General features: G+C 67.6%; 58 protein-coding genes (2 of these 58 only partly in view). 35 read left to right on the top strand and 23 right to left on the bottom strand.

Going from position 1 to position 56,269, the window contains the following annotated elements:
* Positions 1-366: the 5' portion of an oxygenase MpaB family protein gene (locus NK1_RS15250; RefSeq protein ID WP_063009167.1), read on the bottom strand. It extends 858 nt beyond the left edge of the window; 366 of the gene's 1,224 nt are visible here — the first part of the coding sequence; its start codon is at positions 364-366; the stop codon falls past the left edge of the window.
* Positions 367-515: 149 nt separating this feature from the next.
* Here NK1_RS15250 and NK1_RS15245 point away from each other — a divergent pair, with 149 nt between their 5' ends.
* Positions 516-881, top strand: a complete 366-nt coding sequence (locus tag NK1_RS15245; protein ID WP_063009165.1) for a DoxX family protein — start codon at positions 516-518, stop codon at positions 879-881.
* A gap of 31 nt (positions 882-912) precedes the next feature.
* On the opposite strand, the gene NK1_RS15240 is transcribed toward NK1_RS15245, so the two are convergent.
* Positions 913-2,574: an amidohydrolase gene (locus tag NK1_RS15240; protein WP_063009163.1), complete on the bottom strand. Its 1,662-nt coding sequence runs from the start codon at positions 2,572-2,574 to the stop codon at positions 913-915.
* 176 nt (positions 2,575-2,750) lie between these two features.
* Here NK1_RS15240 and NK1_RS15235 point away from each other — a divergent pair, with 176 nt between their 5' ends.
* The 3 genes from NK1_RS15235 to NK1_RS15225 all read left to right on the top strand — a co-directional run bounded on the left by NK1_RS15235 (position 2,751) and on the right by NK1_RS15225 (position 5,259).
* On the top strand, positions 2,751-3,431 hold the full coding sequence (locus tag NK1_RS15235) for a GAP family protein (RefSeq protein ID WP_063009161.1): 681 nt from the start codon (positions 2,751-2,753) through the stop codon (positions 3,429-3,431).
* Between the two features lie 153 nt (positions 3,432-3,584).
* A complete protein-coding gene (locus NK1_RS15230; RefSeq protein WP_063009159.1) occupies positions 3,585-4,280 on the top strand; it encodes an NAD(P)-dependent oxidoreductase in 696 nt (231 codons plus the stop codon).
* A gap of 139 nt (positions 4,281-4,419) precedes the next feature.
* Positions 4,420-5,259, top strand: coding sequence for a mycofactocin-coupled SDR family oxidoreductase (locus NK1_RS15225; RefSeq protein WP_063009157.1), 840 nt, complete (start codon positions 4,420-4,422; stop codon positions 5,257-5,259).
* 24 nt (positions 5,260-5,283) lie between these two features.
* Here the strand turns inward: NK1_RS15225 and NK1_RS15220 are convergent, their stop codons facing one another.
* A complete protein-coding gene (locus NK1_RS15220; protein WP_218023120.1) occupies positions 5,284-5,559 on the bottom strand; it encodes a YciI family protein in 276 nt (91 codons plus the stop codon).
* 202 nt (positions 5,560-5,761) lie between these two features.
* Between NK1_RS15220 and hpnE the strand changes: the two genes are divergently transcribed.
* On the top strand, positions 5,762-7,141 hold the full coding sequence (gene hpnE / locus NK1_RS15215) for a hydroxysqualene dehydroxylase HpnE (RefSeq protein WP_369689815.1): 1,380 nt from the start codon (positions 5,762-5,764) through the stop codon (positions 7,139-7,141).
* Here the strand turns inward: hpnE and NK1_RS15210 are convergent.
* Positions 7,138-7,692, bottom strand: a complete 555-nt coding sequence (locus NK1_RS15210; protein WP_063009153.1) for an HAD domain-containing protein — start codon at positions 7,690-7,692, stop codon at positions 7,138-7,140. The two genes, hpnE and NK1_RS15210, sit on opposite strands and share 4 nt — an antisense overlap.
* A gap of 340 nt (positions 7,693-8,032) precedes the next feature.
* Here NK1_RS15210 and NK1_RS15205 point away from each other — a divergent pair, with 340 nt between their 5' ends.
* A complete protein-coding gene (locus NK1_RS15205) occupies positions 8,033-8,698 on the top strand; it encodes a GNAT family N-acetyltransferase (protein ID WP_063009151.1) in 666 nt (221 codons plus the stop codon).
* Between the two features lie 193 nt (positions 8,699-8,891).
* Positions 8,892-9,455 carry a hypothetical protein gene (locus tag NK1_RS15200; protein ID WP_063009149.1) on the top strand — a complete coding sequence of 188 codons (564 nt, stop codon included), beginning with the start codon at positions 8,892-8,894 and terminating at the stop codon, positions 9,453-9,455.
* Between the two features lie 2 nt (positions 9,456-9,457).
* On the opposite strand, the gene NK1_RS15195 is transcribed toward NK1_RS15200, so the two are convergent.
* From NK1_RS15195 to NK1_RS15180, 4 genes are read right to left on the bottom strand one after another with little or no spacing between them, the layout of a single operon-like run.
* The gene (locus NK1_RS15195) at positions 9,458-10,450 is read right to left on the bottom strand and encodes a glycine betaine ABC transporter substrate-binding protein (RefSeq protein ID WP_063009147.1); all 993 of its coding nucleotides are present in this window, start codon (positions 10,448-10,450) and stop codon (positions 9,458-9,460) included.
* On the bottom strand, positions 10,447-11,202 hold the full coding sequence (locus NK1_RS15190; RefSeq protein WP_063009145.1) for an ABC transporter permease: 756 nt from the start codon (positions 11,200-11,202) through the stop codon (positions 10,447-10,449). The genes NK1_RS15195 and NK1_RS15190 overlap by 4 nt, the downstream gene beginning before the upstream one ends.
* A complete protein-coding gene (locus NK1_RS15185) occupies positions 11,199-12,437 on the bottom strand; it encodes an ABC transporter ATP-binding protein (RefSeq protein WP_084460968.1) in 1,239 nt (412 codons plus the stop codon). The genes NK1_RS15190 and NK1_RS15185 overlap by 4 nt, the downstream gene beginning before the upstream one ends.
* Positions 12,382-13,032 carry an ABC transporter permease gene (locus NK1_RS15180; protein ID WP_084460986.1) on the bottom strand — a complete coding sequence of 217 codons (651 nt, stop codon included), beginning with the start codon at positions 13,030-13,032 and terminating at the stop codon, positions 12,382-12,384. Before NK1_RS15180 ends, NK1_RS15185 begins: the two co-directional genes overlap by 56 nt.
* Before the next feature lie 166 nt (positions 13,033-13,198).
* Between NK1_RS15180 and NK1_RS15175 the strand changes: the two genes are divergently transcribed.
* From NK1_RS15175 to NK1_RS15165, 3 genes are all read left to right on the top strand, one after another.
* Positions 13,199-13,807, top strand: coding sequence for a CHAP domain-containing protein (locus tag NK1_RS15175; protein WP_063009139.1), 609 nt, complete (start codon positions 13,199-13,201; stop codon positions 13,805-13,807).
* Positions 13,808-13,984: 177 nt separating this feature from the next.
* The gene (locus tag NK1_RS15170; RefSeq protein WP_063009216.1) at positions 13,985-15,115 is read left to right on the top strand and encodes a hypothetical protein; all 1,131 of its coding nucleotides are present in this window, start codon (positions 13,985-13,987) and stop codon (positions 15,113-15,115) included.
* A 215-nt stretch (positions 15,116-15,330) separates the two neighbouring features.
* Positions 15,331-16,062 carry a DUF1906 domain-containing protein gene (locus tag NK1_RS15165; RefSeq protein ID WP_063009137.1) on the top strand — a complete coding sequence of 244 codons (732 nt, stop codon included), beginning with the start codon at positions 15,331-15,333 and terminating at the stop codon, positions 16,060-16,062.
* A gap of 28 nt (positions 16,063-16,090) precedes the next feature.
* Here the strand turns inward: NK1_RS15165 and NK1_RS15160 are convergent, their stop codons facing one another.
* Together NK1_RS15160 and NK1_RS15155 are read right to left on the bottom strand one after the other, a co-directional pair.
* Complete coding sequence (locus tag NK1_RS15160) at positions 16,091-16,405, bottom strand: hypothetical protein (RefSeq protein WP_036504900.1); 315 nt, start codon at positions 16,403-16,405, stop codon at positions 16,091-16,093.
* A 199-nt stretch (positions 16,406-16,604) separates the two neighbouring features.
* Positions 16,605-17,483, bottom strand: a complete 879-nt coding sequence (locus NK1_RS15155; protein WP_245660523.1) for an Rv1157c family protein — start codon at positions 17,481-17,483, stop codon at positions 16,605-16,607.
* 426 nt (positions 17,484-17,909) lie between these two features.
* Between NK1_RS15155 and NK1_RS15150 the strand changes: the two genes are divergently transcribed.
* A complete protein-coding gene (locus NK1_RS15150; protein WP_245660521.1) occupies positions 17,910-19,184 on the top strand; it encodes a mannosyltransferase in 1,275 nt (424 codons plus the stop codon).
* A 5-nt stretch (positions 19,185-19,189) separates the two neighbouring features.
* Here NK1_RS15150 and NK1_RS15145 read toward each other — a convergent pair whose 3' ends face one another.
* A complete protein-coding gene (locus tag NK1_RS15145) occupies positions 19,190-19,483 on the bottom strand; it encodes a 4a-hydroxytetrahydrobiopterin dehydratase (protein ID WP_036504880.1) in 294 nt (97 codons plus the stop codon).
* A 29-nt stretch (positions 19,484-19,512) separates the two neighbouring features.
* Complete coding sequence (locus NK1_RS35010; RefSeq protein WP_086007288.1) at positions 19,513-19,689, bottom strand: hypothetical protein; 177 nt, start codon at positions 19,687-19,689, stop codon at positions 19,513-19,515.
* A gap of 163 nt (positions 19,690-19,852) precedes the next feature.
* Here NK1_RS35010 and typA point away from each other — a divergent pair, with 163 nt between their 5' ends.
* The 8 genes from typA (at position 19,853) to NK1_RS15110 (ending at position 28,822) form a co-directional block, all read left to right on the top strand.
* On the top strand, positions 19,853-21,754 hold the full coding sequence (typA, locus tag NK1_RS15140) for a translational GTPase TypA (RefSeq protein ID WP_063009133.1): 1,902 nt from the start codon (positions 19,853-19,855) through the stop codon (positions 21,752-21,754).
* Positions 21,755-21,990: 236 nt separating this feature from the next.
* Positions 21,991-23,772: an ABC transporter family substrate-binding protein gene (locus tag NK1_RS15135; protein WP_245660519.1), complete on the top strand. Its 1,782-nt coding sequence runs from the start codon at positions 21,991-21,993 to the stop codon at positions 23,770-23,772.
* Entirely contained in the window at positions 23,769-24,668 is a 900-nt protein-coding gene (mshB, locus tag NK1_RS15130) for an N-acetyl-1-D-myo-inositol-2-amino-2-deoxy-alpha-D-glucopyranoside deacetylase (RefSeq protein WP_245660517.1), read from the top strand. Before NK1_RS15135 ends, mshB begins: the two co-directional genes overlap by 4 nt.
* Positions 24,669-24,728: 60 nt before the next feature.
* Positions 24,729-24,887 (top strand): hypothetical protein, encoded by a 159-nt coding sequence (locus tag NK1_RS35005; protein WP_167331885.1) that lies wholly within the window; start codon positions 24,729-24,731, stop codon positions 24,885-24,887.
* On the top strand, positions 24,884-25,318 hold the full coding sequence (locus NK1_RS15125; RefSeq protein ID WP_084460966.1) for a hypothetical protein: 435 nt from the start codon (positions 24,884-24,886) through the stop codon (positions 25,316-25,318). Before NK1_RS35005 ends, NK1_RS15125 begins: the two co-directional genes overlap by 4 nt.
* 254 nt (positions 25,319-25,572) lie before the next feature.
* Complete coding sequence (locus NK1_RS15120) at positions 25,573-28,068, top strand: sensor histidine kinase (protein ID WP_245660515.1); 2,496 nt, start codon at positions 25,573-25,575, stop codon at positions 28,066-28,068.
* Complete coding sequence (locus NK1_RS15115; protein WP_030514865.1) at positions 28,061-28,450, top strand: roadblock/LC7 domain-containing protein; 390 nt, start codon at positions 28,061-28,063, stop codon at positions 28,448-28,450. Before NK1_RS15120 ends, NK1_RS15115 begins: the two co-directional genes overlap by 8 nt.
* A 6-nt stretch (positions 28,451-28,456) precedes the next feature.
* A complete protein-coding gene (locus NK1_RS15110) occupies positions 28,457-28,822 on the top strand; it encodes a DUF742 domain-containing protein (RefSeq protein ID WP_063009129.1) in 366 nt (121 codons plus the stop codon).
* A 6-nt stretch (positions 28,823-28,828) separates the two neighbouring features.
* Here NK1_RS15110 and NK1_RS15105 read toward each other — a convergent pair whose 3' ends face one another.
* The 3 genes from NK1_RS15105 to NK1_RS15095 all read right to left on the bottom strand — a co-directional run bounded on the left by NK1_RS15105 (position 28,829) and on the right by NK1_RS15095 (position 33,291).
* A complete protein-coding gene (locus tag NK1_RS15105; protein ID WP_063009127.1) occupies positions 28,829-30,784 on the bottom strand; it encodes a GMC family oxidoreductase in 1,956 nt (651 codons plus the stop codon).
* Between the two features lie 177 nt (positions 30,785-30,961).
* Entirely contained in the window at positions 30,962-32,779 is a 1,818-nt protein-coding gene (locus NK1_RS15100; RefSeq protein ID WP_063906008.1) for a PH domain-containing protein, read from the bottom strand.
* The gene (locus NK1_RS15095; RefSeq protein WP_063009125.1) at positions 32,776-33,291 is read right to left on the bottom strand and encodes a PH domain-containing protein; all 516 of its coding nucleotides are present in this window, start codon (positions 33,289-33,291) and stop codon (positions 32,776-32,778) included. The genes NK1_RS15100 and NK1_RS15095 overlap by 4 nt, the downstream gene beginning before the upstream one ends.
* A gap of 215 nt (positions 33,292-33,506) precedes the next feature.
* Between NK1_RS15095 and NK1_RS15090 the strand changes: the two genes are divergently transcribed.
* From NK1_RS15090 to dapC, 3 genes are all read left to right on the top strand, one after another.
* Positions 33,507-36,119 carry a bifunctional FO biosynthesis protein CofGH gene (locus NK1_RS15090; protein ID WP_084460964.1) on the top strand — a complete coding sequence of 871 codons (2,613 nt, stop codon included), beginning with the start codon at positions 33,507-33,509 and terminating at the stop codon, positions 36,117-36,119.
* Positions 36,120-36,246: 127 nt separating this feature from the next.
* Positions 36,247-36,570: a ferredoxin gene (gene fdxA / locus NK1_RS35385; protein WP_030514872.1), complete on the top strand. Its 324-nt coding sequence runs from the start codon at positions 36,247-36,249 to the stop codon at positions 36,568-36,570.
* A gap of 14 nt (positions 36,571-36,584) precedes the next feature.
* Positions 36,585-37,691, top strand: a complete 1,107-nt coding sequence (gene dapC, locus NK1_RS15080; protein WP_063009206.1) for a succinyldiaminopimelate transaminase — start codon at positions 36,585-36,587, stop codon at positions 37,689-37,691.
* Between the two features lie 7 nt (positions 37,692-37,698).
* Here the strand turns inward: dapC and NK1_RS15075 are convergent, their stop codons facing one another.
* The gene (locus tag NK1_RS15075; protein WP_063009124.1) at positions 37,699-38,160 is read right to left on the bottom strand and encodes an acetyltransferase; all 462 of its coding nucleotides are present in this window, start codon (positions 38,158-38,160) and stop codon (positions 37,699-37,701) included.
* 127 nt (positions 38,161-38,287) lie between these two features.
* Here NK1_RS15075 and pruA point away from each other — a divergent pair, with 127 nt between their 5' ends.
* A complete protein-coding gene (gene pruA / locus NK1_RS15070) occupies positions 38,288-39,925 on the top strand; it encodes an L-glutamate gamma-semialdehyde dehydrogenase (protein ID WP_063009123.1) in 1,638 nt (545 codons plus the stop codon).
* Between the two features lie 37 nt (positions 39,926-39,962).
* Positions 39,963-40,931: a proline dehydrogenase family protein gene (locus NK1_RS15065; RefSeq protein ID WP_063009122.1), complete on the top strand. Its 969-nt coding sequence runs from the start codon at positions 39,963-39,965 to the stop codon at positions 40,929-40,931.
* A 1-nt stretch (position 40,932) separates the two neighbouring features.
* Here the strand turns inward: NK1_RS15065 and NK1_RS15060 are convergent, their stop codons facing one another.
* Positions 40,933-41,799 carry an oxygenase MpaB family protein gene (locus NK1_RS15060; protein WP_063009121.1) on the bottom strand — a complete coding sequence of 289 codons (867 nt, stop codon included), beginning with the start codon at positions 41,797-41,799 and terminating at the stop codon, positions 40,933-40,935.
* A 166-nt stretch (positions 41,800-41,965) separates the two neighbouring features.
* Between NK1_RS15060 and NK1_RS15055 the strand changes: the two genes are divergently transcribed.
* On the top strand, positions 41,966-42,610 hold the full coding sequence (locus tag NK1_RS15055) for a TetR/AcrR family transcriptional regulator (protein ID WP_063009120.1): 645 nt from the start codon (positions 41,966-41,968) through the stop codon (positions 42,608-42,610).
* A 24-nt stretch (positions 42,611-42,634) separates the two neighbouring features.
* Here NK1_RS15055 and NK1_RS34520 read toward each other — a convergent pair whose 3' ends face one another.
* Entirely contained in the window at positions 42,635-42,976 is a 342-nt protein-coding gene (locus tag NK1_RS34520; protein WP_157104276.1) for a hypothetical protein, read from the bottom strand.
* A gap of 243 nt (positions 42,977-43,219) precedes the next feature.
* Here NK1_RS34520 and NK1_RS15045 point away from each other — a divergent pair, with 243 nt between their 5' ends.
* Both NK1_RS15045 and NK1_RS15040 read left to right on the top strand, forming a co-directional pair.
* Positions 43,220-44,104, top strand: a complete 885-nt coding sequence (locus tag NK1_RS15045) for a helix-turn-helix domain-containing protein (protein ID WP_063009118.1) — start codon at positions 43,220-43,222, stop codon at positions 44,102-44,104.
* Positions 44,101-44,319, top strand: a complete 219-nt coding sequence (locus NK1_RS15040) for a DUF397 domain-containing protein (RefSeq protein WP_063009117.1) — start codon at positions 44,101-44,103, stop codon at positions 44,317-44,319. The genes NK1_RS15045 and NK1_RS15040 overlap by 4 nt, the downstream gene beginning before the upstream one ends.
* 194 nt (positions 44,320-44,513) lie before the next feature.
* Here the strand turns inward: NK1_RS15040 and NK1_RS15035 are convergent, their stop codons facing one another.
* The gene (locus NK1_RS15035) at positions 44,514-45,362 is read right to left on the bottom strand and encodes an oxygenase MpaB family protein (RefSeq protein WP_063009116.1); all 849 of its coding nucleotides are present in this window, start codon (positions 45,360-45,362) and stop codon (positions 44,514-44,516) included.
* 151 nt (positions 45,363-45,513) lie between these two features.
* Between NK1_RS15035 and NK1_RS15030 the strand changes: the two genes are divergently transcribed.
* Entirely contained in the window at positions 45,514-46,938 is a 1,425-nt protein-coding gene (locus NK1_RS15030) for an acyl-CoA synthetase (RefSeq protein ID WP_063009115.1), read from the top strand.
* Between the two features lie 68 nt (positions 46,939-47,006).
* Positions 47,007-47,378 (top strand): PPOX class F420-dependent oxidoreductase, encoded by a 372-nt coding sequence (locus NK1_RS15025; protein WP_063009114.1) that lies wholly within the window; start codon positions 47,007-47,009, stop codon positions 47,376-47,378.
* A gap of 60 nt (positions 47,379-47,438) precedes the next feature.
* Here the strand turns inward: NK1_RS15025 and dapD are convergent, their stop codons facing one another.
* Positions 47,439-48,392 (bottom strand): 2,3,4,5-tetrahydropyridine-2,6-dicarboxylate N-succinyltransferase, encoded by a 954-nt coding sequence (gene dapD, locus NK1_RS15020; RefSeq protein WP_036504809.1) that lies wholly within the window; start codon positions 48,390-48,392, stop codon positions 47,439-47,441.
* A gap of 121 nt (positions 48,393-48,513) precedes the next feature.
* Between dapD and dapE the strand changes: the two genes are divergently transcribed.
* From dapE to NK1_RS14995, 6 genes are read left to right on the top strand one after another with little or no spacing between them, the layout of a single operon-like run.
* Positions 48,514-49,614, top strand: coding sequence for a succinyl-diaminopimelate desuccinylase (gene dapE, locus NK1_RS15015; protein ID WP_063009113.1), 1,101 nt, complete (start codon positions 48,514-48,516; stop codon positions 49,612-49,614).
* Positions 49,615-49,632: 18 nt separating this feature from the next.
* A complete protein-coding gene (locus NK1_RS15010) occupies positions 49,633-50,436 on the top strand; it encodes an LOG family protein (RefSeq protein WP_063009112.1) in 804 nt (267 codons plus the stop codon).
* Positions 50,433-50,996: an LOG family protein gene (locus tag NK1_RS15005; RefSeq protein ID WP_157104275.1), complete on the top strand. Its 564-nt coding sequence runs from the start codon at positions 50,433-50,435 to the stop codon at positions 50,994-50,996. The genes NK1_RS15010 and NK1_RS15005 overlap by 4 nt, the downstream gene beginning before the upstream one ends.
* 41 nt (positions 50,997-51,037) lie before the next feature.
* Complete coding sequence (locus NK1_RS15000) at positions 51,038-52,807, top strand: long-chain-acyl-CoA synthetase (RefSeq protein ID WP_063009204.1); 1,770 nt, start codon at positions 51,038-51,040, stop codon at positions 52,805-52,807.
* A gap of 45 nt (positions 52,808-52,852) precedes the next feature.
* The gene (gene folP / locus NK1_RS35295; RefSeq protein ID WP_084460962.1) at positions 52,853-53,731 is read left to right on the top strand and encodes a dihydropteroate synthase; all 879 of its coding nucleotides are present in this window, start codon (positions 52,853-52,855) and stop codon (positions 53,729-53,731) included.
* Positions 53,728-54,651: a glucosyl-3-phosphoglycerate synthase gene (locus tag NK1_RS14995; RefSeq protein ID WP_083871204.1), complete on the top strand. Its 924-nt coding sequence runs from the start codon at positions 53,728-53,730 to the stop codon at positions 54,649-54,651. The genes folP and NK1_RS14995 overlap by 4 nt, the downstream gene beginning before the upstream one ends.
* 46 nt (positions 54,652-54,697) lie before the next feature.
* Here NK1_RS14995 and NK1_RS14990 read toward each other — a convergent pair whose 3' ends face one another.
* The 3 genes from NK1_RS14990 to NK1_RS14980 form a co-directional block, all read right to left on the bottom strand.
* Entirely contained in the window at positions 54,698-55,534 is an 837-nt protein-coding gene (locus NK1_RS14990) for a hypothetical protein (protein ID WP_063009109.1), read from the bottom strand.
* A gap of 138 nt (positions 55,535-55,672) precedes the next feature.
* Positions 55,673-56,137: a Sec-independent protein translocase protein TatB gene (gene tatB / locus NK1_RS14985; RefSeq protein WP_036504795.1), complete on the bottom strand. Its 465-nt coding sequence runs from the start codon at positions 56,135-56,137 to the stop codon at positions 55,673-55,675.
* Between the two features lie 9 nt (positions 56,138-56,146).
* On the bottom strand, positions 56,147-56,269 hold the end of the coding sequence (locus NK1_RS14980) for a S1C family serine protease (protein ID WP_063009108.1). Its footprint extends 1,452 nt past the window's final position; 123 of the gene's 1,575 nt are visible here — the last part of the coding sequence; the start codon falls outside the window, past its right edge — the gene reads right to left on this strand; its stop codon occupies positions 56,147-56,149.

Here is a 56,269-nt window from a genome sequence, read left to right as displayed (position 1 = left end):
CCCGTCGCGACCACCGAGACAGGAGACGCGCTCGGCATGGCGGATCTTTCGCCGATCGACCCACTCCGGCACCGCTTCGACGTATTCGAAGAATGCGCGCAGCGGCCCGGGGGCTTCCGGTACCGCGGCGATGCCGTCGCGCAGGGCGCGTTCGAACAGCGGCCGGGTGGTGGCCATCCCCTCGCGATACATCCACTCGACGAGTTCGTCCATCGGCCGGTCGCCAACGGTCAGCGCCTCGCCCAGTTCGCGAAATTCCTCCGGACCCGGTGTGCCGAGCCCGAGCATCCGGGCGAGGGTGCCGAGGCCGGGTCCCGGAACCGCGCGCGGTGAGCTGGGGTGCCGGAGCGGAACGGTAGGCGTCACGGGGTCCTCCTCATCGAAGATCTGGCAAGATCCTCTACCAGAAATTCTATTTTGGCAAGGTCCCCTGCCAGAAGTAGGGCTCAGCTGCGCTGCTGCACGATTCCGGCGGATGATGCTGCTGCTTACTGTTCGTAACTTGGGAGGCTGCGGTGGAAATCGCGTACTGGATCGTCGGGGCACTGCTGGCGGTGTTCTACCTCTACTCGGGCGGAATCAAGATTCTGCGGTCGAAGGATCAGCTTCGGCCGATGATGGGGTGGATCGATACCGTGCCACTGGGGCTGGTGCGCGGCATCGGTGTGAGCGAGGTGCTCGGCGCGGCCGGGCTGATCCTGCCGCCGCTGACCGGCATCGCCGTGGTTCTCGCGCTCCTGGCCGCCGTCGGATTGGCGCTCGTGCAGGTCGGTGCGCTCGTGCTGCATCTGCGTCGCCGCGAGGTGAAGCTGATCGGCCTGAATATCGTCCTGCTGGTGTCGGCCGTCGTTGCCGCGTGGTTGTCCACCGTGTGGTTGTGAGCGATGCGCTCGCGAATTCGGGCCGCGCCGATCAGTTTCGGGGCACGCGGTCGCTCACGGACGGCGGCGACTGCGGCGCCGCCACCCCGTGCACGAGTCGTCCCGCGAGATAGGTCGCCCGAACCTCCAAGACTGCGATGTCTTCGGGTGTGACCGCCCAGGGATCGTCGGACAGCACGACCATATCCGCGTACTTCCCGACTTCGAGCGATCCGACGACGTCGTCCGAGAACAGTTGCCACGCAGCGTCTATCGTCTGCGCCCGGATCGCCTGCTCGACGGTCAATCGCTCCTGCGGCGCCAGAACGCGGCCGCTCGGCGCCGTCCGCGTCACCGCGACGCTGATGTTGCGCAACGGTTCTTCCGGAGTGACCGGAGGGTCGTTGTGCAACGAGATCCGCAGTCCGGCCGCCACGGCGCTGCCGGCCGGCATCCAGAGCGAACCGTGTTCGGGTCCGAACAGGCCGTCCACGAGAACATCGCCCCAGTAATGAATTTGATCGACGAAGAAGCTGCACGTCACGCCGAGTTCGGCGGCGCGGCGGAGCTGGTCGGGCCGGATGGCGCTGCAATGTTCCAGGCGCAGCCGGTGATCCGGGCGCGGGTACCGGTTAAGGACGTCGGCGTAGATGTCGAGGATCATGTCGATCGCGACGTCACCCATCGCGTGGCAGGCCATCGGCCAGCCGTGGGGGAAATACGCGTGCACGATCTCGCGCAGCTGGTCGGCGGTGTAGTTGGCGTGCCCGCACGAGCCGGGCGTGACACCGATGGTGCGGGTCGCATCGGTGTCGAGATAAGGAAACGACAGCGCGATATTGCCGACCCACGGTGAGCCGTCGACCCAGATCTTGATGCCGACCTGTCGCAGCATGTCGTCGCCGGTACCGGGCGTCACCGTGGTGGTCATCTCCGGGTTGGAGATCTCGTAGGTCCGGAACCGGACGGTCAGCGCGTCGGCGGCGCGCATCCCCTCGAGCACCGGTCGGAATCGTGGACTGAATGCCATTTCCGAACACGTCGTCAGTCCCGCGCGGTTCAGCCGCGCACATTCGGCGCGCAGCATCGCGGGGTAGGCGGCCGGATTGGCGATGGCCCCGGCCACCAGTGGAAATACCGCACCCGTCTCGTAGGCGCGGCCGTTCAGTGCGCCCTCGGCATCGTGGCCGAAGGCGGCGCCTTTCGGGTCCGGTGTCGTGTGGTCGATGCCGGCCTGTCGCGCCGCAGCGGAATTGAAGTAGGCGAGGTGTCCGGAATTGTGCAGGACGACCAGTGGGTGGGCGGGCGCGATGGCGTCCAGCCAGGCCAGGGTCGGCTCCGGAAGACCGTGCTGCAGCAACGGATCCCATCCCACCAGGTAGGCGCCCTCGGGTCCGCGGTCCGCGACCTCCCGCACGATCGCGTCGACGACGCTGCCGGCATCGGTCATGGTGACCGGCCGGATATCGACCATCCGGTCCGAGAGCACGATCGCTTCCATCAGTGGATGCCCGTGGGCCTCCACGAATCCGGGCAGCAGGCACCCGTCGCCGATGTCCACCACCTCGGTCGCGTCCGCGATCCACGACCGCAATTCCTCCCGGCTGCCGACAGCGGCGATCCGGCCGCCGACGACCGCCACACCCTCCGCGCGCGGTCGGTGCTCGTCGACGGTGACCGTGGTGCCCAGGACTACGAGATCGGCGGCCGACATCGCGCCTCCCTATCCGAAATATCGACTGGGAAATCTCTGGCAATTGGAGCTGAGCGTCTCGATTATGGCTTATAGTCCCAGGTAGATGGCCGGAAACGGTTGGAGTTCCGAACCTGTGACCATGTGGCAGCGAGTTATCGGCAAATATTCGCTCGGGCGGGCGGAAGGAACGGCGGATGGGCACCGTGATCGGCAGGACCCTGCCATTGGCCGCCGCGATCGCGGTGAGTCCGCTGCCGCTGATCGTCGCGGTGCTGATGCTGGTGTCGGGGCAGGCGCGAGCGAAGAGCAGCGGATATCTGCTCGGGCGGATCTGCGGATTCGCGGTGCTCGTCGCCGCGGTGGCGCTGCTGATCGGCGCGTCCGCCGCCGAGCATCTGCACCCCCATCACGCCTCCACCGCGACCTCGATCATCCGGCTCTGCGGCGGGATCGGACTGCTCGGTGTCGCGGTGTGGTTCGGGTACCAGCGCACACGCGGCGAGCAGAAGCCGCGGAAACTGTGGGACCGAGTCGACCGCGTGACTCCGGTGGGCGCCTTCGGACTCGGCGTGGCGTTCGTGATCGTCGATGTCAGCACGCTCGTGCCCGCCGTCATGGGCGGGCTCGATATCGCGGAGGCACGGCTTTCCGCGCCGAGAGCGCTGGGCGCCGGTGCGATCTTCCTCGTGATCGCGCTGGCCTCGTGCATCGCGCCGGTCGCCGCCTACCTGGTCGCGGGCGACCGGCTCGACCAGCCCCTGGCTGCCACCAAGACCTGGTTGGTCGCCAACGATCGAACGGTGATGATGGTGCTGCTGTTCCTCGTGGGAACGATGCTGATCGGCCGCGCCATCGAAGCCCTGACGTCCGGATAACTCGGCCTGACTGCGGCTGGTGATGCAGATCACCGCCGCGGGTGTGTTATGCGACGGGCTCGACGGGCGTCTTGTGTGCGTCCACGCAATGAGGGTTCGGCCACTGCGGCGGCTCGTCTCGCCGCCGGTCCTCCTCTGTCCGAAGGAAAGACCATGCGTATCACCATCTTCGGGGCAAACGGCCCCACGGGTCGCCGGCTCACCGCTCAGGCTCTGGCCGCCGGGCATCAGGTCGCAGCGGTGACGCGGCGGCCGGGCGAATTCCCGCTGCGCCATGATCGGCTCGAGGTGATCGGCGCCGATGTCCTCGATCCGGGGGCGGTCGACACCGCGGTGAAGGGGCGCGACGCGGTGTTGTCCGCGCTCGGTGTGCCGCCGAGCAAGGAACCGATCACCACCTATTCCGACGGTGTGTCGAACATCGTGACGGCGATGCGGCGCCACGGCGTGAGCCGGGTCGTGGTGGTGAGTTCGGCCGGGGTCGATCCGCGCCCCTACAGCGAGGGTGGCTTCTTCTTCAACCGGCTGCTCGTGCCGTATGTGACACGAGTGGCGGGCAAGACGCTGTACGACGATATGCGGCGGATGGAAGCGCTGCTGCGCGACAGTGATCGGGACTGGACCGTGATGCGCCCGAGCGGACTCTACGACCGTCCCGACGTCACCGATTACACGATGGTCGAAGGGCACGCCGACGGGATATTCACCGCCCGTAGCGATCTGGCCGCGAGCATGCTGGCCGTCACCGAGGGGTGCTTCGTCCGCGCCGCGGTCGGGGTGATCACCACCGATTCCGGCAATCCCACCCTGCTGCGGTGGATCCGGCAGCAGGCGAGTGCCGGCCACTGAACCGCCTCGGGTCAGCTATGGAAATTTCATTCTCGATGTTGGAGAATCCCATTAGCAAGTGAGCGATCGCTCGGTGCGGGTGGTCGGCAATCCGACATCGGGCATCGGTGTGCTCGAGTGGCAATGAACGAGGTGCGTTATGGCTGGGCGGGTAGAGGGCAAGGTCGCCTTCATCACTGGTGCGGCACGCGGCCAGGGGCGAAGTCATGCGGTGCGACTCGCGGAGGAGGGCGCCGACATCATCGCCGTCGACGTCTGCAAACCGGTGAGCGGCACCGATCTGATTCCGTCCTCGACCCCGGCCGATCTGGCGGAGACGGTGGAGCTGGTCAAGGGTCTCGGGCGCCGCATCGTGACCGCCGAGGTCGACGTCCGCGATTTCGACGCGTTGAAGGCCGCCGTGGACAACGGGGTCGAGCAGCTGGGCCGGCTCGACATCATCGTGGCGAACGCCGGTATCGGCAACGGGGGTGCCACCCTGGCCGAAACCAGTGAGCAGGACTGGAACACGATGATCGGCATCAACCTGGAAGGGGTCTGGAAGACCGTGAAAGCCGGTGTGCCGCATCTGCTTTCCGGCGGCAACGGTGGCTCGATCATCCTGACCAGCTCGGTCGGCGGACTCAAGGCCTATCCCAACACCGGGCATTACGTCGCCGCCAAGCACGGCGTGGTCGGCCTGATGCGGACCTTCGCGGTAGAACTGGGCGCGAATTCGATCCGGGTCAATTCCGTCCACCCGACCAACGTCAACACCCCGATGTTCATGAACGAGGGCACGATGAAGATGTTCCGCCCGGATCTGGAGAATCCGGGCGTCGAGGATTTCGAGCCGGTGGCCAAGTTCATGCACGTGCTGCCGGTCGGCTGGGTCGAGCCGGTGGATATCAGCAACGCGGTGCTGTTCCTGGCCTCGGACGAATCGCGCTACATCACCGGCCTGCCGGTGACCGTCGACGCGGGCAGCATGCTCAAGTAGCCGTCCGATCCGCCGTGAACTCCGCTAGGCCCCGCCGAAACCGCGGTAGGGGCTCAGCGGGATCACGGTGAATTCGGAGACTCCGGCCGCGGCCATGGGCAGTTGTGCGACGATGGCGTTCGCCTGTTCGGCATCGGCCGCCTCGATGGTGAAGCAGGCGCCGGCGGTATCGCCGCGCAGCCAGATCTGGCGGACGACGCCGTCGAGGTAGAGCTTGCGGACATGGTCGGTTTCGGCCGGAAGTACCTCCTCGAAGTCCGCATCGGCGAACGTCTCGGTGCGGCGACGAGAGAGAACCATGAATTGCATTGCGACTCCGGATCTTGTCGAGTTGAGGCGACCATTCTCCCGCGCCGGTGTTCGGCGGAGCTCCCAGCGGGGGTGAGAGAATGCGACGCCTTTTCGCTCACCGTTGACCGTGGGTGGTGTCCTGCCTACAGTGATCGGAACCGGCTCCGTGCGGCCCGGCCTTCGGTTCGAGGTCGCCGTGGGTCGAAACCCGCTGTCGCGCACGGAGGTTCGGATGGACGACGCTCGTCGGTTCGTGGTGATCGGTGGTGGTCTGGCCGGGCTCGCCTCGGCCGTCTGGCTGGCCGAGGCCGGGAAGCGGGTGACACTGCTGGAACGCCGCGCCCGGCTCGGTGGTCGCACCCAGGCGATGACGGTCGCCGAGGTCGGCGATACGCCCGACAACGGCCAGCATGTGATCGCCAGCGGATACCACCACCTCTTCCGGTACCTCGCGAGCGTCGGCACCGAGAAATATCTGGAATTCCCCACCGGCGGCACGCTGCGCTGGCCGGGCGGACGCGCAACGGCGTTGCACACCAGAGGTATCCGGGCGTTCGGCACACTGCTGGGCGCCCATCCGGATGCCGGGCTGGGGGAGCGACTGGCCGCGGCGCGGGCGACGATGCGGCTGGGTCTGCAGTGTCTGTTCCAGCCCGCGGATCTGGCCGACATCACCACCGAGCAGTGGTTCGAGCGCATCGGTATGCCCGCGAAAGCCCGTGAGGCGCTGTGGGATTGGCTCGCGCTGGGCATCGCCGCCGAGCCGGTCCAGCGCGAATGCGCGAAGGTTTTCGCCGATGTGCTGGCCACCGGCATCCGGCTCGGCGTGCGGGATCGGCGCGCGGTCACCATCGGCTATCCGACCGTCGACCTCGATACGCTCTACATCACCGGTGCCGAGGAGGTGTTCCGCCGCCACGGCGTCGAGGTCCGCTATCGCGCGGTGGCGGACCGGATCCGGATCGAGGACGGGGCGGTGACCGGTGTCGATCTGGTGGACGGCAGCACGGTCCCGGCCGATGCCGTGATCTGCGCCGTACCCAATTCCCGGATCCACGGCCTGCTCGACGATCTGCCCGAACACGCCGAGATCTACGCCGCCGCAGACAAATTGGGCGCCACCCCGATCGTCAGCACCAATCTGTATCTGGACCGACCGCTCGGCACCCGCAGTGCGATGGAGGCGATCATCGGCGGGACCGGGGTGATCGACGAAGTGTTCGACCGGCAGCGCATGCACGGCCGCGAACCGAACGGCACCTGGCTGTACTGCCTGACCACCAGCGGCGCCTACGAGCAGATCCACAAGAGCAGCGACGACATCCTCGACGAGCAGATGGCGCTGCTGCGCCGCTACTACCCCGAGGCGGCCGATGCGCGGGTGGTGCACGGTCATGTGGTCAAGATGCCGAAGGCGACCTTCTCCCAGGCCCTGGGCACCGAAGGGTTGCGGCCGGATCAGCGCACCTCGGTGCCGACCCTGATGCTGGCGGGGGACTGGACCCGCACCGACTGGTCGGCCACGATGGAAAGCGCTGTTCAGAGCGCTTCGAAGGCGGTGGCGGCGCTGCTGCGACTGCCGCCGCTCTAGCGAGTTCGCGGCCCGCGAAGCGGCTCCAGGAACGCCCTGGCGACCTCGAGGTGGTCGGGGGTCAGGCCGGTGTGGCGGTCGACCGGGACGAGCAGGGTGGGTGCGACGGTGTCGGTGCGGCGTTCGGCCCAGCCCTGGTCGGCGGGCTGGAATTCGTCGTCGAACCAGCACAGCGGCCGGCGTCCGGCCCAGCGGTCGATGGTCGGAAGCTTTCCATGGTGGCCCTCGCGATGCCGAATTCCGGTGTCCTCGAAGATGATCACCTCCAGCGGCGGCAGTCCGAGGACGGGACCGAGGACCGTATTCGCCTCGTACTCCCACGCCGTCGCCCACACGAGTTCGGCATCGGTGATCTCGGCCAGTTCCAGCAGTCGCGAGCCGACCGCGGCATCGAGCAGCACCCGCTGATCGATGGGTGGAATCGCGGGAATGATGCTGTGCTGCAACACATAAGGCCGATAGCCGGGCGGGTGCGGGTGCGTGGGCCGGGGGTAGGGATTGAGGGGTCCGTCGACATCGAGCAGGATCGCCGCGCGTGATGTTTCGGTCATGACGCCCCCCGTTCGCTCCTACCAGGCTACGACGCCACATCCGGAGCAGTCCGGCACTCCGGCAACGGTTTCGTGTCGACCCGATAACCGGGGCGAACGCACCGAAACAGACCCGAGAACCGCCCCGGCGGGCCGTCTACGACGCGCCGAGCGACACGCGAGCAATGCCGGTAAATTTACGGCGCACCTGCATTGACGACGGCACACGTTCGGTTATCGTTCATCTCACTGTCCGATGCTGCTGCCGGCGCGCCAGGACTGGTCGTCGATCCGGAGCGTTGTAGGCCGGTGTGACGATCGTCGGGCGTTACCGGAGTCCGTCCCGAAAGATCGAGGGAACGTGCCTGCACCCGTCATCCTGACCGGCCGCCTCGTGCGGCTGGAACCTTTGGCACCGCACCATGTTCCGGGGCTCGCCGAGGCGGGCGCCGCGGATCGCGATGCGTTCGCGTTCACCCCCGTACCGCACGGCCGAGACGAGGCGGCGGACTATGTCGCCCAGGCCGGGGCGGCGCACGCGGTCGGTTCGGCACTGGCCTTCGCGGTCGTCGCCACGGCCGACAACCGGGTTCTGGGCTCGACGCGCTTCTGCCGCTTCGACTACTGGCAGGGCCCGATGGTGTGGCCGGTCGTGCACGGTATGCCGACCGGAGATCCGCTGCTCGCGGTGCCCGACGCCGCCGAGATCGGCAATACCTGGCTCTGCTCACAGGCGCGCGGGGCCGGTATCAATCTGGAGTCGAAATTGTTGCTGCTCGAGCACGCCTTCGACGTGTGGCGGGTGCGCCGGATCGCGCTGCGCGTCGATGTGCGAAATGTGCGCTCGCGCACGGCGATCGAACGCCTGGGCGCGACCAGCGACGGCGTCCGCCGGGCACATTCGCGCGGCTTGGACGGTACCGTGCGCAGCACCGCGTTCTATTCCATCCTGGACGAGGAATGGCCGGCGGTGCGCCGCCGCATCGACACCGAGCTCGGCGGACTCCCGCGGCTGCTGAACGCGTGATGGCACCCCCGAAGCAACCGGATAGCGAATTCCGGATGTCGCGTCGTGTCCCCGGCTCCTATAATTCATGGCACAACGGTCGGACGTCGAGGAGATCGGTCCGAGTCGGGTAACTCGGCGGCCGGCGCAGCTTCGGACCTCGTACCAGCGCGTTCGCGGGAGGGTTGATCGCCCTTCCCCTCCAGGAGACCGCATGTCCGACCCGATCACCACGCCCCAGTCCACGTCCGCCGCGCCGCGTTCGCCCGATCGATCCCATACGCGGATATGCCTGACCGATGCCACCCACACCGGGCCGATGGTGAGTCTGTTCCTGGTGCCCGAGCCGCGGGTCCGAGGTGCGTCCATGCTGCATCTGCTCGAGCAGGTGCCGGTTCGTGACGCGCCGGCACCGGATCCCGAGCTGACGGCCGCGCTGGAAGCGCCGACGCTGCCGGGCGCGGCAATTCGGTTGCTGCCCTGCGTCTCTCGGCATGCCGATGCGTCGCAGCTGCGTCACATCTTTCATGATCACTACATCGCCGACGGGCCGATGGGCCTCGACGTCTGCGATCCGGAGGAGATGACCAGGCTGGCCGCGCTGCCCGAACGTGCGATCGGCCCGCGCCGCATCGACGACTTCGCCGACTACTCGGTGCGGCAGGCGATGCTGGCCGTCTTCCGCTATTTCGGTGTGGACCAACGTATTCCGCTGATGTATCACGGGTATGCCGATCCGGGCGGTCGCTGGCTCGCGGTGCGGACGGCGCTCGCCTGATCTCAGCCGGCGGTCACGAACCCCTGCCGGATCAGCCAATCGCGCGCGACGGTGGCCGGCTCGGCGCCGTCGACGTCGACCTTCCGGTTCAACTCGGTGATCGTCTCGTTGGTGAGCAGTGCGGAAATCGGAGCCATGACCTGCGCCACCTGCGGATGCGCGTCGGCGAAGGACTTTCGCATCACCAGTGCCGCATTGTATTTGGGAAAGAAGTTCAGATCGTCGGTGAGCTGCACCAGATTCAGCGCCTTGGTGCGGCCGTCGGTCGCGGTGACATCGCCGAATTGGCAGGTGCCGTTCGCGGTGGCCGAATACACCAGCGAATCCTGCATGATCTGCTTGTGTACCTTGCCGAGGTCGATACCGTATTTGCGGGCCAGGCCCGGAAATCCGTCCTGGCGGACGCTGAATTCGGTACCGAGACAGGTCGGACCCGTACTCGGGTCGGTATTCACCAGACGGGCATAGTCGGAAATCGTCTTCGCGCCGGTGCGGGCGGCGCTGCTCGCATCGGTGACCATCGTGTAGGTGTTGTTCATCGGGGCCGGATCGGCCCAGACCATGCCGTGTTGTGCGAGATCCGCGTCGCGCACGGCCTCGAATTGCCGCGTGGAGTCGGGAATCGGTGTCTCGTTCCCCAGATAGTTGATCCATCCGGTTCCGGTGTAGTCGTAGGCGATATCGACCTGTCCGTGCAATTGAGCATCGCGCAGGCTGTTCGATCCGGTGATATTGGTGAGATCACGGACCTGAGCTCCGGCGGCGGTGAGCGCGAATTCGATGAGGTAACCGAGGATGTTCTGTTCGGTGAAATCCTTGGAGCCCACGGTGATCTGCACCCCGTCGAGGGCGGGAATCGGCTCGATACTGCCCGGCCCGACCGGTAGTGGAACGGCGCCGCCGGCCTCGAGACCGCAGCCGGCGACCACGGCGACCAGCAGCATCGCCGCCGCGGTGACCGCGCGTCGTGTCGCGCCGCCCGGCCGCCGCGTCATCGCAGCCCCCTCGGTCCGAGAAATTGTTCGGCCAGCGCACCCAGCCAGTCGACGAGCAGCGCGAGCGCCACCGCGAGAATCGCTCCCACCCAGAGGGTGACGTTGTCGCGCAGTTTGTAGCCGGTGTCGATCAGAATCCCCAGACCACCGGCGCTGACCAGAAACGACAGCGTGGCGGTTCCGACCGCCAGCACCAGGGAGGTGCGCAGCCCGGCCAGGATGTAGGGCACCGCGAGCGGGAACTCGATGCGGCGCAGCACCGTCATCGCCGACATGCCCTGCCCTCGGCCGGCATCGACGAGAGCGGGATCGACCTGCTGATATCCCAGAATCGTATTGCGCAGCACGGGGAGTAGCGCATAGAACGCGATCGGCGCGACCCCCACCCAGAAGCCGGTCTTCTCGGTCCACAGATAGGTAAGCACGATCAGGCCGATCGCCGGTGCCGCCGCACCGATATTGGCGACGCCGACGAACAGCGGAGTGAGACGCCGGTAGCGCGGCCGAGTCAGCAAGGTGCCCAACGGAACCGAGACCGCGACGACGATCAGCACCACGGTCGCGGTGATCGCCACGTGCTGGCGGACCACGGTGCCGATGGTGGTGGGATTGATACTGGCCTGCTGCGTCGCGGTGAGGGTGCGGTCGAAGGCCCACACCAGCACTCCGGCCGCCAGGGCCACGGCCAGCACCGGCTGGATGAGCAACCGGATCCGGTCGGCGCGCCGCTCGTGGCGGCCGGCGGGGCTCACTGCCGGTCACCCGAATCGGCTGTGGCCGAACGATGTTCGGCGCGGGTGCGGGACAGGTGTGCGACCAGGGTGTCGATTGCGACCAGCCCGGCGTATTCACCCCGCGGCCCGGTCACCACGGCGTTGGCGGTACTTTCGGCGAGCAGCGTCTCGAGCGCCGCCTGCAGCGTCGAATCCGCCGTCACCGTGCCGGTCACCGGGACGCCGGCGTCGTGTAACGAGTGTGCCTGCGCCAGTTGATGTTCGGATACCCAGCGCAGCGGCCGGCGATCGGAGTCGAGGATCAGACCCCACTTCCACTCCTGCGTGGCCAGCGCCGCACGCAGCGTATCGACGGGATCGTCCTGCGCGGCCGTGGCGCAGCTGCCCAGTTCCACATCGGCGACCCGGACCAGCGTCAGCTGTTTGAGGGCGGCGTCGGCGCCGACGAAACCGGCCACCGTCTCGTCGGCGGGGCCGGCGAGGATCGCGGCCGGGGTGTCGTACTGGAGGACGCGGGAACTGTTGCCGAGCACCGCGATTCGATCCCCGAGCTTGACGGCTTCGTTGAAATCGTGGGTGACGAACACGATCGTCTTGTGCAGTTCGGTCTGCAGCCGCAGCAGTTCGTCCTGCAGCAGCCCGCGGGTGATGGGGTCGACCGCGCCGAACGGCTCGTCCATCAGCAGCACGGGCGGATCGGCCGCCAGCGCGCGGGCGACACCGACTCGCTGCTGCTGGCCGCCGGAGAGCTGGCGCGGATACCGGCCGCGAAAGGTCTCCGGGTCGAGGCCCACGAGATTCAGCATCTCGTCGACGCGGGCGCGCACCCGGGCGCGGTCCCAGCCGAGCAGACCCGGCACCGTGGCGATGTTGCGGGCCACCGTCATATGCGGGAACAGACCCGCCTGCTGAATCGAATAACCGATCTGCCTCCGCAGCCGGTCCGGGTTCACCGCGGTCACGTCCCGTCCGGCGATGGTGATGGTGCCCGAGGTCGGTTCGATCAGGCGGTTGATCATCCGCATCGTGGTCGTCTTACCACAGCCCGAGGGGCCGACGAACACCACGATCTCACCCGCCGGAATCGTCAGCGAAATCCGGTCCACCGCCGGATCACGTTGGCCCGGATAGTGTTTGGTCACCGCGTCGAGCACGATCTCCGCGGGCTCGGGGTCGGTGCGCTCGGCTGTCGCGGTATCAGTCACGGATTCCCCTCGAGGTGGTGAGCCGGCCGACGCCCACGAGGACGGCATCGAGTAGCAACGCCAGCACGATGATCAGTACCGTGCCGGTCAGGGCCTGCGGGACGGCGGTCGGACTGCCCAGCCGGGCCAGGCCGGTGAAGATCAGATTGCCCAGCCCCGGACCCTTCGCATAGGCCGCCATCGCCAGAATGCCCATACTCATCTGGGTACTGATCCGCATTCCGGCCAGAATCGCCGGCCAGGCCAGCGGCATTTCGATCCGGGCCAGGATGCGGACGCGGTTCATACCGACCCCGCGCGCGGCATCGGAGACGGCCGGATCCACCGACGCCAGCCCGATGATGGTGTTGCGCAGAATCGGCAGCAGCGCGTACAGCACCAGCGCGGTGACCGTCGGCCGCACGCCCAGGCCCAGCACGGGGATGAGCAGCCCCAGCAGCGCGAACGACGGCACGGTGAGGATGATGCTCGCCGCCGCGGTGGCCGCCGCCGAACCCCACGGGCTGCGATACACGACGATGCCCAGGCACACCGCCACCGCGGTCGCGATCAGCACGGACTGCACGACGGCCGAGACGTGCAGATAGGAATCGGTGAGCAGTTGTCTGCGATGGTCCACCAGAAAGGTCCACAGAGTATCCAGGGCGATGTCCTCCCAGAGCTCGGCGGCGTCCGTGCAGTCTATCGATCCCGCGGCGCGGGCGCAGGCAACGAGCGGAACCGGCGGGTGCGCATCGGCGGAACCATGGCGGACCCTCGCGCGTCCTACATCTCAGGAGGCCGATTTCCGGTCGGGGACGGAGGAATTCATGAGCACCACGCAGGCCCGGGGATGGGGGCGCACGCGCTGGGCAGTGTTGTCGGCGCTGGTGGTGATCGGCGTGCTGGCAGCGGGTGTCGTGGTGGCTCTGCCCTGGTGGCACGATCGCACGACCGCCATCGCCGGGCAGCGACTGGAGGATTTCCCGGATGTCGATGTGACCGCGCTGGATTCGAATCGGAGTCGCATCGTCACGGTGCTGCGCACGGAATACTCGCATCCCGGGGACGGGCCCAAATACGCACAGGGCGTGGATGAGCCATGGTGTGCCGATTTCGTCAGCTGGACCATGCGTCAGGCCGGGCAGCCGCTGTCCAATCCGAATTCCGGGTCGTGGCGGATTCCCGGTGTGGCGACCCTGCAGGAGTATTTCGAAGCGAACGGCCGATTTTCGGCGGTGGGTTCCGGATATTCGCCGCGCCCGGGCGATGTCGTGATCTATGCCCCCGGCAGTCCATTCGGGCAGCACACGAATATCGTGCTGGCCGCCGGTGAGCACACCCTGACCACGATCGGCGGTAACGAGCGTGGCTCGGTGCGCATTCACCGTTACGACCCGGCGGGGATTGCCGGTATCGTCGGGTTCGGCCATATGTGAAACGTTTTCGTCCAGTGGCGGGCGATCTCGATCGGTGGGGGTGGTGTCGCGACACCGGACCTACGATGTACCAGGTGGCGCCCGGTAGCGCCGCCGTTGCTGTCCCTGTCCTGCCGGCCCCTCATCGGTAGGCCGGGGATATGCGTGTGTAGGTGATCGGTGGAGGAGTGGGAGCAGATGGCAGAGCCGGGCGCGCACGACGAGGCCGAATGGTTGGACTACTCCGAATTCGGCGAACGTTTCGTCGTCCACGCGGTCAACCGGGACAGGATCGAGGCCGCGGTGTCCGGGATGGCCGGACGGGGAATGAGTATCGGGCCGTTCTCGATCGGCCCGGCGGGACTGGCCGGCCTGGTGGCGGAGGGCAAGGTCGGCAAGCCGGTGATCGCCCGCAGCGAACCGCACGTCACCTTCGAGGTCCGGGTGCCGGTGTCGATGCATCTCACGGTCACCCTCGGTGGGCAGCAGTTCCGGATCGAGGCCACCGTCGAGATCGATCTCACCCTGCACGCGCGGACCGCCGCACCGCTGCTGATCGTCATCGACATCCCGCGGGTGCGTGCGCGCGATGTGAGTTTCGCCGTCCGGGCGGAGGCGGTCGGCGCCGCCGTCGACGTCCTGCTCGATCCGATCGCGACCCTGGTCCAGCGTGAGGTCGCGACCCGGCTCAACGCCATGCTCGCCGATCCGGCGGCCCGGCGCGGGCGGGTGTTCGATATCGAGGCGATCATGAACGGCACCCGTTCGGAGCATGTGCTGCGCACGGACTTCGAATGGATCGAGTACGCGGAGTTCGGCCGACGTTTCTTCCCGCTGATCGTCACCCCGGATCGGGTGCGCGACGTGGTGGAAGGTTTGGCCGGCCGCGCGGTCGAGGTGGGTCCGCTGCGCACCGGGCCCGGTGACGCGGCGACGGTCGAGGTGCAGGGGGCCGTGCGGATGCCGCGGCTGACTCGGCGGGAGGGCGACGATCCGGTGTCGTTCGATCTGACCATTCCGGTCGGGCTCGACATCACCGTCGACGTGCTCAAGGCGAATCGCTATCGCGCGGAGGTGGAGGTCGGGTTGCTGCTGGTCGCGCGGGCCGCCGAACCGCTGCTCATCGTGATCGATGTGACGCCGCCGCGCAGCGCCGATGTCGCCGTCGAACTGCAGGCCGAAGGATGGCGGGCGAAGGTGCTGGGCTCGGTCGGCAAGATCCGTCGCCAGATCGCCACGCAGGTCGCGCAGGTCATTCGCGCGGAACTGGCCGACCCCCGGGGCCGCACCATCGACGTCGCCGGCCGCATCGACGCGGCCACCTCCTGACACCTGTTACTCATGGTGTTGATGTGACCGGATTGGCCTAGCGGTTCATATGTGCATGTGGTGAAATGAGTCCACGTTCGAGGCTTCCGGCGCGTGGATGACAGCATTGTTGTCGTCGGGGAAGGCGCGCCGGACACGCTTGCATTTCCACCGGCCCGCGGGGTGGCCGGCATCTGGTGAGATCTCTATATCGCTGCAGCGCGAAGGAGTTTTCGATGCGTTCCGTTCCGATGACCCGCCGCACCCTCTTCGGATATGCCGGTGCCGCCGCGACCGCCGCCGGTCTGGCCGCGCTCACGCCCGCTGTTCTCGCGCCGCCCGCCGCCGCCGACAACGTCCTCGGCACCCTGCTCGACTATGCCGGTGGCGTGCCCGACGCGGCGGCCATCCGCGCCGCCGGGCATACGGGTGCGATTCGCTATGTCTCCGACCGGCGCCCGGGCGCGGAGTGGATGACCGGAAAGCCGTTGCGCGCGAGCGAGGTCGACGCGTTGCACGCGGCCGGGCTCACCGTGGTGTCGTGCTACCAATTCGGCAAGGGCGCCACCGCGGATTGGAAGGGCGGGCTCGAGGCCGGCAAGCGCCACGCCGACCGCGGACTGCAACTGCACCGCGAGGCGGGTGGGCCGGACGGGGTGCCGATCTACGCCTCCATCGACGACAATCCGACGCCGGTCGATTTCGCGACCCTCATCGCGCCCTACCTCGCGGGCTGGCAATCGGTGCTCGGCAACGAGAATGTCGGCGTCTACGCCAACGCGCCGACCATCGAACTGGCCAAGGTCGCCGGCCTCGGTTCCTGGTACTGGCAACACAATTGGGGCACGCCGAAGGGTTTCGTGCATCCGGCGGCGAACCTGCACCAGATCGAAATCGACGATCGCACGGTCGACGGCGTGGGGGTGGATGTGAACAACATCCTCACCGCACAGTACGGGCAGTGGTGAAGCTGTGCAGTGGTGAATCCGCAGTTACCTACGTCTGGCAGTGGCAGGTGGGGTCGGCGACGAGATCGGGTTCGTCCGCGACGACCGTCAGCGTCGGCCGCGCCTCGGGTGCGTCGCGCACGCCCATCCACGACAGCAGCGACCATCGCGACAGGCCCGAGAACGCCGAGCCGAGGCTGAAGAACGAGCCGACGGAACCGACCGACAGCACCGATCCGACGCTGCCGATCGAGAGGACGGAGTAGGCCGAGCCGATCGAGAGGATCGACCGTTCGGACCGGAACGACAGGATCGAGCGATGCGATCGGGTGGACAACACCGATCGGTAGGACCGTCGCGACATCACCGAATGCCCAGCTTTACCGCGCCGGACGCGGCGCGCCGCGCCGGTGTCCGAGGTGGTGGGTGCAGACCGTTCGAGCTGAGCGACAGTCGACATACCTAGCGGTCTACCACAGTCCGCGGCATCCCATGGCGCATTGACGGCAAACGGCCCGGAGTGTCGTCTCAGCGACATCTCCGGGCCGTCGGGCGCCTGAAATTCAGTGCTGTGGGCGTACCGCGGCGGGCTGCTGCACCACGTGCGCGGCGGGCACCGTGCCGGCCGGGTTCACCGGAGCCGCGGCCTGGGCGGGACCCGAGGCGACCGTGAACAGACCCAGCGTGGGCAGGAACGAGCAGGTGATCGGCGCCTGGTCGGCAGCCGGCTGGGTGGTCAGCGAACCCGCGACCACGGAGATCACCCGGCCCGGGCCGGTGTCCACGATGGCCGACAGGGTGGCCGGACCGTCCGGGTTGATATGCGCCTCGTCGGTCAGCGCCACGGTGCCACCGCGGTGGTTGTCCAGGTTGTACCACTGGACGGTCATCGGCGGATTCTGCTGCGGCGTCAGGCCTTTGGTGCCCAGCGCGGTGAAGACGAAGCCGGCCTGACCGGCAGCCGGCCCGGGCGGGGGCAGTTCGGCCGGGCCCGGAACCGCGAGCGCGGTGCCGACCGAGTCGGAACCGGGGCCGATGCAGTCCTTACCGATGGTCGGGTACAGGAACTGCGCGATGGCCGGACCGTTCTTCGGGATGTCCGGGCCGCCGCCACCGCTGCCGTCGAGGAAGGCGACGATGGCCTCCAGCGTCTGCTTGACCTGCGGCGGCAGACCGGCCCGATCGAGCAGCTGGATCGCCTGATCGAGGATGGTCTGAGCGCCCGGCGAGGCGATGTTGCCCGCCTGGGCGGCGGCGCCGACGATGGCCGGAGCCAGCGACGCGATCGCATCGACCGGAACGCCCTCCGGGACCAGCGGAACATCGGCGGCCTGGGGCTTGGGTGCCGGTTCGGCAACCGCGATCGTCGACGCGGCGAGTGTCGCGCCGGCTGTCAGGGCCAGCACGGACAATGCGAACCGCGTTCCTCTGGTGCGAAGCACTGGTGTTGCCGTCCTTAACCTCGGGGTTACCTCGTCATGCGATGCGAGAACATCGCGCGATGGGGGCATCGCTTCGCGACACTTTAAAGACAGTGCCGCCGTGTTGTACAGCCGTGGGTGTGATCTTGCCTGCACCGCTCGGCAATTCCGATCACCCCGCCCGGCGCGTTGTCCGAACATAACCCCAAAGCAGTGTTACGCAAGTGAACAGTGATGCCTTTGTTACACGGGTCATTCGAGCCGGCACGGAACGTCAGTTCACGGCACAGGTATACATCTGCAACCCGTACACCTCGGAGGGTTTCGGCCCGCCTCGATTTTGGAGCGACGGAGCGAGGGAGCGCAGCGACTGAGCGGAGGAGTGAAAAATCGGGGCCTAGGGGGCCGAAACCCCGCCGTAGCGAAGCGGAGGCAGAATTGCAGCCCGTGACCCGACACCTCCGTTTGGCCGACATCCGCGTGGCCGGGGCTGTTCTGGCCGTTTCGGTCGTGGCCCGTCTGGTGCTGATGTTCGTGCTTCCGCACGGTCTCGACGTGGTCGACCTGCGCGTATACGTCGAGGGCGCGGCCAATTTGGGCAGTGGGCATCTCTACGACTTCGTCTATGCCGACAAGACTCCCGATTTCCCACTGCCGTTCACCTATCCGCCGTTCGCCGCGGTGGTGTTCTATCCGCTGCATTTCCTGCCGTTCGGGTTGGTGACGCTGCTGTGGTTCGGGTTGATCGTGGTCGCGCTCTACGCCTCGGTACGGATCGCCTTCGCGCTGTTGCCGGGGGCTGCGGTGGCGGAACCGAATCGGCGGGCGGTGGCGATGCTGTGGACCGCGCTGGGCCTGTGGTTGGAGCCGACGCGGACGACGCTCGACTACGGGCAGGTGAATGTGTTCCTGCTGCTGGCGGGGCTGGCGGCGGCGTATTCCACGCGCTGGTGGCTGTCGGGGCTGCTGGTGGGTGTGGCGGCGGGGGTCAAACTGACGCCGGGGGTCACCGGCCTGTATTTCCTGGCGCAGCGGCGGTGGGCGGCCGCGGTATGGTCGGCGGCGGTGTTCGCGGCGACGATCGGACTGAGTTTCCTCATTTCGTCGTCGGAGACTCGCACCTATTTCGGGCCGCTGATCGGTGACGCGAATCGCATCGGCCCCGTGGGTTCGGTGGTCAACCAGTCGCTGCGCGGGGCGTTGAGCCGCATTCTCGGTCACGACGCGGGGGCGCCCTGGTATCTGGCGGGGCATCGCGTCCCGTTCGGGCCGTGGTGGCTGGGCGCGGTGCTGCTGACCGTCGTACTGGCCTGGTTCGCTTGGCGCGCAGTCGATTTCGACGACCGGCTCGGTGTGCTGCTGGTGGTGCAACTGTTCGGATTGATGGTGTCGCCGATCTCGTGGTCGCACCACTGGGTGTGGCTGCTGCCGCTGATGATGTGGCTGGTGCACGGTCCGCTGCGTTCGATCGCGGGGGCGCGGGTGGTGGCCGGGTTCTGGTTGGTGACCACGCTGGTCGGCATTCCGTGGATCCTGACCTTCTTCCAGCCGACGATCTGGGAGATCTCCCGCCCGGCGGTTCTCGCCTGGCTGGGGGCGATCTACGTCTTCGGCGTGGTGGCGACCTACCTGTGGATCATCTGGGCGGGCGCGCAGCGCGGACGGCCGGGCACGCCGGTGTCGGCGCCCGCGGTCGCGGCGGGTTCGGTCCGGTCGGGATAGGCCGTTCAGCTCTGGTCGGCGAGGCGGTCGATCTGGCCGGCCAGCGCGAGGTCCTTGCGAGTGATGCCGCCCTCGGAATGGGTGGAGAGGGTGAAGGTGACTCGCCGCCACCGGATATCGATGTCGGGGTGGTGGTTGACCTTCTCGGCGGAGTCGGCCACCCGTCGCACCAGTTCGATGCCGGCCAGGAACGACGGAGCCTCGACGGTTCGGGAGATGCTGCTGCCGGTGTGGGTCCAGGCGGGTAGTTCGCGCAACCCAGTGGCGATCTCGCTGTCGGAGAGCAATGGGGTACTCATACTCTCGGTTCTACCCCAGCGGTCGCGGCTCAGGCCGCACGCGCGAGTTTGAGAGCCTTTTTGAGATCTTTGCCCTTGACCCCCGCGGCCTGACACTTCTTCATTTTCGAGACCACGACCGGGCATTTCAGACAGCGCTTCTTCTTACGGCAGCACTTCTTCTTCGCTTTGAGGTGTGCGACCTCCTTGGCCTTCACCTTGCCCATGGGCCCCAGGGTAACCAACCATGATGCCGGAAACGGCGGCCGAGGCGTGTTTCGGTACTGTGTACCTGGCCGCATGTCCGGTGAGCCTTCAGGCGCCTGCCTTGTTCGGACCCGCTACGGCGCGGGTCGGCCGCAACCCATTCATTCAGCAGGAGGATTCAACGTGTCGTCTGTCGAGTTCCGCAATGTCGCCATTGTGGCTCATGTCGACCACGGCAAGACGACGCTGGTCGATGCCATGTTGCGGCAGTCCGGTGCCTTCGCCGAGCGTGCCGAGCCGGTCGATCGGGTGATGGACTCCGGTGATCTGGAGCGCGAGAAGGGCATCACCATTCTCGCCAAGAACACCGCGGTGCATCGTCATCACGGCGACGGCAGCGTCACTGTGATCAACGTCATCGACACCCCTGGCCACGCCGATTTCGGTGGTGAGGTCGAGCGCGGTCTGTCCATGGTCGACGGTGTCGTGCTGCTCGTCGACGCGTCCGAGGGCCCGCTGCCGCAGACCCGGTTCGTGCTGCGCAAGGCGCTGGCCGCCTCGCTTCCGGTGATTTTGGTCGTGAACAAGACCGACCGTCCCGACGCCCGGATCGAGGAGGTCGTCGAAGAGAGCCACGACCTGCTCCTGGATCTGGCCTCCGACCTCGACGACGAAGCGTCCGAGGCGGCCGAGCTGGCGCTGGACCTGCCGGTGCTCTACGCCTCCGGCCGCGAGGGCAAGGCGTCCACCCAGCGTCCCGAGAACGGCAGCGCGCCCGACGCGGAGAACCTCGACGAGCTGTTCGAGGTGCTGCTGAAGTACGTGCCCGCGCCCAAGGGTGACCCGTCGGCGCCGCTGCAGGCGCATGTCACCAACCTGGACGCCTCCCCGTTCCTCGGCCGGATCGGCCTGGTCCGCATTCACAACGGCACCCTGCGCAAGGGCCAGAACGTCGCGTGGATGCACGGCGACGGCGTCAAGACCGTGAAGATCACCGAGCTGCTGCAGACGATCGGCGTCGAGCGCAAGCCGGGTGAGGAGGCCGTGGCCGGCGATATCGTCGCCATCGCCGGCATTCCGGAGATCATGATCGGTGACACGCTCGCCGATGTGGAGAACCCGGTGGCGCTGCCGCGGATCACCGTCGACGAGCCGGCCATCTCGGTGACGATCGGCACCAACACCTCGCCGCTGGTCGGCCGGGTGCAGGGCCACAAGCTGACCGCCCGCATGGTGAAGTCGCGCCTGGATCAGGAGCTGGTCGGCAACGTGTCGCTGCGGGTGCTCGACATCGGCCGCCCGGATGCCTGGGAGGTGCAGGGCCGCGGTGAGCTGGCGCTGGCGATCCTGGTCGAGCAGATGCGCCGCGAAGGTTTCGAGCTGACCGTCGGCAAGCCGCAGGTGGTCACCAAGCAGGTCGACGGCAAGGTGCACGAGCCGTTCGAAGAGCTGACCATCGACTGCCCGGACGAGTACCTGGGTGCGGTGACGCAGCTGCTGGCCGCCCGCAAGGGCAAGATGGTCCAGATGAGCAACCACTCCGCCGGGTGGGTGCGTATGGAGTTCATCGTCCCCTCGCGCGGTCTGATCGGTTTCCGCACCGACTTCCTCACCGAGACGCGCGGCACCGGTATCGCGAACGCCGTCTTCGACGGGTACGCGCCGTGGGCCGGGGAGATTCGCGCCCGCCACACCGGTTCGCTGGTGTCCGACCGGGCCGGCACGGTGACCCCGTTCGCGATGATTCAGCTCGCCGACCGCGGCCAGTTCTTCGTGGAGCCGGGCGCCGACACCTACGAGGGCCACGTGGTGGGCATCAACCCGCGCGCCGAGGACCTCGACATCAACGTCACCCGCGAGAAGAAGCTGACCAATATGCGGTCGGCCACCGGCGACGTGCTCGAAACGCTGGCCAAGCCGCTGCAGCTGGACCTCGAAGGCGCCATGGAGTTCTGTGCCGCCGACGAGTGCGTCGAGGTGACCCCCGAGATCGTGCGCGTACGCAAGGTGATTCTCGGTGCCACCGAGCGCGGCCGCGAGGCGTCCCGCCGCAAGGCCCGCGACCGCGCCGCCCAGAACGCGTAAGGGCACACCCCCGCTGAAAAACCCGGAGGCTCACGTCCAGAAGACGTGAGCCTCTGTACATCTACGAGCCGTACACCATGGTGGGTTTCGGCCCGCCTCGATTTTGGACTGACGGAGCGGGGAGCGAAGCGGAGGAGCGGAGGAGGGAAAAATCGAGGCCCAGGGGGCCGAAACCCCGCCGGAGCGAAGCGATGGCCAAGAACATTAGAGTACGAGCCGTGATGTCGGGAGTTCGAATGCGTGCGGGGCGGCGCGTGGTCTTGGTGCTGATGCTGGCGCTCGGGGTACTCACCGCGTGCACCGCCAATCCGCCGCCGCCGATCGAGAGCACCGACAGTCCGAAGACGACTCCGGCGACGCCGACGAAGTCCACGGTGGTCGTGGCGGTGGACGATATCGGGATCGGATTCAATCCGCATCTGCGGTCGAATCAGTCGCCGGCGACGAATGCCGTTGCCTCGCTGGTGTTTCCGAGTCCGTTCCGTCCGGTGCCGTCACCGGCGGTGCCGGGGGGCACGGATTGGGTTCCGGATGCGTCGTTGATGGTGTCGGCGGATGTGACGCCGTCCGATCCGTCGCAGCCGGATCTGTTCACGCTGACCTACAAGATTCAGAATCAGGCGTCGTGGTCGGACGGGGCGCCGATCGCGGCCGAGGATTTCCGGTATCTGTGGCAGCAGATGATCAGCCAGCCCGGCGTGGTGGATCCGGCGGGCTACCGGTTGATCAACGATGTGAAGTCCTCGGAGGGCGGCAAGACGGTCACGGTGACGATGACTCAGCCGTATCCGGCTTGGCGGCAACTGTTTTCGGATCTGCTGCCGTCGCATCTGCTGAAGGACGCGCCCGGTGGATTTCAACGGGCGCTCGCCGTGGAGCGTGGCCTGATCGATCAGAATCCGATTTCCGGCGGGCAGTTCCGGGTGAAGCAGGCCGACGCGGGCCGCGAGGAGATCCTGCTCGAACGCAACGACCGCTACTGGGGTACTCCGGCGGTGCCGGATCAGATTCTGTTGCGTCGCGGTGGCACTCCGGCGCAGCTGGCCGAATCGCTGCGCGCGGGTGACGCGCAGATGGCGCTGGTGCACGGCGGTGTCGCGACGCAGGCGCAGCTGGCGGCGATTCCGCAGGTGCGGACCGCGATCATGCCGCAGGCGCGGGAAATGCAGATGGTGCTGAACGGGCGGACCGGGGATCTGTCCGATCCGCGCGTGCGCCACGCGGTACTGGGTCTGCTCGATCCGGCGCTGCTGGCCTCGGTGGGCGCGGAGACGGGTGCGTGGGTGGATCCGGTGCGGGCGCAGATCCTGGCGCCCTCGGATCCGGGGTACGCGCCGACGGCTCCGCCGCGGCCGTCTCCGGAGCAGGCGTTCGGGCTGCTGGCCGAAGCCGGATTCGGCCGTGCGCCCGAGACTCCCGCGTCGGGTAATCCGACGACGTCGCCGGCGCCGCAGCCGCGCCCGGTCGCCAAGAACGGCCGGACCCTGACGATCCGGATCGGCGCGGTGGACAAGGACCCGTCCACACTGGCGGTCGCGAATACCGCCGCCGACCAGCTGCGCAGCGCCGGAATCGATGCGTCGGTGCGCAGCCTGCCCGCCGACGAGCTCTACGGCAAGGATCTGGCGGACGGGACCGTCGACGCGGTGGTCGGCTGGGAGCGGGCCGGGGAGGATCCGGCGACGATCCTGTCCTCGCGCTACGGCTGCCCGCCGGTGGCCGCGCCCGGTCAGGAGGACACGTCGAAGATCGATGCCATTCGCAAGGCGCCGAGCAATGTGTCGGGGATCTGCGATCCGTCGCTGCAACCGCAGATCGATGCCGCGCTGCGCGGGGTGGACGTACCCAAGGCGATCGGTGACGCGGAGCCGAGGCTGTGGGATCTGGCCACGGTGTTGCCGATCGTGCAGGACACCGGTGTCGCCGCGGCGAGTTCGCGGATGGACGGGGTCTCGCTGAGCGGTTCGATCCAGGTCGGGATCTTCGGCGGTGCGAGTACCTGGCGGCGGCTGTCGTGACCGGAACCGGCGGTCTGGTTCTGGTGCACGCCCACCCCGACGACGAATCGATCACCACCGGCGGCACCATCGCGCACTACCGGGCACGCGGGGTTCCGGTGACCGTGGTGACCTGCACGCTCGGCGAGGAGGGCGAGGTCATCGGGGAGCAGTGGCAACAGCTGACCAGCGCTCACGCCGATCAGCTGGGCGGGTTCCGCATCCATGAGCTGACCGCCGCGCTGGCCGCGCTCGGAGTCGACGCGCCGCATTTTCTGGGCGGGGCGGGCCGCTGGCGCGATTCCGGGATGAGCGGGACGACCGCGGATCCCAAGCCCATGGTGCCGACGCATCCGCGTGCCTTCGTCGATTCCGGGCCCGCCGCGGTGGCGGAGTTGTGCGAGGTGCTGCTGCGGCTGCGCCCGCGTGTAGTGGTCGGCTACGACCCGCGCGGCGGTTACGGCCATCCGGACCATATGCGCGCCCATCGTGTCACCATGGACGCGGTGGCCGCGGCGGCCGAAAAGGGTTGGGACACACCGAAGGTGTACTGGACGGTGACCGACGCCGACGTACTGCGCCGGCATACCGAGGCCTTGGCCCGCCGCACGGTCGACCGTCTGCCGGGGGCGCTGCCGAGCGGTTGGCGGCTGCCGGCGGTCGGCGAGCTGGCGTGTGTGGCGAGTGAGACGGTGACCACCACGATCGATGTCTCGGACGTGCTGGCGGCCAAACGCGCCGCCCTGCGCGCCCATGCCACCCAGGTCACCGTCGCGCCCTCGGGCCGCGAATTCGCGCTGTCGAACAACATCGCCCAGCCGGTGCTGCCGGAGGAGCATTACGTGCTGGTGCGTGGGCGTATCGGGCCGGTGGGCCCGGACGGACACGAGGACGATCTGTTCGCCGGACTCGATTGACCGCGGCAGCCGGCACTCGGGCTGGTCGAATCGTGGGTGGGTCGGCTTAGACTGCTGGGCATGTACAACTGGAGCCTGCAGGACGCCATCGTCGCGTTCGTCGAGAGCCAGAAGCCGAACTGGCAGGCGCAGCACGATCTGTACCTGTCGGTGCTCTACGGATTCGTCGATATGCAGAGTCATCTGTTGACCCTGCTCGGCTTCCCGCCGGTCCCGTGACGGCCGCGACGACCAGCCGGACCGCCTATGTGCCCGGCGGGTCGAGGTATGCCCGGCCGGTGCTCGGCGGCGTGCTGGCGGCGGTCCTGGTGTTCGACGGGCTGCTCTCGGTGGTGCTCGAGGTGCTCTACCTGCCGCTCTACATCGGCGCCACGCCCTTCCCGATCGCGGCCTTGGTCGCCGCGGTGGTGAACGTGCTGCTGGTGCGGGGAATGGGTGTGGTCGTGTCGCGCCCGGCCGCGATGGGCCTGCCGGTGATCGCGTGGCTGTTCGGATTCCTGATCTGCTCCACCACCGGGCCCGGCGGCGATGTGCTGCTGACCGACTCCTGGACCTCGCCGCTGCTGCTGGCCTGCGGCATCGTGCCGGTGGGGCTCTATCTGTTCCGGCGGGCGTTCCTGCGCCCGAAAGTCACCCCCGCCACACTCTGAACCGGTGCCGGTCCTCCGGAAGGTCTTGCCGGAAAGAGATATCGGCGAACGGCTGTAGCCGGCCGGAGGGTCGGTTAGTCTCTCAGGCGTTATCTGTGGTTCTGCCGCCCGGCGGGCGGTGTGGTTAGGAAGTGGGGGCCGGTTGCTCAGCTGGCCGGTTGGCTCGGGTGCGCCGAGATCCGAATGCGCGCGGACGTCGCCCGACAACAGGAAGATCACCCGTGGTTGAGTGGTCGAAGCTTCCTGGATTGCCTGTGAACACCAAGGATTCGCGCTGGCTCGGCCTGATGAGCCGGGGTGTGCGCGGGCGGGTCAGCGTGCGCGTGCGCCTGCTCGCCATCGTGCTGATCTCCAGCATCACGCTGCTCGCCATCGGTGTGGGCGCGGCGTCGTATCTGGTGCGGTCGGGCCGCGATGCCCGGCAGTGGGCCGAATTGGCCAGCAGTACCGCCGCTCCCGCGGTCGCCATCATGGAGACCTTCGGTGAGGAGCGCCGGCTCTCGATGCTGCAACTGGCGGGCGATCCCAGCGCCGCAGCACAATTGACGGCCGCGCGACAGCGCTCGGATGCGGCGCTGGCCGCCCTCACCGCCAAGGGCGACGAGGCGCAGAAGATGAATCCGGACAACTCCGGAGCCGATATCGCCGCCTACGGTCAGCTGCTCGCGCAGTTGCCGCTGGTTCGGCGCGGAATCGATTCCGGCCAGGCGCCGGCCGATCAGGCCTTCGGACTGTTCAGCCGTTTCACCGCGGCGATCATCGATGCCTCGATGCTGGCTGCCCGGGTCGCGCCGGATGCCGGCATCGCCGTCCAGCTCGGCTATGCCGTCGAGGTGATGCGCGCCGCGGAGGCGTTGTCCGAAGCCACGGCACTCGGTGAATTATTCCTGGTGACAGGCACTTCGACGCCCGCGCAGTGGACCCAGTACACCAACTTCCTCGGTGAATTCCGCGGCCAGATCGCCTATGCGCGGTCGGTGCTGAAGGGGGAACGCGCGGATCAGCTCCAGGCGATCGTGAACAGCCCGGCGTGGGCGCAGGTCAACGAGATGGCCGACGCGGTCGCCGCGCGCGGTCCGATGGCGGCCACCGACGATTCCGACCCGAGCACGCGGACCGGCGATACCACGCGGTCGCGCACGAGCCGGCAACCCGCGAAACCGCTGCCGATGACCTTGCAGGACTGGCAGGACAGTTCGGCACAACTCGGCTCCGGACTGCTGACGCTGTGGCAGGACAAGAGCCGGGACGCGCACGCCGAGGCGCGGGATCAGGGTGATCGCACCGCCATCGGATCGCTGGCCGGCGGTGGTGCGGTGTTGCTGGTGTCGATTCTGGCCTTCCTCGCCTCGCTGGTGCTGGCGAACCGGTTCATCGGCCGGATGCGCCGATTGCGCCGCGACACACTGGAATTGGCCGACGAGCGGCTGCCCGACATCATGCGCCGGGTTTCGGCCGGTGAGACGGTGGATGCCCCGATGGAGGTGTCGCGGCTGGACTTCGGGTCCGACGAACTCGGCCAGGTCGCGCAGGCGTTCAACCGAGCACAGGTGGCGGCGGTGTCGGCCGCGGTCGCGGAATCGAATACCCGCGCCGGTATCAATACGATCTTCCTGGATATCGCCCATCGCAGCCAGGCGCTGGTGCATCGCCAGCTGGCTCTGCTGGACCAGGCCGAGCGGCGCGAGGAGAACGCCGACCAGCTCGAATTGCTGTTCCAGCTCGACCATTTGGCGACCCGCGCCCGCCGCAACGCCGAGAACCTGATCATTCTCGGCGGCAAACAGCCGGGCCGGCGCTGGCGCAATCCGGTTCCGCTGATCGAGGTGATTCGCGGTGCCGTCGCGGAAAGTCTGGACTACACCAGAATTCGCATCGGCCGTATTCCGCGCACCCGGGTGATCGGCACCGCGGTCGCCGACCTGATCCACCTGCTGGCCGAGCTGATGGACAACGCCACCTCGTATTCGCCGCCGCAGGCACGGGTGGAGGTGCACGCCGCCGTGGTGGGACGCGGTGTCGCGGTGGAGATCGTCGACCAGGGCCTGGGTATGACCGCCGACGAACTCGATCGTCGCAACGAAATGCTGTCGCACCCGCCGGAATTCAGTGTGGCGGCACTGTCCACCGACACTCGGCTCGGCCTGTTCGTGGTCGCGAAACTGGCCAACCGGCACGGTATTTCGGTGAAGCTGCGCGAATCGGTCTACGGCGGCGTGCGTGCGGTGGTGCTGATCGGCACGCCGGTGCTGGAAGCCGGTGAGGTGAACGGTACGGACTTCGAGGATCCGGGTCCCGCCACCGGGGAGTTCGCCGTGCTGGGGCCGGTGACCAACGCGTCCGCCGCTCGTGCGGAAGTGATTGTCGCCGAGGATGTTCCGCCGGCGACCGGCGTCGCGCCGCCGCAGGCCGCGGATCCGGACCTGAGCACACGACGCTCGGCCTGGTTCACCTCGGCCTCGGAGCGTATCGATTCCGCACCCGCGACCGGAGTGTTCGGCGCGCCGGTGACCAGCCCGGGCGTGGTTCGCGCCGGGGAGGGCCGTCCGCCGCTGCCGCGCCGGGTGCGCTCGGCCGATCACGACGAGACGCCCGCGTCCGGCACGAATACCGTTCGGCAACGCACCGCCGACCAAGCTCGCAACCTGATCAGCGCCGTCGAGCAGGGCACCCGGCAGGGCCGCCGACCCGCTGCCGAAACCGGCTCCACGGCATCCCATTTCGACACAGACGAGGGTGAAGATGGCTAATCCCAACCGAAGTGACGTCGGCTGGCTGCTCGACGATCTGGTGAAGGGTCTCACCGGTGTCCGCTACGCGGTATTGCTGTCCACCGACGGACTGCTGCTGGGCAACTCCTCGGAGCTGGAGAACTCCGATGCCGAGCGGTTCTGCGCCATGGCTTCCGCGCTGCACAGCCTGGCCCGCAGCGCCGGACATCATTTCGACGCCGGCGGTGTCTGCCAGACCATGGTGGAACTGGACCGGGCGGTGCTGTTCATCACCGCCGCGGGTGACAACGCGTGTCTGGGCCTGCTGGCCGCGGACAACGCCGATCTGGGCATGGTCGCGTACGCGATGAACCAGACCGTGCAGCGGGTGGGTTCACATCTCGCCGTCGACCGACGATGAGCCACCGTGAACGACGGTGACGCCTGGTTCGACGACGAGGCCGGACCACTGGTCCGGTTGTACGCGGTCACACAGGGACGTGGCCGCAGCAACCGGCCGGAACTGGATATGCTGACGCTGGTCGTCGATATCGGCCGGGGCGCGGCGCTGCGCCGCCACGAACCCGAATACGCCGCCATCGTGGAGTTGTGCCGCACACCGCAGTCGGTCGCGGAAGTCGCCGCGCGGCTGGAACTTCCGCTGACCATGACGAAGGTGCTCGTCTGCGATCTCATCGACGACGGCCGCCTCGAATACCGCCAGCCCCGTCAGGACGAGGCCTCCGACGTCGGCCTGCTGCAGGCGCTGCTGGACGGCATCCGAGGGCTCTGATCGAGCTCAGCGCAGCCGCGCCGCAAGGCGTTTCGCGTTCATGTAGGCGATCGCCTCGATCGAGACCATCGGATTCACGCCCGAGGCGGTGGGGAAGCAGGACGCGTCGGCGACGACGATGTTGTTCACATCCCAGGTGGCGCCGTCGGGGTCGACCGCCGACATGTCCGGTGCACCGCCCATCCGCGCCGAACCCATGATGTGCAGCGCGCCCATCGCGCACTGTCCGGGCTCGTAACCGGCGGCGGCGCAGGCGGCTACGAATTCGGCGTGTGATCCGGTGCGGCCGGGCTCGTAGGCCGGGCCGGCCTGCTGTCCGGAATAGATGCGGCGTGCCCCGGCGGCCTCGAGAATCTGTGCGGCGCCGGTGATTCCGGTGTGCAGATGGCCGCGATCGTGCTCGGAGAGCCGGTAGGAGACCACCGGTTCCCCGTTCTTGTCGATGCCGACACTGCCGTGGTCGCGGTCGCGGGTGATCACTCCCAGCGCCACCGACTTGTTCAACTCGAGCAGGTTCGCCCGATAGGCCGCCGCGCCACGCCAATTCATGAAGCCGACGCCCATACCGGGATGGATGGGACCGGTCTCGTAGATGACGCCGTAGCCGTGGCCGTCCAGATCGCGGTGCTGACGGCTGATCCGCGCCTGCATACCGCCCTCCCACGGCCGGATCGGCTCGTCGAAGACACCGAAGACCGCCGCCGCGGGATGCAGACGCAGATAGTTGCCGATGTTCTTGTTGCGCAGGCCCGATCGCTTCAGCAGCGCCGGGGTCTGCACCGCGCCCGCGGCCACGACCACCGCGCGGGCCCGCACCTCGATCTCGGCGCCGTTCGAGGCGACGGCCGAAACACCCTCGGCGCGACCGTTGTTCACGTGGATGCGCCGGACGTTCGCATCGACCACGAACCGCGCACCGTGTGCCGCGGCATCGGCGAGCCAGGTCTTGGTGACCGACTGTTTGGCGCCGACGCGGCAGCCGTAGGGGCAGCGGCCGCATTCGACGCCGGCATCGCAGGCGTCGCCGACGTTGCGGGGCAGGGTGTCGATATGCCAGCCCAGGGCGGTGGCGCCGCGTTCCAGCACGCTGTCGCGCGCCGAGAGCGGGGAGTGGCGATCGTTGACGCCGAGGCGCCCGGTCACCGCGTCCAGGGCGGTGGTGTATTCGTCCTGTGCGAACTGGGTCGCACCGAGTCCGGCCCATTCGGCGCGCACCTCGTCCGGGGTGCGCAGCGATGTGCTCCAGTTGACGACCGTGCCGCCGCCCAGGCAGGTGCCCGCGACCAGGGTGATCTGGCCTTCGCTGGTGGCGGGTGGGCCGGGGGCGTACAGATTGAGCAGGGCGTCGAGTTCGCCGGTGCCGAAATCCCGGTCGTCGTAATAGTTTCCGCGTTCGACCACGATCACGTCGAGACCCGCTTCGGCCAGTACGGCGGCGGCGGTACCACCGCCCGCCCCGGACCCGACGATGACGACATCGCAGGTCAACGTGGTCGGTTCGGCCGGACGCAGCACGGACAAGGCCGGGGCAGGAGCCGAGGCGAGGGTGCCGGGCGGGCCCGGATAGTCGATCGCCTTCCACAGCGGGTGGCTGCCGGTAGGGCCGGGTGTGACGTTGTAGGACAGCAGAGCGGCCTGCTTCAGCGCCTGAAACAGAGTGCGCTTCACCGCGATCCGGGAATCGCCGAGGCGCAGGAGCGTGCGCTCGCGCTCGTCGGCGGTCAGCGACGAGAAGCGCCGGCCCCGGTTGCCGAGCAGTAATCCGGCCAATCGGGAATCCCACAGATCGAGCAGGGTGGCGAGCCGTTTGCTCTCGGCGGGGCGAGGATTGCGGCTCAGGATGTCGAAGACCGTCGCCACGGAGCCGAGTTCTGTCGCCGACGGCAGACTCAGCCCGTCGCCCGGAGTGAACGTATCGCAGATCAGGCCCAGGGCCGCGCGCTGCTTGGCTGTCGGATCCATAAAAGCTCACCTTTCACAACACTCGGGTGAGTTGTATCACGATGCGCGAATCCGTTCTTACTTATCTGCCACATACATGCAGATGTGGCCCATTTTTCCGGTGCGACGCCGAGTTCTAGCAGGAGAACTGCCGGTTACATGCAGTTCGGTGATCGGCGCTGCGGCGCAGCGTCGGCGTCAGGTTGCACGCGGTTTCGCGGCGGCGTCGTCCGATGTGGAGTCCGGTGCCGGAACGGGCGTCGTCCCGTGTTCCGCACGTACGCCGAGCTGCCCGGGCGTCACCTCGTCGATCAGCGCCCACGCCCGTTCGATGGGCAGATCCACGATGCTGTACTTCTTCTTCCCGGCCGCGCTGGCCGCGATCACGGTGGCCAGTCCCGCCCGCCGCTGGAAGAAGGTCTGCCGCACGGTCCACCCGATCACACCCGGCGCCTCCAGGCAGTCACGGTCGCGATCCAGCGATCCGCGCCGTGTGATCAGCCAGACCGGACGCGCGCCGTCCGATGGGATCACCGCATGCCCCAGTCCGCGATATCGATCGTGCGCCAGGGCCGCCGCTCCGAGCGCGACGATCACGGGAACGACCCATGCCCACGGTGGAACATCCGATCCGGCAAGGAGTATCGCGGCCAGAGTGGCGAGAAGAATCCACACCGGAATGAAGGCGCGCGTGTAGCGCCGCCGTCGCGCGCGGGGGCCGTGCTGTTCGAGTGCTACCAAGGCGGGAGCGGCCGCGGTTACGGGGTCGTCCCAGAGTCGTTGCGGCGCAGTGTGATTGCTCGCGGAAGCAGTGGTTCCGTGACGAGAACGGCTGGTGAGAAGCTGGGCCAGGGTGCGGTCGACGGCGGCGCGCGGGGCCTGGGGGAGCAGCTTCTGGCGCGGGCTCGTGCCGGTCATGATCGCTTCGAGCTCGGCGCCGCCGGCCAGCCGGAGGAGGAGAGGCTCCTTGACGGTCGCACCGCGCAGCCGCGAGAGATCGAGCGTGGTTTGGCGGGTGGTGAACAGGCCGCCGCGGATATGCAGCGTGGTGCCGCCGTCGAGCACGCGCAGACCGAAATACGTGGTGAGATATCGGATGCACGCGGCAATGGCCGCGATCACCAGCAGCACGACTACCGCGCCCGTCACGGCGAGGGCGATGAACACCGCACTGTGTTCGGTGAGGTCCCGCACGGCTTGCGAATGCACCAGCACATCGGCGACGCCGACCTTCGCGGCCAGGCCGATCACCGGCCCGACAATGGCGAGGCCGGTCAGCGACAACGGCGCGTATCGAACCCAGCGCGGCCGCCAATGCCCGATCTCGATCGCGTCGTCCGCCGGCGCGTCGGTGTCGCCGCCGTTCAAGGCTCGCTGCAGTGCGGCCCTCCCGGCAGTGATGCCGTTGTGAACCGAATTGCCCTGATGTGCGGTTCTCTTCGAACTGTCCCGGGTTGTCGTGACGGCCGCCGACCCGCTGTCGGCCGTGCGACCGAAAAGCCCGGGGTCAACGCCGATAACATTGGCTGCCGCGGCGGTATCGGGCTGCGTATCCTCCGCCGGCCGCAACAGCAATGCCCGCAGCTCGGGAACCTGCCGCGCATCCACCCCGTCGAGGTGAAACCGCTTCTCCCGATCGGCATGCTGTCCGGTCCCGATGGCCAGCACCACCAACCCGAGCATTCGATGCATCAGGTCCGCGTGCACGTCCACCGACCGAATGCGCGACCGCGGCACCGTCAAGGTCCGCCGCTGCAGCAGGCCCCGGCGCAGCTGCACGGTGTCGGCGCCGATGCGGTAGCTGGTGGTGAACCATCGCGTCAACGCGAACGCCACGATCACCGTCGCCACGGCCACCGGACTCCACGCCGGCCCGCCACTCTGGGTTCCTACGATCACCGCGCCCAGCAGCACCGGAATGTATCTGAACAATTCCCGCACCGGATGCACGAGCAGCATCCGCATATCCAGCCGTCGCCAATCGTCGGCCGCCACCCCCTCCGGCGATTCGCTCACGTCGCATCCTCCCGATGAATCGCCGCGATATCGGTCAGCCGATCCACCGTCCGCTCGGCCACCTCCAGATCCAGCGCCGCGATCCGCACCGCGCCCGCCGACGACGCCGTGGTCACCGTGACCGTCGCCAACCCGAACAATCGCTCCAACGGCCCGCGATGCGTATCCACCGTCTGTACCCGCGTAATCGGCGCGACCCGGCTCTCCTGGTTGAACCACCCCGTCCGCGTATACACCGCGCTCTCGGTCACCTCCCACCGATGCACGCCGTACCGCCACATCGGCACGACCACCACGCTGAACCCCGCCGAAACCACCGTCGCCACCACCAGAGCCAGCGCCCACCCTCGATGTGAGCCGTCGAGTACCACCCACACCAGCCCGCCCACCAGCACGAACGCCCAGAAAATCGCCGGCCCCGCCGCCCACAACAGCGGAGCCCGCCGACTGGCCCGCCACGCCGGGGCCGCCAGGATCGTGCGCGCGGGCGAATCTTCCGGCGACCGGGTCATACCAGCCATCGTGACATGGAACCGGGCGCGGCCGGTGCAGCCGTTGGCCGGGCGGTGCGACCGGAATTTCCGCCGGTAGCGCTCCCACCAGCACAGTCGTGGGCGCGGTATTCCCGGAGGCAAACTGGTCGCCGGAAGCAGGAATAACCCGCGAAGGCTCCCGGGTTGTCTCACGTCACAGGGCACCGAAGGGAGAACACTCGGATGGTTGGCGCATGATCGACGGCGTGAACGAACAACCGCACACTGGGCTACCGACTCCTGGTGTACCGCCCGTTCCGCCGAGTTCTTCGGCCATGCGCAGAGCCTTGCGGCGTGCGCGCGACGGGGCGACGCTCAATCTCGACGAGGCCGTGGTGCTCCTGCACGCACGCGGTGCGGATCTCGAGGATCTGTCCGCGTCCGCGGCCCGGGTGCGGGACGCGGGACTGCGGGAGACGTATTCCGGGGACACCCCGCCCATCACCTATTCGCGCAAGGTGTTCATTCCGCTCACCCGCCTGTGTCGCGACAAATGTCATTACTGCACGTTCGTGACGGTGCCCGGCAAGCTGCGCGCCGAAGGTCACGGCATGTATCTGGAACCCGACGAGGTGCTCGAGATCGCCCGCAAGGGCGCCGAATTGGGTTGTAAGGAAGCACTTTTCACGCTGGGTGACCGGCCGGAGGACCGCTGGCCGGAGGCGCGGCAGTGGCTGGACGAGCGTGGCTACGATTCCACGCTCGACTATGTGCGCGCCATGTCGATCCGGGTGCTCGAGGAAACCGGTCTGCTGCCGCATCTGAACCCCGGTGTGATGAGCTGGGCGGAGATGTCGCGGCTCAAGCCGGTCGCCCCGTCGATGGGCATGATGCTGGAAACCACCTCCGAGCGCCTGTTCACCGAGCGCGGTCAGGCGCATTACGGCAGCCCGGACAAGGATCCGCAGGTCCGGCTGCGTGCCCTCACCGATGCGGGACGGCTGAGCATTCCGTTCACCACCGGCATCCTCGTCGGCATCGGTGAGACCTATGCCGAGCGCGTCGATTCCATTCTCGCGATCCGCAAGTCGCACAAGGCATTCGGGCATGTGCAGGAGGTGATCGTGCAGAACTTCCTGGCCAAGTCCGACACCGCCATGCGCGACACCCCGGACGCCGATCTGGCGGAGTTCCGCGCCACGATCGCGGTGACCCGGCTGCTGCTGGGGCCCAAGATGCGGATTCAGGCCCCGCCGAATCTGGTGTCGCTCGACGAGTGCCGGGCCCTGATCGACGCCGGTATCGACGACTGGGGCGGGGTATCGCCACTGACTCCGGATCACGTGAATCCGGAGCGGCCGTGGCCGAACCTCGAGGTGCTCGCCGAGGTAACCGCACAGGCCGGCTACACGCTGACCGAGCGGCTGACCGCGCATCCGAAATATGTGCTCGCCGGCAACCCCTGGATCGACCCGCGCGTGCTGGGACATGTTGCCGCACTGGCCGATCCGCGCACCGGGCTGGCTCGCGACGTGAATCCGTCCGGTCGTCCGTGGCAGGAACCCGACCAGTCCTGGGAGTCGCTGGGCCGGGTGGATCTCAACACCGCCATCGACACCGAGGGCCGCAACACCGAGTCCCGCAGCGATTCCGGGCTGGACAGCGACGGCCTCGGCGCCTTCGGTGACTGGGAAACCGTTCGGGAACAAGTACTTTCGCTCAGCGCGCCGGTGAAGCTCGATACCGACGTGCTGAGTGCGCTGCGCGCCGCGGAGAAGGATCCGGCCGGGCTCACCGACGACCAGTACCTGGCGCTGGCCACCGCCGACGGCGCGGAACTCGACGCCATCGCCGCCCTGGCCGATCAGCTGCGCCGCGACACCGTCGGCGACGATGTCACCTACGTGGTGAACCGGAACATCAACTTCACCAACATCTGCTACACCGGCTGCCGATTCTGTGCGTTCGCGCAGCGCAAGGGCGATGCCGACGCGTTCACCCTGTCCGCCGACGAGGTCGCCGAACGGGCCTGGGAAGCGTATGTGGAAGGCGCGACCGAGGTGTGTATGCAGGGCGGCATCGACCCCGACCTGCCGGTCACCGGGTACGCCGATCTGGTGCGGGCGGTCAAGAAGCGGGTGCCCTCGATGCATGTGCACGCCTTCAGCCCGATGGAGATCGTCAACGGCGCCTCGCGCGGCGGGCAGAGCGTGCACGATTGGCTCTCGGCGCTGAAAGACGCCGGGCTGGATACGATTCCGGGCACCGCCGCGGAAATCCTCGACGACGAGGTGCGCTGGGTGCTCACCAAGGGCAAGCTGCCCACCTCGGCATGGATCGACGTCATCACCACCGCGCACAAACTCGGCATTCGGTCGAGTTCGACGATGATGTACGGCCACGTCGACAATCCGAAGCACTGGGTCGGCCACCTGCGGGTGCTGCGCGGCATCCAGGACGAGACCGGTGGTTTCACCGAATTCGTGCTGCTGCCGTTCGTGCATCAGAGCGCGCCGCTGTATCTGGCGGGTGCGTCGCGGCCCGGGCCGACGATCCGGGACAACCGCGCCGCACACGCGCTCGCGCGCATCATGCTGCACGGGCGTATCGCCAATATCCAGACCAGCTGGGTGAAACTGGGCATCACCGGCACCCAGGTGATGCTCAACGGCGGCGCGAACGATCTGGGCGGTACGTTGATGGAGGAGACCATTTCCCGGATGGCCGGATCGGAGCATGGCTCGGCGAAGTCGGTGGCCGAACTGGTCGAGATCGGCGCCGGGATCGGCCGCCCGGTGCGGGAGCGCACCACCACCTACGGGATACCGCAACACCAGGTGTCGGCCCTGCCGCTGACGGTCGGCTGATCGCGGCGCGGCGCCGCTTCCGGATTCGACAAGTTAGGCAAGGCTGACCAGTTGTAATGTGAGTCCCCGGGATACTGTTGCGCGGGCGGAAGTGTCCCGCAGGCAAGGACAGACTAGGAGAACGGCAGTGCCGTACATCATCGCTGAACCGTGCGTTGACGTGAAGGACAAGGCGTGCATCGAGGAATGCCCCGTGGACTGCATCTACGAGGGCAATCGCATGCTGTACATCCAACCCGACGAGTGCGTGGACTGTGGTGCATGTGAGCCGGTGTGCCCGGTGGAAGCGATCTTCTACGAGGACGACACCCCGGACCAGTGGAGCGGGTACATCAACGCGAACGTCGACTTCTTCGACGACCTCGGCTCGCCCGGCGGCGCGACCAAGGTCGGCAAGACCGACTACGACGTGCCGTTCATCGCCGCGCTGCCGCCGATGGCGAACGAGTAGGTAGCGCTTCGGTGATCCGCGATCGTGTGCGGGTCAGCAGTCTGCTGCCCGATTTTCCCTGGGACACCATCGCCGGGGCCAAGGCTCGCGCCGCGGCGCATCCCGACGGCATCGTCGACCTGTCGGTGGGTACGCCGGTCGACCCGGTCGACCCGCTGATCCGCGCGGCGCTGGACTCGGCCGCCGACGTACCCGGGTATCCCGCCACCTACGGCACCCCCGAACTGCGGGAGGCCGCGGTGGCGGCGGTGGCGCGCCGCTTCGGCATGTCGGGTATCGGCTCCGATGCGGTGCTGCCGGTGATCGGCACCAAGGAACTGATCGCCGGATTGCCGCGACTGCTCGGTCTCGGCCCCGCGGATCTGGTGGTGATTCCCGAGGTGGCGTATCCGACCTACGAGGTGGGTGCGCTGCTGTCGGGTTCGCGAATTCTGCGCGCGGACGGTATGACCCGGCTCGGCCCGGAATCGCCGGCGCTGATCTATCTGAACTCGCCGTCGAACCCTACCGGCCGGGTGCTCGGCATCGACCATCTGCGCAAAGTGGTGTCCTTCGCGCGCGAACGCGGTGCTATCGTCGCCTCCGACGAGTGCTACCTGGGCCTGACCTGGGATGCCGAGGCGGTATCCATCCTCGATCCGCGCGTCAGCGACGGCGACCACACCGGCCTGCTGGCCATCCACTCGCTGTCGAAGACGTCGAATCTGGCCAGCTACCGGGCCGGTTTCGTGACCGGCGACATCGAGCTGATCCGGGAGTTGCTGGAGGTGCGCAAGCATTCCGGCATGATGGTCCCGTATCCGATCCAGGCCGCGATGACCGCCGCACTGGCCGACGATCGGCACGAGGCGCAGCAGCGCGAACGCTACCGCGCCCGCCGCGAGGTGCTGCGAAAGGCGTTGGTGGAGGCGGGTTTCCGCATCGACCATTCCGAGGCCGGCCTGTACCTGTGGTCCACGCGCGGCGAGAACTGCCGCACCACGCTGGACTGGCTCGCCGAACGCGGCATCCTCGCCGCACCCGGTGACTTCTATGGCCCCACCGGCACCGAGCACGTGCGCATCGCCCTGACCGCGACCGACGAACGCATCGCGGCCGCGGCGGTCCGGCTGTCCGCCTGACTGTTCGTCACCGAGCGGGCGCGTACCCCAGATGCAGGAGGGGGTACGGGCGTCCGTCGCCATCGGTCTCGGATCTGCCGGTGACGACGAATCCGTGGTGGCGGTAGAAGCCCAGCGCTTGCGGATTCTGCTCGTTCACGTCCACGGTGAGTGCGGGGTAGCGCGCGAGCGCCGCCCGCAACAGCGCCGAGCCGATCCCGCGACCGCGATGGCCGGCATCGATGAACAGCATTTCCAGTTGTCCGTCCGCGGTACCGGAGAATCCGGTAACCGTCCCCTCGGCGACGGCCACGGTCAACTCGACCGCGGGAAAGTAGTCGGCCGCGAGCCGGCTTTCGATGTCGGCCGCGTGCTCGGCGGCGAGAAAGTCGTGTGTGGCCTGGACCGCACTGCGCCAGACCGCCACGAGCCGCGGGTATTCTGCGGCGCCTACCGAAGGACGTAACTGGACGGCAGATATCTCGTTCACCCTCGGATGATACGAAACTCGGTGGTCGCGCCGCTTCGGCAACAGTTCGGCAGCACCGGCGACGCGACGCGCGTCGTACTCGCCGGTTTACCGCTGCATCGGCGCATGACCGGACTAGCCTGGCGTTATGGACGCTGTCACGGTTGTCCCGACTCCGGCGAACGAGCCGGTTCACTCGTATGCGCCGGGGAGCCGGGAACGAGAACTACTCATTGGCAAACTTGCCGAAATCTCCGGGCAAACGGTCGATGTGCCACTGGTGATCGGCGGTAAGCATCGGCCGGGGACCGGGCCCCGCTCCGAGATCGTGATGCCGCATCGGCACGCGCACGCGCTGGGCACCTACGCCGATGTGACTCAGGAGGAAGGCCGGGCGGCGATAGAGGCCGCGACGGCCGCGGCGCCGCAGTGGCGGGCGCTGCCGTTCACCGAGCGCGCCGCGGTGCTGCTGCGGGCGGCCGATCTGCTGGCCGGGCCGTGGCGGGAGACGGTGGCCGCGGCGACCATGCTGGGCCAGTCGAAATCGGCGTATCAGGCCGAAATCGACGCGCCCTGCGAGCTGGTCGACTTCTGGCGGTTCAACGTCGCCTTCGCGAGCCACATCCTCGCACAGCAGCCGGAATCGTCTGCGGGCGTGTGGAATCGGATGGACTACCGACCGCTCGAGGGTTTCGTCTACGCGATCACCCCGTTCAACTTCAGCGCGATCGCCGGGAATCTGCCGACCGCGCCGGCGCTGATGGGCAATACCGTGGTGTGGAAGCCCTCACCCACCCAGACACTGGCCGCCTATTACACGATGCTGGTGCTCGAGGAGGCGGGGCTGCCGCCGGGTGTGATCAATCTGGTCACCGGTGACGGCATCGAACTGTCGGAGGCCGCGCTGACCGATCCGCGCCTGGCCGGTATCCACTTCACCGGCTCGACCCGCACCTTCCGGCACCTGTGGCAGCGGGTGAGCTCGAATATCGGTCGCTACCACGGATATCCGCGGCTGGTGGGGGAAACGGGCGGGAAGGATTTCGTGCTCGCGCACCGCTCGGCCGATCCGGATGCCCTGCGTACCGCGCTGATTCGCGGCGCCTACGAATATCAGGGACAGAAATGTTCGGCCGCCTCCCGCGCCTATATTCCGCGCTCGCTGTGGCGGGAGATGGGCGACGATTTCCTCACCGAGGTCGACGAACTGAGCTACGGCGACGTGGCCGATCTGACGAATTTCGGTGGGGCCGTGATCGATCGGCGCGCCTACGACAAGAATGTCGCCGCGATCGAGCGGGCCCGCGCGGCAGGTCTGGGCATTCCGGCGGGCGGCAGCTACGACGACAGCGAAGGCTTCTTCGTCCAGCCCACCGTGCTCCTCGCCGACACCCCGCGCGACGAGGCGTTCACCACCGAATACTTCGGCCCGATCCTGGCGGTGTACGTCTACGACGACGATCACCCCGAGGCCTTCGATTCGATACTCGCGGAAGTGGATTCGGCGGCGCCCTATGCGCTCACCGGTGCGGTCTTCGCCCGCGATCGAGCCGCGATCGACCGGGCCGCCGGCACGCTGCGCTTCACCGCGGGCAATTTCTACATCAACGACAAGCCGACCGGCGCGGTGGTCGGTCAGCAGCCCTTCGGCGGTGCGCGCGCATCCGGCACCGACGACAAGGCCGGGTCGTATCTGAATCTGCTGCGCTGGGTCGCGCCCCGCACCCTGAAGGAAACCTTCGTGCCACCGACCGATTACCGGTATCCGCACATGGAGTCGGAATGAACGGCGAACCGGTGGCCACATCCGGCGGGGCGCGACGATGAACCCGCTGCGTCCCGCCATCCTCGCCGCCGCGGGTTCGGTGCGAATGAAGCGGGCGATCACCGGTTTTCCGGTCACCGCCGAGGTCGTGCATCGATTCGTGGCCGGTGAGACGCGCACCGACCTCGCTCCGATCGTCACCGCACTGCTGGACAGCGGCCGGATGGTGAGCGTCGACTTTCTCGGTGAGTACACGACCGAGCGGTCGATGGCCGACGACGCGGTCGCCGAGTATCTGGCATTGATCGACGACCTGGCCCGATGGAATCTCCTGGCTCGATGGAATCGATCATGGTCGGTGCAATCCGTTGCACCGGTGGAGGTTTCGGTGAAACTCTCCGCGCTGGGTCAGTCGCTGGGGCTCGACGGCCCCGAGATCGCCACCGCGAATCTGCACACGCTGTGCGAGCGGGCGCAGCAGGCGGGGGTGTGGATCACCGTCGACGCGGAGGATCACACCACCACCGAAACCACCGAGTCGACCGTGCACTTGGTGCGTGCCGACTATCCCTGGCTGGCGGTGGCCACCCAGACCTATCTGCGCCGTGCCGAGGATCGCTGCCGCATCGCCGCGGCCGAGGGCGCGCGAATCCGGTTGTGCAAGGGCGCGTATCGCGAACCGGAGTATGTCGCCTACCAGCGCACCGCCGATGTGGACGAGTCGTATCTGCGCTGCCTGGAACTGCTCATGGCCGGCTCGGGATATCCGATGGTCGCCACCCACGACCCGGTCATGATCGCCGCCGCGCACGACATGGCCGCTCGGAACGGGCGCGCGCCGGGCGATTTCGAGTTCCAGATGCTCTACGGCATTCGCTCGATCGAACAACAGCGCCTCGCCGAGGCCGGTCACGCCGTGCGGGTCTACGTGCCCTATGGCAACCAGTGGTACGGCTACCTGATGCGGCGGTTGGCCGAACGCCCGGCCAACCTCGGCTTCTTCCTCCGCGCCCTCGCCGAGCGCTGAATCAGACCAGCGGCCTGCCGAAGCGCCGGCGTAGCCGCATATCCGCGAGATAGAAGTTGAACGGGAAGACCCGGATCACCGTGGGCATCCGGGTCCACACCGCCGAGATCGAGCGCAGGATGAACCGGAACCGGCGTTCGTCGCGTGCGGTCCAGCGCATCCCCATCTCGTCGCGCAGGTGCTGCGGAAGCAGGGCGGTCACGGTGAATCGGTGAAAACGCCCGGCCAGCAACTGAATCAGGCGCGGTTGCATCTTCAGATCGATCAGATCGTTGAAGTAGCGACGCACCGGCTCGTCGATGGTCTTGGTCGCCAGGTTCTCCTCCCAGAACGCGTAGAACGCGTCCCGGTCGGCCGGCCACATCTCCGGACGCATCTGCAGACCGGTGCCGAGCCGGACGCTGTAGCGGTAGAAACGTTCGGCGAGTTCGGGATCCATCGGTCCGCGCATGCGCTGGTACAGATCGTCGACGCCCCAGTACAGGCAGGCCGCCACCCACAGCTGCAACTTGGGGTCGAACGCGTTGTACTTGACCGGGCTGTTCGGCCCGGAATGCACCGGGCGGTGCGAGGCGTTGACCGCCTCCCGGTAGCTCTGCACGTCCTCGTCGTTGCCCAGCCACGCCACGGCCAGATAGGTCAGCGTGGTGCGCAGGCGCTTGAGCGGGTGCAGCGTCACCTTGCCGCTGTCGACCGTGCTCTCCAGCACGCCGTAGCCGACCGGCGGGTGGCTGAGCTGCATGATCACGTTCGCGGCGCCGCCGAGGAAGGCGGCCACGCCGTCGATGTGTTCGCGCACCGTCTCCGGGGTGAGTTCGTCGCCCGGAATCTCGGGCTCGTAGTCGGTCGCGCGCAGGGGGGCGGTCATCGTCGACTCGTCTCCTGTTCCTCCCCGCCGGATCGGCGAGAGAATATGAGAAGCTTTCGTATAAACCTTCTCATCGGTGTGGCATCATGTCAATCAGGGCCGCTGACCATATGGGATGATGAGAGCGTCACCGTGTCCGCGACCCGGGCGAAGGAGAGGAACGACCATGACCGGATCGACCAAACTGTCGACTCGGCTCCTGCCGCTGGTGCGCGGCGCGGGTCCGGAGGACCGCAATCAGACCACGGTACTCGACGCGGCGCTGCTGGCCTTCCTGGATTTCGGCATCAAACGCACCAGCATGGTCGAGGTCGCGCGGCGCGGGCGGCTGTCGCTGGCGACGCTGTATCGGCGCTTCGCCGGTAAATCCGATCTGATTCAGGCCGTCGGGCTGTGGCAGGCGCGCCAGTTCGTGGAACAGGTCGACGCCGCGGTGCAGCGTCAGATCGATCGCGACGCCAGCGCCGAGGATCAGATCGTCGAACTGTTCGTCGCCTTCCTGGACGGGTTGCGTGGCAACAAACTGCTGGACCGGCTGCTGACCACCGAACCGGAGGTCGTACTGCCCTATCTCACCGTGCAGGGCGCGCCGGTGATCGAGTTGGGGCGCGACTACGTCGCCGAATTCATCACCCGCCTGCAGACGGAAGGCAAACTGCCGCAGTACGATCCGATGCCGCTGGCCGAACTGGTCGCCCGCAACGCGCTCTCACTCGCGCTGACTCCGCAGACGCTGATCCCGGTGGACGACGAGGCCGCCTGCCGGCAGTTCGCCCGCGACCACGTGGTCCCCGGTTTCCGGATTCCCTGACGTCGCCGATCCCGTAGAAGGCCGTCACGGCAACAGCCACAGGCGCTCGCACGGAAGCCGACCGCAGCGCCCGTCGGGTGGTGCGAATTCGACGTTGCCGCAGCGCCCGTATCTGCGCCAGTGATCGGCGAACCGGCGGGCGGCCGATTCGCAGGCCACGAAAGTGAGCGGGTGTGGACTGTTTGCGGTGAGGTGGATCGACACCATGAGGTCCGGCTCGTCGGGCCGTGGTGATATCGGTTCTGCCGCAAGGGCTTCGGGATGATTTGTCGGTGAAAGCTGTTGTGCGAGTGCTAGACTGAGGTATCGGGTGCCGAGTATCTCGGTGCTATAGCATTCGCTCGACGCATTGATCTGCCGTTCCATCGCTGTCTTCGTGACCTCTCAGATCTCCGCGGCGGTGCCACGCCGCGTACCGGTTCATAGGGCCGGACCGCACCCAGGGGGCTGCCGGGTGAGCGCGCACAGGAGATCACGATCGAGCTGTGGGGCCCGGCGGAGATGAATTCCCCGGGGGTACTTGGGCGTATCGCCTGCACGATTCCCAAGAACCCGGGACGAGTCCGGTCCGGACCGAAGCTCCTCGAACCCGAGAAGGAGATAGTCGACATGTCAGAATCCGGCAGTACGGTACCCAGGCGGCAACTCGGCCGATACCTTCGCGACCTGCGATCACAGACCGGGATGACGCTGCACGAGGTTGCGCAGAAGGCCGAGATCAGCGCGAGCACGGTCCAGCGCTACGAACACGGCCGCTTCCCGGCCAAACTCCGGACTGCGGACATTCGCGAAATCTGCGCAGTCCTCGGCGCGGACGAGACCATGACGGCAGCGCTGGAAGGCCTTGCGCAGCAAGCGAATGCGCAGAATTGGTGGCACGAGTACGACGACGTGATCCCGCAGGACTTCGATGTGTACATGGGGCTCGAGGCGGCGGCGGAGCGGTTGGTGGTCTACTCGCCGGATGCGGTGATGGGTTTGCTTCAGACTCCGGATTACGCAGCGGTGTTGACGCGTGAGGTCTTTCCCGACGCCACGCCGGAGGAGGTCGCGCAGCGGGTGCACATGCGAATGCGCAGGCAGTCGCTCATCACCCGGCGCCGTGGCCCCGCGGAACTTCGGATTGTGCTGGGGGAAGCGGCTCTTCGTCGCGCCGTTGGCGGACGACGCGTGTTTGCGGCCCAGATGAAGCGGTTGGCCGACGTCAGCACGATGCCGAATGTTTCGCTGCGAATACTGCCGTTCTCGGTGGGCATTCCACTCGGTCAGATATACAGCCAGTTCATCATTCTCGAGTTCGGCAACGACGGCAAGGGCAATCTGCTCGAGCCGCCGATCGTCTATCTCGAACATCCAACGGGCGACTTGTATCTCGAGAAACCGGCCGACGTGCGTCACTACACTGAGGCGTATCAGGGCATCCAGCGGGCCACCCTGGATGAGCAGGCGAGCAGGGACCTGCTTCGCCGGACAGCAAGGGAGTTCGCAACGTGAGTGGTAAGTACGACGTCGACCTGTCGGATGCCCAGTGGTTCACCAGCAGTCGCACTTCGGGTGGAAAGGAGTGCGTGGAGGTAGCGTTCCTGGATGGTGGCCTTGTAGGCGTGCGGGACAGCAAGGACCGCACCAGGCCGGCGCTCGTCTTCACCCCCGGTGAGTGGCGGGCGTTCATCGTCGGCGCGAAGGACGGCGAGTTCGACCAGGCATAGCGATCACAGGTCGCCGACTGCAGGGGCTCGGGAGTCGTGGCCACATCTCGAAATTCTTGCCACAGGTTGGCTGGTTGGCCACGATTCTCGAGGCGCCGCGCTCTCAGCGCGGTGTCCGTGATCAGAGTTCCGTTGATCGACGGATCGGGAAGGTCGTCGGCCACACCTCGGGGATCGAGGTATTCCGTGTGGCCTCATACCAGCCGCAGTCCCAAACGCCGTCGGACCCTCATGTCGAGCATGTAGGCGTTGACCGGAAACATCTTGAGCTGCTTGGGAACTCGGTCTTCCACCGCACCGACCGCGTGTAGCAGCCGCGCTAGGCGGCGGTCGTCGGATTCGGTCCACGGCATCTCCATCTGCGCGCGGAGGTTCGGCGGCAGCAACCCGGCGACCACCCAGCGGTGGAATCGTCCGAACGCCAGGCGAATCGGCGGCGGGAACATCTTCAGGTCCACCAGGTCGTCGAAGTACGCGCGGATCGTCGGATCGATGTGGACCTCGGCGAGTTGCCGGTTCCAGTAGGCGTCGAAGGCGGCGCGGTCGGCCGGCCACATCGCCTGCGGCATCTGCAGGGTGGTCCCGAACCGGGCGGCGTGGCGGTAGAAGGCCTCGGCATCGTCCTCGGGCATCGGGCCGTGCATGCGCTCGTAGAGGTCGCGTGAACCCCAGTACAGGCAGGCCGCCACCCACAGCTGCAGCTTCGGATCGAAGGCGTTGTACTTGACCGGGCTCTGCGCGGTGGAGCGAACCTGGCGATGCTGCCAGTTCACCGCCGCGCGATAGGCGGCGCGCTCGTCGTCGCTGCCCAGCATGGCCACGGCGAGGTAGGTCAGCGTGGTGCGGGTGCGTTTGACCGGATGGAGCATCACCTTGCCGCTGTCGACGGTGCTCTCCACCACGCCGTAGCCGACGGGTGGGAGCGAGAGCTGCATGATGACATTGGCCGCGGCGCCGAAGAAGGCGGCCGAGCCGTCCAGGTGGGCGGCGACATCGTATTCGGCGACCGGTTGCCCGGGCGACGTGCGAATGGACGTGGTCATCGTCGACCCCCATCTCCGCGTGAGAAGGCTGCACCTCGACAGTCTCACCACCTCACTGCGCTGTCAACGGCCGCACGACGACGAGACGAATTCGCAATCGGCCCGTCGACAGGGAGGAGTGCCGGTGGCGCCGGATTGATAGGTTGGCGCGATGTCCTACGGTTCGCTGCCGCTGTTGCCCTCGCTGAATCCGGCCGCCGTGGCCGCCGGATACGACATTCCCGACGCGGTCACCATCGACGGTGAGACGCTCTCGCGCAGCGATCTGGTCGGCGCCGCGACCTCGGTGGCCGAACGGATCGCCGGGGCCGGGCGCGTCGCGATTCTCGCCCGCCCGACCGCCACCACCGTGCTGGGCATCCTCGGCTGCCTGATCGCCGGTGTCGCCGCCGTGCCGGTGCCGCCGGACGCCGGATCGGCCGAACTGGACCACATCCTCGCCGATTCCGGGGCGCGGGCCTGGCTCGGTGCGGCGCCGGAAAATCCCACGCTGCCGGTGATCCCGGTGCGCAAACACGCCCGTTCGTGGCACAGCCATCCCGAACCTGCCGCGAACACAACGGCTTTCATCCTCTACACCTCGGGGACCACGGGGGCGCCCAAGGGGGTCGTGCTCAGTCGCGGCGCCATCGCGTCCGGTCTCGACGCCCTGTTCGAGGCGTGGTCGTGGACCTCGAAAGATGTTCTGGTACACGGGCTTCCGCTGTTCCATGTGCACGGTTTGATCCTCGGTGTGCTGGGGCCGCTGCGGATCGGCAGCCCGCTCGTGCACACCGGTAAACCGACTCCGGCCGCCTATGCCGCGGCAGGTGGCACCATGTACTTCGGCGTGCCGACGGTCTGGTCGCGTATCGCCGAAGATTCCGATGCCGCAAAGGAATTGGCGAACGCCCGGCTCCTGGTCTCCGGTAGTGCGCCGCTGCCGGTTCCGGTCTTCGAACGGCTGCGCGAGCTGACCGGGCAGGCGCCGGTGGAACGCTACGGTATGAGCGAAACCATGATCACCCTGTCCACCCGGGCCGACGGCGAACGCCGGCCGGGCTGGGTCGGCCTGCCGGTGGCGGGCGTGCAGACCCGGTTGCGCGACGAGGCGGGGGCGCCGGTTCCGCACGACGGCGAGAGTATCGGCGGACTGCAGGTGCGCGGGCCCATGCTGTTCGACGGCTATCTCGGCCGGCCGGAGGCCACCGCCGAGAGCTGGACCGAGGACGGCTGGTTCGTCACCGGCGATGTGGCCGCGATCGACGCCGAGGGATTCCATCGCATCGTCGGGCGCGAATCGGTGGATCTGATCAAATCCGGTGGGTATCGCGTCGGGGCCGGGGAGGTCGAAACCTGCCTGCTCGGGCACCCGAGTGTGGCCGAGGTCGCCGTGGTCGGGATCGAGGATGCGGATCTGGGGCAGCGCATCCGGGCCTACGTCGTGCCGCGACCCGACACCGCGATCTCCGAGCGCGAACTCGTCGACTTCGTCGCCCAGCAGCTTTCGGCGCACAAACGCCCGCGTGAGGTGCTGATGGTGACCGAATTGCCGCGCAACGCGATGGGCAAGGTGCAGAAGAAGCTGCTGCGCTGACGTATCGATCCGGTGCCGGGAACGTGCCGGGTTGACCTGTACCACACTCGAGGTTCTAAGGTCGGCGCATGATCGCAACGCTGTCTGCAGCCCAGATCGAGTATCTGGCGGGCCAACGCCTGGGTCGGCTGGCCACCATCCGCCCGGACGGATCGCCGCAGAACAATCCGGTGGGTTTCCGCTACAACGAAGCCCTCGGCACCATCGATATCGCGGGCCACAACATGGGCGCCTCGCAGAAGTTCCGCAACCTCGTCAAGGAGGAGCGGGTCGCCTTCGTCGTCGACGATATCGCCTCGGTGAACCCGTGGCAGGTGCGCTGCCTCGAAATCCGCGGCGTGGCACAGGCTTTGCGAGATGTGGACACCTACCTCGACGGCGGCTCGCGCGAGTTGATCCGCATCACCCCGCAGCGCGTGCTGGCCTTCGGAATCGACTAGGTCCGCACGACATGAAAACGCCCCTTCCGTTCCGAGACGGAAGGGGCGTTTCGTGCGTTGTCAGTTCGCGTGCAGGGCGGCGTTGAGTTCGATGCCGGTGCCCTTGCGGGCGACCACCTCGACGCTGCCGGTCAGCGAGTTGCGGCGGAACAGCAGGTTCGACTGGCCGGAGAGTTCGGCGGCCTTGATGGTGCGGCCGTCCGGGAGGGCGACCTTGGTGCCGGCGGTGACGTAGAGGCCGGCCTCGACGACGCAATCGTCACCCAGCGAGATGCCCAGGCCGGCGTTGGCGCCGAGCAGGCAGCGCTCGCCGATCGAGATGACCTGCTTACCGCCACCGGACAGAGTGCCCATGATGGACGCGCCGCCGCCGACATCGGAACCGTCGCCGACCACCACACCGGCCGAGATGCGGCCCTCGACCATGGAGGCGCCGAGGGTGCCGGCGTTGAAGTTCACGAAACCCTCGTGCATGACCGTGGTGCCCTCGGCCAGATGTGCGCCCAGCCGCACCCGATCCGCGTCGGCGATGCGGACGCCGGCGGGCAGCACGTAATCGACCATGCGGGGGAATTTGTCGACGCCGTAGACGGTGACCGGACCGCGGGCGCGCAACTTCGCGCGCACCAGCTCGAAGTCCTCGACCGCACACGGGCCGTGATTGGTCCACACCACGTTGGCCAGCAGCCCGAACTGCCCCTCCAAGCTGAGTCCGTGCGGCCGGACCAGGCGGTGGGAGAGCAGGTGCAGGCGCAGATATTCGTCGTGGGTGTCGATCGGCGGCGCCGACAGGTCCGCGATCGTGGTGCGCACCGCGACGACCTCGACCCGGCGGGCCTCGTCGGGGCCGACCAGATCGGCGAAGCGTGCGTACTCGGCGTCGGCCGGGCTCAGCCGCGTGGTCTCCGACGTCTCGAACGTGCCCAGTTCCGGATACGGGTACCAGGTGTCGAGGACCGTCCCGTTCGCGGTCACCGTCGCCAAGCCGACTGCGGATGCTCCCTGTGTGCTCACGGCACTTCAGCCTACTGGGTGCAGATCGCGAGGTGGTGGGCTACCTGTTGCCGCCCGGCCCGTCCGCCCCGGCGAGCCGCTCGGCCCGGTCGTGGGACGGGCGAACACTTAGGCTGGTCCGGTGACCATCGATCTGCGCGCCGACCCGATCTCGATCACCGCGACCCTCGTCGACATCCCCAGTGTCTCCCGCGACGAGGCGGCGATCACCGACACCGTCGCCTGGGCGCTGCGCGAGCAGACCGAGGGTTTCGAGGTGCTGCGGCACGGCAACACCGTGCTGGCGCGCACGAATCGCGGGCTGCCGCACCGGGTGATCATGGCCGGTCACCTGGACACCGTGCCGATCGCCGACAACGTACCGGGCCGGTTCGAGACGATCGACGGTGAGGAAGTGCTGTTCGGCTGCGGCAGCGTCGACATGAAGTCCGGCGACGCGGTGTTCCTGCATCTGGCCGCCACCGTGGCCGATCCGGTCTGCGATCTGACCCTGATCTTCTACGACTGCGAGGAGATCGCCGCCGAATACAACGGTCTCGGCCGCATCGAACGCGAACTGCCCGAATGGCTGGACGGCGATCTGGCCATCCTCGGCGAACCGTCGGGCGCGTGGATCGAGGCGGGCTGTCAGGGCACGCTGCGGGTCCGCCTCGGTCTCGGCGGCACCCGCGCCCACACCGCGCGAGCATGGCTGGGCGACAACGCCATTCACAAGCTCGCGCCCGTCCTGCAGCGGCTGCGCGACTATGTGCCGCGCGAGGTGGACATCGACGGATGCGTGTATCGCGAGGGGCTTTCCGCGGTGAAGGTCGAGGGCGGCGTGGCCGGCAACGTGGTGCCCGACGAGGCCGAGGTACTGGTGAACTTCCGGTTCGCACCCGATCGCACCCTCGACCAGGCGACCGAGCATGTGCGCGAGGTCTTCGACGGGCTGGATGTGAGCTTCGAGCGGACCGACGGTGCGCCCGGCGCGCTACCGGGCCTGTCGGCCCCGGCCGCGAAGAACCTGGTGGAGCGCGTTCATTCGCACGGCGGCGGCGGGGTGCGCGCGAAATACGGCTGGACCGATGTGTCGCGATTCGCCGCCCGCGGTGTTCCGGCGGTCAATTTCGGGCCCGGCGACCCCAATCTGGCGCACAAGGTGGACGAGCGCGTACCCACCCGCCAGATCACCGTCGTCACCGAGATCCTGCGCAACTACCTGACCGGTCACCAGGGCTGAACCGGTAGGTTCGGTCCCATGTCCACCGCGTCCGAGCCCGCACCGACCAGATCACCGAAGTCCACTCCCAAGTTCCGCGGCCCGATCATGTTGCGCCGGGCGCGCAAACAGGGCACCGGAACCACCGATCAGCACCTGCTCGACGGCCGCGGATCCACCGACTGGGTCCACACAGACCCCTGGCGGGTGCTCCGGATTCAGAGCGAATTCGTGGAGGGATTCGGCGCGCTCGCCGAAATCCCCAGGGCCGTCGCGGTTTTCGGCTCCGCGCGCACGCCGGTGGACACGCCCGAATACGAGGCGGCGCGGGCCATCGGCGCCGCCCTGGCCGAGGCCGGTTTCGCGGTGATCACCGGCGGCGGTCCCGGAGTGATGGAGGCGGCCAACCGCGGCGCCTGTGAGGCGGGCGGCTACTCCGTGGGCCTCGGCATCGAACTTCCGATGGAACAGGGACTCAACGAGTGGGTCGACCTCGGCATCAACTTCCGCTACTTCTTCGCCCGCAAGACGATGTTCGTCAAGTACTCCCAGGCGTTCATCTGCCTGCCCGGCGGCTTCGGCACCCTGGACGAGCTGTTCGAGGCGCTCACCCTGGTCCAGACCCACAAGATCACCCGCTTCCCGGTCATCCTGTTCGGCAGCCGGTACTGGGCGGGGCTGGTCGACTGGCTGCGCGATTCGCCGAGCGGCTCGGGCAAGATCTCGCCCGGTGATCTGGAACTGCTGCACGTCACCGACAGCGTGGAGGAACTGGTCGACATCGTGCTGCAGGCCGCCGCGCGTCGCGGCGAGGAATCCACCGGGACGGAGGATCAGTGGTGAGCGGGCAGCCGTTCGCGGTGTGTGTCTACTGTTCGGCCAGCGCCGCGGATCCGGACGCGCTGCGCCTGGCCGCCGAGGTGGGCAGTGAAATCGCCCGGCGCGGTTGGCAACTGGTGTCCGGCGGCGGACATGTGTCGATGATGGGGGCGGTGGCGGTGGCCGCGCGCGCCGGCGGCGCCCGCACCACGGGCGTGATCCCGAAACGGCTGGTGCATCAGGAAGTCGCCGATGTGGACAGCGACGAGCTGATCGTCACCGACACCATGCGCGAACGCAAACAGATCATGGAGGATCGCGCCGACGCCTTCCTGACCCTGCCGGGCGGAATCGGCACGCTGGAAGAATTCTTCGAGGCGTGGACCGGCGGATATCTGGGACTGCACGGCAAACCGCTGGTGGTGCTCGACCCGAACGGCCACTACCGCGGGCTGTTCGCATGGCTGGACGAGCTGAGCGCGGCCGGGTTCATCGGGCGCCCCGCACTGGATCGGATTACCGTGACCGCGGATGTGGCATCCGCATTCCGAGCCCTGACCGCGCCGCGCATCGACACCGCCTGAGCGCATCGACACCGCCCGACCGGAAATCGTTGGAGGAGAATGTGACCGCCGAGGCCCGAAACACGATCAGTCTCTGGGATCTGGCACGCAGGCTGCCCGCCATGGCGATGGAGACGCCGGGCATGCTGCGCGGCGCCACCGGCATGCTGGTGCGCGCGGACGACAAATCCTCGGTGGGGCTGTACTTCCAGAAGGCGGCACGGCGGTATCCGAATCGGCCGTTCCTGCGCTTCGAGGGCCGTGAATACACCTACGGCGAGGCCAATACCGAGGTGAACTGCTTCGCCGAGGTGCTGGCGCAGCGCGGTGTGCGCCGCGGCGATGTGGTGGGCGTGCTGATGACCAATCGCCCCGAGACGCTGTTCGTGGTGCTGGCGACGGTGAAGCTCGGCGCGACGGTCGGGCTGCTCAATCACAATCAGCGCGAACAGGTACTCGCTCACAGCTTCGGACTGCTGAACAGCACGGTCAACGTGATCGGCGAGGAATGCGAGGAGGCACTGCGCTCACTGCCCGAGCCGCCGCCGAATCTGCTGTATACGCAGGAATTGCAGGAGCTGGCCCGCGCTGCCGATCCGGCGGATCCGGCGGTGTGCGCGGACGTCCGCGCCCGGGAGCGCGCCTTCCTGATCTTCACCTCCGGCACGACCGGGCTGCCCAAGGCCAGCGTGATGACCCATCTGCGCTGGACGAAGAGTATGGCCGGGCTGGGTGGTCTGGGCATCCGCCTGCGCGGCGGCGACACCATGTACTGCTGTCTGCCGCTGTATCACAACAACGCGTTGACGGTCGCGCTCGGCGCGGTGCTCGGCTCGCGGGCGACGCTGGCACTGGGCCGCAAATTCTCGGTGTCGAATTTCTGGAACGAGGTCGTCGCGACCAGGTCGACGGCGTTCATCTACATCGGCGAGCTGTGCCGCTATCTGCTGAATCAGCCGGAATCGCCTCGCGAACACGAACATTCGGTGCGGCTGGCGGTCGGCAACGGCCTGCGCCCGGAGCTGTGGGACGAATTCCGGCGGCGCTTCGGCATCGGCCGGGTGGTGGAGTTCTACGGCGCGAGTGAGGGGAATATCGCCTTCATCAACGCCTTCGGCGTGGATCGCACCGCCGGATTCGGACCGTTGCCCTACGCGGTGGTGGAATTCGACGAGGAGACCGGTAAGGCGCGGCGATACCCCGACGGGCGACTGCGCAAGGTCGCCTCCGGCGGGGTGGGTCTGCTGCTGGCGAAGGTCACCGACCGTTCCCCCTTCGACGGCTACACCGACAAATCCGCGACCGAATCGAAGTTGGTGCGCAACGCATTCGACGACGGCGACTGCTGGTTCGACACCGGAGATCTTGTGCGCGACCAGCATTGGCGCCACATCGCGTTCGTCGACCGCCTCGGCGACACCTTCCGCTGGAAGGGGGAGAACGTCGCGACCACCGAGGTCGAGGGCGCCTTCGACGGCGCGCCCGGTATCACCGAGGCGGTGGTGTACGGCGTGGACGTGCCCGGAGCCGACGGTAAGGCGGGGATGGCCGCGGTAACCCTCGACGCCGATGCCGCCTTCGACGGCTCCGCGCTGGCCGCCCGGCTCTACGACCGCCTGCCCGGCTACGCGGTGCCGCTGTTCGTCCGCGTGGTGCCCGAACTGGAGACCACCTCGACCTTCAAGAGTCGCAAGGTGGATCTGCGCAAACAGGGCTACGCCTCCGACGACTCGACCGCGGTCTATGTGCTGAAGGGCCGCGACCAGGGATACGTGCCGTTCTACGCGAGCTACCCGGACGAGGTGGCGGCCGGTACCGCGCCCCGGGGCTAGGTCGTGTCGGAGGGCGCCGAGGGCCCGGCAATTAGACTCACCTCCATGAGTTCTGCGTCACCGCTGTCCACCCTGTGCGGTAAGCCGGTGGCGACGGATCGGGCGCTGGTGATGGCGATCGTCAACCGAACCCCCGATTCCTTCTACGACCGGGGTGCCACCTTCTCCGACGACGCCGCGATGGCCGCGGTGGCCCGCGCCGTGTCCGAGGGGGCGGATCTGGTCGACATCGGCGGGGTGAAGGCCGGTCCGGGGGACGAGGTCGACGCCACGGAGGAAGCACGACGGGTGGTGCCGTTCGTGGCGGCCATCAGGGCCCGCTATCCCGGCCTGTTGATCAGTGTGGATACCTGGCGCAGCGAGGTCGCGCGAGCGGCGGTGACCGAGGGCGCGGATCTGATCAACGACACCTGGGCCGGTGCCGACCCGCAGCTCGCGGGCGTGGCCGCAGAACTGGGTGTGGGGATCGTGTGCAGCCACACCGGCGGCGCTCAACCGCGCACCCGGCCGCACCGGGTCCGGTACGCCGATGTGGTGTCCGAGGTCACCGATACACTGGTCCGGGCTGCCGAGGCGGCGCGCGCGGCGGGGGTCGCCGCGGATGCGATCCTCATCGATCCGACCCACGATTTCGGGAAAAACACCTATCACGGGCTCGAACTGTTGCGGGCCGTGGACATTCTTGTAAATACCGGATGGCCTGTCTTGATGGCGCTGAGCAATAAGGATTTCATCGGAGAGACTCTTGGTGTCGGGCTTTCCGAGCGATTGGAGGGGACATTGGCGGCAACCGCGTGGGCGGCCGCGGCCGGCGCCCGGGTCTTCCGAGTCCACGAGGTCGCCGCAACCCGGCGAGTAGTGGACATGATCGCGGCGATTCAGGGCATCCGGCCCCCCGCACGAACCTTGCGAGGTCTGGTATGACGTTCGATTGGACTGCCACGCATACGTGGGATCGACCACAGTGGGCGATCGACGAATTGGTCGACGCGAAGGATGGGCGCACCGTCTCGGTGGTGCTGCCGGCATTGAACGAGGAACGCACGGTCGCCGATGTGGTGGCCAGTATCCGGCCGCTGCTCGGCACGCTGGTCGACGAATTGGTGGTGCTGGATTCCGGCTCCGTGGACGCGACGGCCGAGCGGGCCCGCGCGGCCGGGGCGCAGGTGGTCACGCGTGAGCAGGCCGTGCCCGAACTGGAGCCGGTTCCCGGTAAGGGGGAGGTGCTGTGGCGCTCGCTGGCCGCGACCTCCGGCGATCTGGTGGCCTTCGTCGATTCGGATCTGATCGATCCCGATCCGATGTTCGTGCCGAAACTGCTGGGTCCGCTGCTGACCGTGGACGGTATGCATCTGGTGAAGGCCTACTACCGACGGCCGCTGCGTCAGGGTGCGGCGGTGGAGCAGCACGGTGGCGGCCGGGTGACCGAACTGGTGGCGCGGCCGCTGCTCGCGGCGCTGCGACCGGATCTGTCGAAGGTGTTGCAGCCCTTGGGCGGTGAGTACGCGGGGACGCGGGAATTGCTGACCGCGGTGCCGTTCGCGCCGGGCTACGGTGTGGAGATCGGCCTGCTGCTGGACACTTTCGACATGCTCGGCCTGTCGGCGATCGGCCAGGTGAATCTGGGCGTGCGCACTCATCGTAATCGCCCGCTGTCGGACCTGGGTGTCATGAGCCGGCAGATTCTCGGAACCGTGCTGGGGCGCAGCGGAATTCGCGACTCCGGCGCGGCGTTGACGCAATTCCCGCTCATCGGTGAGGAATTCACCGCGCTGAGTACGGATGTGCACCTGGCGGATCGGCCGCCGATGAACACCCTGCGTCCCACCGAGGTCGCCGCCTGAATCCCCGTCGCGGCACAGGGGACAACTCGCGGAGCCGCCGCCGAATTCACCGTTCGTGGCGGTAGATCGGGGTCAACAGATCCACCTCGATCGGTTCGCCGGTGTGGCGGTCGTAGCGGACGCCGATCACCGCCGAGAAGGCCCGGGTGTCGGCGCGCTCGTGCAGGGTCGCCAGCCGGGTGCCGAGAAGCCGTATCGCGCCGAGTGATCCGGGCGGATGGAGTCCGTCGATGACGAGAATGGTCCCGCGCCCGTCCGGGCGGGGCAGGCGCGCCAGATAGGCGATGTCGAAGGGTTCGGTGCCGCCCGGCCGGTAGATCCGCCGGGCGGCCCGGTCCTCGATCGCGCGGCGCACTCGCCCGGCCCGCGCGAGGGTCCGGCGCAGCCTCGGGTCGGCCGAGACCAGATAGCGCAGACTGGGCGACAATTCGGGCCCGCCGAGCACGATCAGGCCCTCACGGTCGAGATCCACCGGGCGCCCGGGGAGGAACCGTTCGACCGAGACGGTGAATCCGAGCTGCCGCAACAGTTCCGCCAGCCGGTGCGGGGCGGCGGCATCCGGCGCGCCGATCAGCGGCGTGGCGCGGGTGACCGCGCGCAGATCGGGCGTCAGCACGGTGAGTGGTCCGTGCCCGAAGAACAACCCTTCCGGCACTGGGCCCTGGGTACTGACCTGGTGAATCCGGGCGCGTGAAAGTCCCGCTGCCGCACCGATCCTGGCGAAGGTCCAGCCCTCGGCATGCAGCTCTCTGATCACCGCTCGGCGGATGCGGGTGAGCTCGTTGATGGTCTGCTGGGCCGCCGCGACCCCTTCGGTGGCAGCCTTGAGACGTTCGACCTTGTCTTCGATCGCGAACACCCGTGCCACCTCGTCGGCTGACATGTGCGAAGTCTAGATAGCTCGACAGCCGGATGTGTCTAGTCCGGTTGACGAATCCTCCGCATGCGGCGAATCAATCGAGCACACCGGGCATTTGAGCCGGACCGGGCGGTTCGTAAGGGGACTATCAGTGCTTTTCGATCAGGTGGCGTCGAAATCGATCGGCGGTTTCTCGTTGCGGTCGAGCGGTTTCGGCGGTTCGGGGACCGAATAATTGGGTGGGGTCACAGAATTCGGCGTACCGGTCTGTGAAGTCGCGGAATTGCCGGACGAGCCGTTACCCGGATTCGCACCCCCGAAGGTGCCGGTGAACAGCGAATCGTCACCGTCGAAGAGATGTTTGGTGACCATCGACCGCGGCGTCATCCCGCGCAGACCTTCGAGTGGTTTGCGCAGTTCGTTGAGCTCTTCCAGGGGTTTGCGCAGTTCGTCGAGCTCGGGTCCGAGATCGTTGCGCAGCTGGCTGGTGGCACCGGAGGCGTAGTCGCGGACCTGACGCAGACTCTGCGCGGTCCAGCGAATCGCCCCCGGAAGCCGTTCCGGGCCGAGAATCACCAGCGCGGCGACCACCAGGATCACCATCTCGGGCCAGCCGATATTGAACATAAGACCAGGCTACTGGGGTGCTTGCGGGGCGTTCTTATCGGATTCCAGCGTCACCGGCACATCGACCTGGCGGCCGTCGCGGATCAATTGGAAATTCACCGTCTCCCCGATCTGATGGGACTGCACGGCGAC

Source organism: Nocardia kruczakiae NBRC 101016, assembly GCF_001612965.1.
GTDB classification, from domain to species: Bacteria; Actinomycetota; Actinomycetes; order Mycobacteriales; family Mycobacteriaceae; genus Nocardia; species Nocardia kruczakiae.
This window is presented reverse-complemented; position numbering and strand designations above follow the sequence as displayed.

Excerpts from the sequence above, each read along its gene's own strand:
- NK1_RS15240 (WP_063009163.1), bottom strand. The coding sequence starts at position 2,574 with ATGTCGGCCGCCGATCTCGTAGTCCTGGGCACCACGGTCACCGTCGAC.
- NK1_RS15235 (WP_063009161.1), top strand. The coding sequence starts at position 2,751 with ATGGGCACCGTGATCGGCAGGACCCTGCCATTGGCCGCCGCGATCGCG.
- NK1_RS15230 (WP_063009159.1), top strand. The coding sequence starts at position 3,585 with ATGCGTATCACCATCTTCGGGGCAAACGGCCCCACGGGTCGCCGGCTC.
- NK1_RS15225 (WP_063009157.1), top strand. The coding sequence starts at position 4,420 with ATGGCTGGGCGGGTAGAGGGCAAGGTCGCCTTCATCACTGGTGCGGCA.
- NK1_RS15220 (WP_218023120.1), bottom strand. The coding sequence starts at position 5,559 with ATGGTTCTCTCTCGTCGCCGCACCGAGACGTTCGCCGATGCGGACTTC.
- NK1_RS15210 (WP_063009153.1), bottom strand. The coding sequence starts at position 7,692 with ATGACCGAAACATCACGCGCGGCGATCCTGCTCGATGTCGACGGACCC.
- NK1_RS15200 (WP_063009149.1), top strand. The coding sequence starts at position 8,892 with ATGTCCGACCCGATCACCACGCCCCAGTCCACGTCCGCCGCGCCGCGT.
- NK1_RS15195 (WP_063009147.1), bottom strand. The coding sequence starts at position 10,450 with ATGACGCGGCGGCCGGGCGGCGCGACACGACGCGCGGTCACCGCGGCG.
- NK1_RS15185 (WP_084460968.1), bottom strand. The coding sequence starts at position 12,437 with ATGCCGTCCTCGTGGGCGTCGGCCGGCTCACCACCTCGAGGGGAATCC.
- NK1_RS15175 (WP_063009139.1), top strand. The coding sequence starts at position 13,199 with ATGAGCACCACGCAGGCCCGGGGATGGGGGCGCACGCGCTGGGCAGTG.
- NK1_RS15170 (WP_063009216.1), top strand. The coding sequence starts at position 13,985 with ATGGCAGAGCCGGGCGCGCACGACGAGGCCGAATGGTTGGACTACTCC.
- NK1_RS15165 (WP_063009137.1), top strand. The coding sequence starts at position 15,331 with ATGCGTTCCGTTCCGATGACCCGCCGCACCCTCTTCGGATATGCCGGT.
- NK1_RS15160 (WP_036504900.1), bottom strand. The coding sequence starts at position 16,405 with ATGTCGCGACGGTCCTACCGATCGGTGTTGTCCACCCGATCGCATCGC.
- NK1_RS15145 (WP_036504880.1), bottom strand. The coding sequence starts at position 19,483 with ATGAGTACCCCATTGCTCTCCGACAGCGAGATCGCCACTGGGTTGCGC.
- NK1_RS35010 (WP_086007288.1), bottom strand. The coding sequence starts at position 19,689 with ATGGGCAAGGTGAAGGCCAAGGAGGTCGCACACCTCAAAGCGAAGAAG.
- NK1_RS15135 (WP_245660519.1), top strand. The coding sequence starts at position 21,991 with ATGCGTGCGGGGCGGCGCGTGGTCTTGGTGCTGATGCTGGCGCTCGGG.
- NK1_RS35005 (WP_167331885.1), top strand. The coding sequence starts at position 24,729 with ATGTACAACTGGAGCCTGCAGGACGCCATCGTCGCGTTCGTCGAGAGC.
- NK1_RS15115 (WP_030514865.1), top strand. The coding sequence starts at position 28,061 with ATGGCTAATCCCAACCGAAGTGACGTCGGCTGGCTGCTCGACGATCTG.
- NK1_RS15105 (WP_063009127.1), bottom strand. The coding sequence starts at position 30,784 with ATGGATCCGACAGCCAAGCAGCGCGCGGCCCTGGGCCTGATCTGCGAT.
- NK1_RS15095 (WP_063009125.1), bottom strand. The coding sequence starts at position 33,291 with ATGACCCGGTCGCCGGAAGATTCGCCCGCGCGCACGATCCTGGCGGCC.
- NK1_RS15090 (WP_084460964.1), top strand. The coding sequence starts at position 33,507 with ATGATCGACGGCGTGAACGAACAACCGCACACTGGGCTACCGACTCCT.
- pruA (WP_063009123.1), top strand. The coding sequence starts at position 38,288 with ATGGACGCTGTCACGGTTGTCCCGACTCCGGCGAACGAGCCGGTTCAC.
- NK1_RS15065 (WP_063009122.1), top strand. The coding sequence starts at position 39,963 with ATGAACCCGCTGCGTCCCGCCATCCTCGCCGCCGCGGGTTCGGTGCGA.
- NK1_RS15060 (WP_063009121.1), bottom strand. The coding sequence starts at position 41,799 with ATGACCGCCCCCCTGCGCGCGACCGACTACGAGCCCGAGATTCCGGGC.
- NK1_RS15055 (WP_063009120.1), top strand. The coding sequence starts at position 41,966 with ATGACCGGATCGACCAAACTGTCGACTCGGCTCCTGCCGCTGGTGCGC.
- NK1_RS34520 (WP_157104276.1), bottom strand. The coding sequence starts at position 42,976 with ATGGAACGGCAGATCAATGCGTCGAGCGAATGCTATAGCACCGAGATA.
- NK1_RS15045 (WP_063009118.1), top strand. The coding sequence starts at position 43,220 with ATGTCAGAATCCGGCAGTACGGTACCCAGGCGGCAACTCGGCCGATAC.
- NK1_RS15035 (WP_063009116.1), bottom strand. The coding sequence starts at position 45,362 with ATGACCACGTCCATTCGCACGTCGCCCGGGCAACCGGTCGCCGAATAC.
- NK1_RS15030 (WP_063009115.1), top strand. The coding sequence starts at position 45,514 with ATGTCCTACGGTTCGCTGCCGCTGTTGCCCTCGCTGAATCCGGCCGCC.
- NK1_RS15025 (WP_063009114.1), top strand. The coding sequence starts at position 47,007 with ATGATCGCAACGCTGTCTGCAGCCCAGATCGAGTATCTGGCGGGCCAA.
- NK1_RS15010 (WP_063009112.1), top strand. The coding sequence starts at position 49,633 with ATGTCCACCGCGTCCGAGCCCGCACCGACCAGATCACCGAAGTCCACT.
- folP (WP_084460962.1), top strand. The coding sequence starts at position 52,853 with ATGAGTTCTGCGTCACCGCTGTCCACCCTGTGCGGTAAGCCGGTGGCG.
- NK1_RS14995 (WP_083871204.1), top strand. The coding sequence starts at position 53,728 with ATGACGTTCGATTGGACTGCCACGCATACGTGGGATCGACCACAGTGG.
- NK1_RS14990 (WP_063009109.1), bottom strand. The coding sequence starts at position 55,534 with ATGTCAGCCGACGAGGTGGCACGGGTGTTCGCGATCGAAGACAAGGTC.
- tatB (WP_036504795.1), bottom strand. The coding sequence starts at position 56,137 with ATGTTCAATATCGGCTGGCCCGAGATGGTGATCCTGGTGGTCGCCGCG.